General features: G+C 43.4%; 52 protein-coding genes and 1 pseudogene (2 of these 53 running past the window's edge). 38 read left to right on the top strand and 15 right to left on the bottom strand.

Annotated features, from left to right (window positions below; all coding sequences use genetic code 11):
- The 17 genes from AC58UW_RS14505 to AC58UW_RS14425 form a co-directional block, all read left to right on the top strand.
- Positions 1-831: the 3' portion of a helix-turn-helix transcriptional regulator gene (locus AC58UW_RS14505; protein WP_497421348.1), read on the top strand. 138 nt of this gene lie to the left of the window's left edge; 831 of the gene's 969 nt are visible here — the last part of the coding sequence; its start codon lies beyond the left edge, outside the window; the stop codon is at positions 829-831.
- A gap of 254 nt (positions 832-1,085) precedes the next feature.
- Positions 1,086-2,192, top strand: coding sequence for a GntR family transcriptional regulator (locus AC58UW_RS14500; protein WP_497421347.1), 1,107 nt, complete (start codon positions 1,086-1,088; stop codon positions 2,190-2,192).
- A gap of 232 nt (positions 2,193-2,424) precedes the next feature.
- A complete protein-coding gene (locus tag AC58UW_RS14495; RefSeq protein ID WP_497421346.1) occupies positions 2,425-3,867 on the top strand; it encodes an ABC transporter substrate-binding protein in 1,443 nt (480 codons plus the stop codon).
- 96 nt (positions 3,868-3,963) lie between these two features.
- A complete protein-coding gene (locus AC58UW_RS14490; protein WP_497421345.1) occupies positions 3,964-4,848 on the top strand; it encodes a carbohydrate ABC transporter permease in 885 nt (294 codons plus the stop codon).
- Between the two features lie 19 nt (positions 4,849-4,867).
- Positions 4,868-5,701: a carbohydrate ABC transporter permease gene (locus AC58UW_RS14485; protein ID WP_497421344.1), complete on the top strand. Its 834-nt coding sequence runs from the start codon at positions 4,868-4,870 to the stop codon at positions 5,699-5,701.
- A gap of 317 nt (positions 5,702-6,018) precedes the next feature.
- The gene (gene pbp4b / locus AC58UW_RS14480; protein ID WP_497421343.1) at positions 6,019-8,187 is read left to right on the top strand and encodes a penicillin binding protein PBP4B; all 2,169 of its coding nucleotides are present in this window, start codon (positions 6,019-6,021) and stop codon (positions 8,185-8,187) included.
- Positions 8,188-8,477: 290 nt separating this feature from the next.
- A complete protein-coding gene (locus AC58UW_RS14475) occupies positions 8,478-8,615 on the top strand; it encodes a hypothetical protein (protein WP_497421342.1) in 138 nt (45 codons plus the stop codon).
- Positions 8,616-8,726: 111 nt separating this feature from the next.
- Positions 8,727-11,699, top strand: a complete 2,973-nt coding sequence (locus tag AC58UW_RS14470) for a carbohydrate-binding protein (protein ID WP_497421341.1) — start codon at positions 8,727-8,729, stop codon at positions 11,697-11,699.
- 95 nt (positions 11,700-11,794) lie between these two features.
- Complete coding sequence (locus AC58UW_RS14465) at positions 11,795-12,373, top strand: DJ-1/PfpI family protein (protein WP_497421340.1); 579 nt, start codon at positions 11,795-11,797, stop codon at positions 12,371-12,373.
- A 410-nt stretch (positions 12,374-12,783) separates the two neighbouring features.
- Positions 12,784-13,935, top strand: coding sequence for an endonuclease/exonuclease/phosphatase family protein (locus AC58UW_RS14460; RefSeq protein ID WP_497421339.1), 1,152 nt, complete (start codon positions 12,784-12,786; stop codon positions 13,933-13,935).
- Between the two features lie 355 nt (positions 13,936-14,290).
- Entirely contained in the window at positions 14,291-15,205 is a 915-nt protein-coding gene (locus AC58UW_RS14455) for an NAD(P)-dependent alcohol dehydrogenase (RefSeq protein ID WP_497421338.1), read from the top strand.
- 526 nt (positions 15,206-15,731) lie between these two features.
- Positions 15,732-16,868, top strand: a complete 1,137-nt coding sequence (locus AC58UW_RS14450; protein WP_497421337.1) for a glycoside hydrolase family 88 protein — start codon at positions 15,732-15,734, stop codon at positions 16,866-16,868.
- Positions 16,869-17,127: 259 nt separating this feature from the next.
- Positions 17,128-18,033, top strand: coding sequence for a carbohydrate ABC transporter permease (locus AC58UW_RS14445; protein WP_497421336.1), 906 nt, complete (start codon positions 17,128-17,130; stop codon positions 18,031-18,033).
- Between the two features lie 35 nt (positions 18,034-18,068).
- Positions 18,069-18,881 carry a carbohydrate ABC transporter permease gene (locus tag AC58UW_RS14440; protein ID WP_497421335.1) on the top strand — a complete coding sequence of 271 codons (813 nt, stop codon included), beginning with the start codon at positions 18,069-18,071 and terminating at the stop codon, positions 18,879-18,881.
- 121 nt (positions 18,882-19,002) lie between these two features.
- Positions 19,003-20,349, top strand: coding sequence for an ABC transporter substrate-binding protein (locus tag AC58UW_RS14435; protein ID WP_497421334.1), 1,347 nt, complete (start codon positions 19,003-19,005; stop codon positions 20,347-20,349).
- Between the two features lie 78 nt (positions 20,350-20,427).
- Positions 20,428-22,227 (top strand): cache domain-containing sensor histidine kinase, encoded by a 1,800-nt coding sequence (locus tag AC58UW_RS14430; protein WP_497421333.1) that lies wholly within the window; start codon positions 20,428-20,430, stop codon positions 22,225-22,227.
- A complete protein-coding gene (locus tag AC58UW_RS14425) occupies positions 22,220-23,818 on the top strand; it encodes a response regulator transcription factor (protein WP_497421332.1) in 1,599 nt (532 codons plus the stop codon). Before AC58UW_RS14430 ends, AC58UW_RS14425 begins: the two co-directional genes overlap by 8 nt.
- A 115-nt stretch (positions 23,819-23,933) precedes the next feature.
- Here the strand turns inward: AC58UW_RS14425 and AC58UW_RS14420 are convergent, their stop codons facing one another.
- Both AC58UW_RS14420 and AC58UW_RS14415 read right to left on the bottom strand, forming a co-directional pair.
- Positions 23,934-24,611: an ABC transporter ATP-binding protein gene (locus AC58UW_RS14420; RefSeq protein ID WP_497421331.1), complete on the bottom strand. Its 678-nt coding sequence runs from the start codon at positions 24,609-24,611 to the stop codon at positions 23,934-23,936.
- Positions 24,608-25,732: an ABC transporter permease gene (locus AC58UW_RS14415; RefSeq protein WP_497421330.1), complete on the bottom strand. Its 1,125-nt coding sequence runs from the start codon at positions 25,730-25,732 to the stop codon at positions 24,608-24,610. The genes AC58UW_RS14420 and AC58UW_RS14415 overlap by 4 nt, the downstream gene beginning before the upstream one ends.
- A 384-nt stretch (positions 25,733-26,116) precedes the next feature.
- Between AC58UW_RS14415 and AC58UW_RS14410 the strand changes: the two genes are divergently transcribed.
- The gene (locus AC58UW_RS14410) at positions 26,117-26,923 is read left to right on the top strand and encodes a class I SAM-dependent methyltransferase (protein WP_497421524.1); all 807 of its coding nucleotides are present in this window, start codon (positions 26,117-26,119) and stop codon (positions 26,921-26,923) included.
- 135 nt (positions 26,924-27,058) lie between these two features.
- Here the strand turns inward: AC58UW_RS14410 and AC58UW_RS14405 are convergent, their stop codons facing one another.
- The 4 genes from AC58UW_RS14405 to AC58UW_RS14390 form a co-directional block, all read right to left on the bottom strand.
- Positions 27,059-27,322, bottom strand: coding sequence for a hypothetical protein (locus tag AC58UW_RS14405; RefSeq protein WP_497421329.1), 264 nt, complete (start codon positions 27,320-27,322; stop codon positions 27,059-27,061).
- An 849-nt stretch (positions 27,323-28,171) separates the two neighbouring features.
- A complete protein-coding gene (locus tag AC58UW_RS14400; protein ID WP_497421328.1) occupies positions 28,172-29,770 on the bottom strand; it encodes a hypothetical protein in 1,599 nt (532 codons plus the stop codon).
- A gap of 756 nt (positions 29,771-30,526) precedes the next feature.
- Positions 30,527-30,988 (bottom strand): hypothetical protein, encoded by a 462-nt coding sequence (locus tag AC58UW_RS14395; protein WP_497421523.1) that lies wholly within the window; start codon positions 30,986-30,988, stop codon positions 30,527-30,529.
- 2 nt (positions 30,989-30,990) lie between these two features.
- Positions 30,991-31,782, bottom strand: a complete 792-nt coding sequence (locus AC58UW_RS14390) for a hypothetical protein (protein WP_497421327.1) — start codon at positions 31,780-31,782, stop codon at positions 30,991-30,993.
- 363 nt (positions 31,783-32,145) lie between these two features.
- On the opposite strand from AC58UW_RS14390, the gene AC58UW_RS14385 reads away from it, so the two are divergent.
- On the top strand, positions 32,146-32,760 hold the full coding sequence (locus AC58UW_RS14385) for a Crp/Fnr family transcriptional regulator (RefSeq protein WP_497421326.1): 615 nt from the start codon (positions 32,146-32,148) through the stop codon (positions 32,758-32,760).
- A 21-nt stretch (positions 32,761-32,781) separates the two neighbouring features.
- On the opposite strand, the gene AC58UW_RS14380 is transcribed toward AC58UW_RS14385, so the two are convergent.
- Positions 32,782-33,507 (bottom strand): MFS transporter, encoded by a 726-nt coding sequence (locus tag AC58UW_RS14380; protein WP_497421522.1) that lies wholly within the window; start codon positions 33,505-33,507, stop codon positions 32,782-32,784.
- Positions 33,508-33,539: 32 nt separating this feature from the next.
- On the opposite strand from AC58UW_RS14380, the gene AC58UW_RS14375 reads away from it, so the two are divergent.
- Positions 33,540-34,220: a GerAB/ArcD/ProY family transporter gene (locus AC58UW_RS14375; protein ID WP_497421325.1), complete on the top strand. Its 681-nt coding sequence runs from the start codon at positions 33,540-33,542 to the stop codon at positions 34,218-34,220.
- Between the two features lie 367 nt (positions 34,221-34,587).
- Positions 34,588-35,052, top strand: coding sequence for a nuclear transport factor 2 family protein (locus AC58UW_RS14370; RefSeq protein ID WP_497421324.1), 465 nt, complete (start codon positions 34,588-34,590; stop codon positions 35,050-35,052).
- 65 nt (positions 35,053-35,117) lie between these two features.
- On the opposite strand, the gene AC58UW_RS14365 is transcribed toward AC58UW_RS14370, so the two are convergent.
- A complete protein-coding gene (locus tag AC58UW_RS14365) occupies positions 35,118-36,581 on the bottom strand; it encodes an aminotransferase-like domain-containing protein (RefSeq protein ID WP_497421323.1) in 1,464 nt (487 codons plus the stop codon).
- A gap of 105 nt (positions 36,582-36,686) precedes the next feature.
- Between AC58UW_RS14365 and AC58UW_RS14360 the strand changes: the two genes are divergently transcribed.
- From AC58UW_RS14360 to AC58UW_RS14310, 11 genes and pseudogenes are all read left to right on the top strand, one after another.
- Positions 36,687-37,610, top strand: a complete 924-nt coding sequence (locus tag AC58UW_RS14360) for a DMT family transporter (protein WP_497421322.1) — start codon at positions 36,687-36,689, stop codon at positions 37,608-37,610.
- A 340-nt stretch (positions 37,611-37,950) separates the two neighbouring features.
- Positions 37,951-38,154: a hypothetical protein gene (locus AC58UW_RS14355; RefSeq protein ID WP_497421321.1), complete on the top strand. Its 204-nt coding sequence runs from the start codon at positions 37,951-37,953 to the stop codon at positions 38,152-38,154.
- Positions 38,155-38,175: 21 nt separating this feature from the next.
- Entirely contained in the window at positions 38,176-38,523 is a 348-nt protein-coding gene (locus tag AC58UW_RS14350; RefSeq protein ID WP_497421320.1) for an ArsR/SmtB family transcription factor, read from the top strand.
- 50 nt (positions 38,524-38,573) lie between these two features.
- On the top strand, positions 38,574-39,212 hold the full coding sequence (locus tag AC58UW_RS14345; RefSeq protein WP_497421319.1) for an MIP/aquaporin family protein: 639 nt from the start codon (positions 38,574-38,576) through the stop codon (positions 39,210-39,212).
- Between the two features lie 15 nt (positions 39,213-39,227).
- A pseudogene (locus tag AC58UW_RS14340) lies at positions 39,228-39,302 on the top strand (arsenate reductase/protein-tyrosine-phosphatase family protein); the annotation flags it as partial.
- Between the two features lie 98 nt (positions 39,303-39,400).
- Positions 39,401-39,919, top strand: coding sequence for an ArsI/CadI family heavy metal resistance metalloenzyme (locus tag AC58UW_RS14335; protein ID WP_497421521.1), 519 nt, complete (start codon positions 39,401-39,403; stop codon positions 39,917-39,919).
- Between the two features lie 606 nt (positions 39,920-40,525).
- Positions 40,526-41,320 carry a sugar phosphate isomerase/epimerase family protein gene (locus tag AC58UW_RS14330; protein WP_497421318.1) on the top strand — a complete coding sequence of 265 codons (795 nt, stop codon included), beginning with the start codon at positions 40,526-40,528 and terminating at the stop codon, positions 41,318-41,320.
- Between the two features lie 39 nt (positions 41,321-41,359).
- The gene (locus AC58UW_RS14325) at positions 41,360-42,349 is read left to right on the top strand and encodes a Gfo/Idh/MocA family protein (RefSeq protein WP_497421317.1); all 990 of its coding nucleotides are present in this window, start codon (positions 41,360-41,362) and stop codon (positions 42,347-42,349) included.
- Positions 42,350-42,387: 38 nt separating this feature from the next.
- Entirely contained in the window at positions 42,388-43,569 is a 1,182-nt protein-coding gene (locus tag AC58UW_RS14320) for a glucose 1-dehydrogenase (protein WP_497421316.1), read from the top strand.
- Positions 43,570-43,571: 2 nt separating this feature from the next.
- Complete coding sequence (locus tag AC58UW_RS14315; protein ID WP_497421315.1) at positions 43,572-44,738, top strand: Gfo/Idh/MocA family protein; 1,167 nt, start codon at positions 43,572-43,574, stop codon at positions 44,736-44,738.
- Positions 44,739-44,899: 161 nt separating this feature from the next.
- Positions 44,900-45,157, top strand: a complete 258-nt coding sequence (locus AC58UW_RS14310; RefSeq protein WP_497421314.1) for a hypothetical protein — start codon at positions 44,900-44,902, stop codon at positions 45,155-45,157.
- A 159-nt stretch (positions 45,158-45,316) separates the two neighbouring features.
- Here AC58UW_RS14310 and AC58UW_RS14305 read toward each other — a convergent pair whose 3' ends face one another.
- Entirely contained in the window at positions 45,317-45,748 is a 432-nt protein-coding gene (locus tag AC58UW_RS14305; protein WP_497421313.1) for a hypothetical protein, read from the bottom strand.
- The gene (locus tag AC58UW_RS14300) at positions 45,745-45,951 is read right to left on the bottom strand and encodes a helix-turn-helix transcriptional regulator (protein WP_497421312.1); all 207 of its coding nucleotides are present in this window, start codon (positions 45,949-45,951) and stop codon (positions 45,745-45,747) included. The genes AC58UW_RS14305 and AC58UW_RS14300 overlap by 4 nt, the downstream gene beginning before the upstream one ends.
- Positions 45,952-46,623: 672 nt before the next feature.
- Between AC58UW_RS14300 and AC58UW_RS14295 the strand changes: the two genes are divergently transcribed.
- Positions 46,624-47,781, top strand: a complete 1,158-nt coding sequence (locus AC58UW_RS14295) for a glycosyltransferase (protein ID WP_497421311.1) — start codon at positions 46,624-46,626, stop codon at positions 47,779-47,781.
- A gap of 248 nt (positions 47,782-48,029) precedes the next feature.
- Positions 48,030-48,704 (top strand): hypothetical protein, encoded by a 675-nt coding sequence (locus AC58UW_RS14290; protein ID WP_497421310.1) that lies wholly within the window; start codon positions 48,030-48,032, stop codon positions 48,702-48,704.
- A gap of 56 nt (positions 48,705-48,760) precedes the next feature.
- On the opposite strand, the gene AC58UW_RS14285 is transcribed toward AC58UW_RS14290, so the two are convergent.
- A complete protein-coding gene (locus AC58UW_RS14285; protein WP_497421309.1) occupies positions 48,761-49,456 on the bottom strand; it encodes a glycosyltransferase family 2 protein in 696 nt (231 codons plus the stop codon).
- A 177-nt stretch (positions 49,457-49,633) separates the two neighbouring features.
- Here AC58UW_RS14285 and AC58UW_RS14280 point away from each other — a divergent pair, with 177 nt between their 5' ends.
- Together AC58UW_RS14280 and AC58UW_RS14275 are read left to right on the top strand one after the other, a co-directional pair.
- Positions 49,634-50,635 (top strand): CgeB family protein, encoded by a 1,002-nt coding sequence (locus AC58UW_RS14280; protein WP_497421308.1) that lies wholly within the window; start codon positions 49,634-49,636, stop codon positions 50,633-50,635.
- Between the two features lie 387 nt (positions 50,636-51,022).
- On the top strand, positions 51,023-52,342 hold the full coding sequence (locus AC58UW_RS14275) for a nucleotide sugar dehydrogenase (RefSeq protein ID WP_497421520.1): 1,320 nt from the start codon (positions 51,023-51,025) through the stop codon (positions 52,340-52,342).
- A gap of 39 nt (positions 52,343-52,381) precedes the next feature.
- Here the strand turns inward: AC58UW_RS14275 and AC58UW_RS14270 are convergent, their stop codons facing one another.
- Positions 52,382-53,068 carry a GT-D fold domain-containing glycosyltransferase gene (locus AC58UW_RS14270; RefSeq protein WP_497421307.1) on the bottom strand — a complete coding sequence of 229 codons (687 nt, stop codon included), beginning with the start codon at positions 53,066-53,068 and terminating at the stop codon, positions 52,382-52,384.
- A 154-nt stretch (positions 53,069-53,222) separates the two neighbouring features.
- Between AC58UW_RS14270 and AC58UW_RS14265 the strand changes: the two genes are divergently transcribed.
- Complete coding sequence (locus AC58UW_RS14265) at positions 53,223-53,963, top strand: glycosyltransferase family 2 protein (RefSeq protein ID WP_497421306.1); 741 nt, start codon at positions 53,223-53,225, stop codon at positions 53,961-53,963.
- A 98-nt stretch (positions 53,964-54,061) separates the two neighbouring features.
- Here AC58UW_RS14265 and AC58UW_RS14260 read toward each other — a convergent pair whose 3' ends face one another.
- The gene (locus tag AC58UW_RS14260) at positions 54,062-54,928 is read right to left on the bottom strand and encodes a helix-turn-helix domain-containing protein (protein ID WP_497421519.1); all 867 of its coding nucleotides are present in this window, start codon (positions 54,926-54,928) and stop codon (positions 54,062-54,064) included.
- Positions 54,929-55,165: 237 nt separating this feature from the next.
- On the opposite strand from AC58UW_RS14260, the gene AC58UW_RS14255 reads away from it, so the two are divergent.
- Positions 55,166-56,338, top strand: a complete 1,173-nt coding sequence (locus AC58UW_RS14255; RefSeq protein ID WP_497421305.1) for an MFS transporter — start codon at positions 55,166-55,168, stop codon at positions 56,336-56,338.
- A 548-nt stretch (positions 56,339-56,886) separates the two neighbouring features.
- Here AC58UW_RS14255 and AC58UW_RS14250 read toward each other — a convergent pair.
- Complete coding sequence (locus tag AC58UW_RS14250) at positions 56,887-57,369, bottom strand: DinB family protein (protein WP_497421304.1); 483 nt, start codon at positions 57,367-57,369, stop codon at positions 56,887-56,889.
- A protein-coding gene (locus tag AC58UW_RS14245) for an MFS transporter (RefSeq protein ID WP_497421303.1) crosses the window boundary here: on the bottom strand, positions 57,369-57,671 show its 3' end. Its footprint extends 1,104 nt past the window's final position; the window shows 303 of its 1,407 coding nt (coding positions 1,105-1,407); its start codon lies beyond the right edge, outside the window; its stop codon occupies positions 57,369-57,371. The genes AC58UW_RS14250 and AC58UW_RS14245 overlap by 1 nt, the downstream gene beginning before the upstream one ends.

Genomic DNA, 57,671 nt, shown 5'->3' with positions numbered 1-57,671 from the left:
GGTTTTCCACTGACGTCCGAGCTTGGGCGCGGTGGCGGATACTATGTCCTGCAAAATCAATATCTGCCCGCCGCCCGCTTTACGCCAGAAGAGCTGAAGGCGATTTTTATCAGCTTTATCGCCTCGAAAAATTCGCAGCTGCCTTATCTGCAAAATCGCCGCTCAATCACTGAAAAACTTATCGGCATCGCGTCGCAAACACAGCAAGATGAGCTGATCGAGCTGAATAATATCTTGCTTTTCGAAAATACAAATCCCGCCAATCCGAATCTTTTGGAGCTCGATGACGCGGCGCCTGCGGAGCTAAACCAGTTGATTTCGCTTGCTGTACGGGATAAACATTTACGCGTGACTTATGAGCTGAGTCTTGGCTGGCCGCAGTTGCTGGACGTTTTTTTGCTGCATATATTTAACTCGAACGCTCAGTGGCTGGTCGAGGTTTATGATTTTGATACGGATGAGTTTCGTTATTTGCCTGTTGAGATGCTGCGGGATTCGGCAATTTCTGAGCAGGAGATGAAGTGGTCTGAACAAGAGATTTTAAACAAGAAACTGCTTCGTGCACGTGAATCCAATCTTGTTGTGAAACTTGATTCGATTGGGATTCAGCGCTTTAAGCGTATGCACCCGCCTGGGATAATTTTGTCCTTAACTGGGATGTTTCAATCGAGCGGGATTTTTAATGTTCAGTTGGATGTGACCGATGTTGAGGCGCTGGCGTATTATGCGGATTGGCTTTTGTTTTTGGGAAAAGGGGTCGAGTTTGAGCGGATTCCTGATGAACTGCGTGTGATTTTTGAAAAGCGTTTAGCCACTTTAAGATTTAACTGAAATTTTTCTTTTGCGATAAACTAGTAGAGGATTGATTTAACGAATTACCGGCCTGCTGTCGGGTGACAAGAACATTATCTCATTAAGTGCCGCGAAGATCGCGGCTTTTTTGTTTTATCGGATAAAGTTCTTGTCATAAGGTTTGGTATAAATTAACCAACCAATTATCTATATAAGTACAATAGATTAGAATTGATATTCATCCATGAAATGATATATTAAGTATATCAACATAAAGCGCTAGGGAGAATAAGATGGAAACGCATTTATACAAACAGTTGTATATGCATATTGTTCATGAGATTCAACAGGGAAAATTAAAGACTGGAGATCGTGTATCATCTGAAAAAGAATTGGCCGAACAATTTGGCGTTAGCCGCATCACTTCCAAAAAGGCGCTCGAAAAGTTGGCAGAAGCGGGTGTTATCAAACGCATCCAGGGAAAAGGGTCGTTTGTGGCGAATGGACATACTTCGGGTTTGGAACAAATGCGTCAATCGGAGGAAAGAACGAGTGCGGTGATCCGTGCTCAAGAAAGACCGCTCATTGGATTAATTATTCCCAGTTTTTCGGATGAATATGGCTTGAAGCTCCTTCAAGCCATGGAGAAGCAGAGCGCACTGCATGAGTGTGATCTAATCATCAAGAGGACTGGCGGCAGCAAAGAAGAAGAAGAGCATGCGATCCAACTTTTTGTCAGCCTAGGTATCAAGGGATTAATCGTGACTCCTGTCCATGGCGCGCATTATAATGCAGAACTCATTCGTCTTGTCTTGGGTAAGTTTCCTGTCGTATTGGTCGACCGGTATTTGAAAGGTATTCCGGTATGTGCCGTTTACACGGATAACAGAAAAGCTGCGCAAGATCTTACGCTTCATCTGATCGGGAAAGGCCATCAAAACATCGCCTATTTGTCGCCGCCGGTCGAAAATACGTCAGCCCTGGAAGACAGGCTTCTGGGATATACTTTGGCATTTACCCGGGAAGGGTTGAAGTTAGATCAGGACTATTGTTTAACGAATATTACAGGCACCCGTTCAGGTTCATGGGCAGGGGATTTAGAGACGCTCAAAAGCTTTTTAGAACAAAATACCAATGTAAAAGCATTTGTTGTTTCGGAATATCAGGTCGCCACTATGTTGGCTCAAGTCATTGACACACAAGGAATGAAGTTGGAAACCTACGATATCGTCTGCTTCGACTCATTAAACGATTTTTTGGGAAAGCCGATTTTTACCCACATTCAACAAGATGAGAAACGGATGGGCGAGGAAGCGGTGGATTTGTTGATCTCTCAGTTATATGGAGAAGCTGTCTCCGAACAAAGAATTGTCGAACATAGAATGATTGTGAAAGAATAGCAAGTAAAGTTAATTAATAGAGAAAACCGTGGAATTCAAATTCCATGGTTTTTTGTTTTCTAATAGCCCTAATTGTTCTAAATAGGCAAATTTTGTACAATCATGTCGCGAAATCGTAGTGGACATGGTATATTTCCCCATATTATTATACTTAGTATACAAACGTATTTTACTGACTTGTTTGTATCAGCAATTGTCATACTATTCTTGCTTTTCTGAAGGAGGTAACAGTATGTATCGGAGCAGTAAAAAAATGTTATCCATCTCCACCTGTGTCTTGTGTGCATCCCTGTTATTCGGTTGTTCGAAGGGGACTGAAACGACAAACACCACAGCCAGTACGACGACCCCGGCAGCAACCAGTGCAGCTACAGCTGCGGCAAAGGAAACGAAAGCACCAGATGCAGCCAAAAAAACCATCACCATCACATATAGAGACGATGGTACTGGTGAGAACGGAACGCTTTTCAAATGGTTAAAAGATGTGGCTGCCAGCTATCCGAACAAAGATGTCGTCATCAAGCAGACGCCGATCCAGGCTTCGGAAGGCGACTACTTCGCGAAAATTGCGCTAGCTCTCAAATCCAAAGACACAGCACCGGATATCGTTACAGAAGACACCTTCATGTTAAACTCCGATGCCAGCGCCGGCCTTTTGTCTCCGTTGGATGACAAAGTAAAAAGCTGGACCGACTGGACAAATGGTTCCTTCATCGAAGCGATGAAAAAAGGGGTAACAGCCGCCGACGGTAAAATTTACGGCGTACCGTATAACACGGACTCCCGGGGCCTCTGGTACAACAAGCAAATTTTCAAACAATCCGGACTGCCTGAAGATTGGAAACCAAAAACTTGGGATGAAGTCTTGAGCGCAGCAAGAACAATCAAGGAAAAAGCAGCCAAGGATGTTGTACCTTTCTGGATGAACATGGGTAAAGCAACTGGCGAAGCGACTTCCATGCAAACTTACGAAATGCTGCTTTACGGAACAGGCGAAAGACTTTACGATGATTCGAGTTCGAAGTGGACCGTTAAAAGTCAAGGTATTTTGGATGCGCTTTCATTTGTTGATAGCATTAACAAAGAGAAACTTGGCCCTCCTCTTTCCAAAGTATTGAACGGCCAAGCAGGCAACTCCTCCTCTCGCGAATATTTGCCAAAGGGCAAACTCGGCATCTCCTTGGACGGTTCCTGGATTGCAGGCAACTATTTGCCGAATGGAGCAGCTCCATGGCCGGAGTATAAAGACGTTCTGGGCTTTGCTCCAATGCCGACAAGCAAAGGCCAAGCTCCAGGTTCCATTACTTTAGCTGGCGGATGGGCGCTGTCTGTTCCTGCTAACGCTCAGCATAAAGACGAAGCTTGGGACTTCATCAAATACGCGCTTAACAAAGAAAATACGCAAAAACTTGTAATTGCAAGCGGTAACATTACCGTTCGGGCGGACGTCGCAAAAGATCCGGGCTATACGCAAATGCCATTTAATGCAATAGCTACCGATTATTTGAAAAATGCGGAGTTCAGACCTGCTCGTGACAAATATCCAGAAGTATCCACACAAATTCAGGCTATGGTTGAGTCTGTGGCGACTGGCACCTCACCTGCCGATGCGATGAAGAAGTATCAGCAAGACGTAACCCGCATTGTTGGAGAGGATAAAGTCAGCGTGAAGTAATGGCAACACCTTGCCCTGGCGCCCTATTCAAGAATACGGGGGCCAGGGCAATCCCAGTTTGCCCTACCATCACCAAGGAGAAAGGAGAGAACCATGATGAGCAGTACGGCAATCCCAGTAACATCCAGAAAGACGTACACATGGTTGTATTTTTTATTCCCTTCGTTGGCCGTTATGCTAGTTTTCTTCATCTATCCGATCTTGCTAACGTTTTTCTACTCATTTACGAACTTAGCATTGACCGGAGAATCAGCAAAACAGCTAAAATTCGTTGGTTTTGACAACTATATCCGTATGTTTGCGGATCCAACCGTTAGAATCAGTATCTGGAATACTCTGGTTTTCTTGATCGGATCAGCTGTCATCGGCCAACAAGTGCTGGGATTTCTGATCGCAATCTTGATGAAACGTAAAAATAAAACGTTCCGCCGTGTGATTGGAACTGTCGTTCTCGCCGGTTGGGTAACACCTGAAATTGTATGCGCATTATGTCTCTACAGCTATTTCGGCGACGAGGGTACTTTAAATGCCATATTAAGTACACTAGGCATCCCAACGGTCACTTGGTTATACACCGTTCCTATGCTCACGGTTATTTTAGCGAACGTCTGGCATGGAACAGCCTTCTCTATGCTTGTGTTTCAAGCAGCACTTGACGATGTGCCGAAAGAAATCGAGGAAGCTGCGCTTGTCGACGGGGCATCACGTTTGAAAATTTTAATTTACATCATTATTCCTTATATTAAAGGAACGATTACTACCAATGCGATGCTGGTTACTCTACAGACCCTTGGCGTTTTCGGCCTTATCTATGCAATGACCGGCGGGGGTCCAGGCACAGCAACTACGACCTTACCAATCTTCATGTATAACCAGGCCTTCATTAACTACCAGCTCGGTTACGGTACGGCCATTTCTTTATTGCTGTTGCTTCTAGGTATTGTGTTGAGTTTGTTCTATATTCGCTCTTTAAAAGAGTAAAACCACAAGGAGAGTTCGTATGACTGAGATATACCGTAAAGTCGTTTATCGCACCTTGCCCTACGCAGCGCTCACCTTTATCGGCATTTGTTTCCTGCTCCCACTCTTATGGGTGCTAGTTGCCTCCGTGGATCCTAACGCCATGCAATCGCTCAAGGTCCCCAGCTCTTTGACAGCAGGCAACTATATCGACGTGATCACTAGTCGCGCGAACCAGCGCGCATTTCTAATAGGACTCATCATTTCGCTAGGGCAAGCTTTGATTGTCGTTCTAATAGGTCTGTTAGCGGCTTATCCACTGTCTAGATATCAATTGAAGTATAAAAAGCCGTTCATGCTAACCATCTTATTTATGACCTCACTGCCAATCACTGCAGTTATGGTCCCTGTGTATCAATTATTTTTGACATTAAAGCTTTATGACAATATCTTCGGCGTCATTCTTTTTAAAGTCGCCTCCGCCATGCCTTATGGCATCTGGATGCTCAAAAATTTCATGGATTCCGTACCGAACGAGTTAGAAGAAGCGGCATGGGTGGACGGTGCGTCCATTCTTGCAGGCATCCGCAGGATCGTTACTCCATTAATGATTCCGGGAATATGCACGGTTGCTATCTTTACCTTCTCCGGTAGCTGGGGCAACTTTTTCGTTCCCTACATTCTCTTGAGTACGCCTGAGAAGTTCCCGGCGGCGCTCAAGCTATATCAATTCTTCGGGCAGTACGGCATGGTGAGTTATGGTAAATTGGCAGCCTTTTCTACGCTCTATGCCATTCCTTCCGTTGTCATGTATATTCTCTCTCAGCAGTTTATGTCCAAAGGTTTCGGTCTCCAAGGCGGGACCAAAGGGTAGCGTGTATGCTTTTCATGTTTCCCTTAAGGTCGAACGTAACCCAGCACATTCCACCTAACATACTAGCGTTCATTAAGAGAGTAAAGCCTTATTTATAGGGCTTTTTTTCATGTTTTTCATGTTTTTACGCTTAGTTCTTATACAACACGAGGCTGCCGTTGGATGATCGGCAGCCTCGTTACGTTAACGTGCAGCATAACAGGTAATGCCGAATATGAAATAAAATTCCGAAATTTATTAATAAAATAAAATATATTTACAAAATTAAACATTATATATTATACTTGAAAATATAAAATAGTTATGGAGGGATTCACATGAACTTGAAAAGGCTTAGCTCCTTACTTATGATCATGACTTTGTTGATTACGTTCTTCCCTTTAGGCTCAACTCATGCTGCAACAAACACACAGCTCATTGTCCATTATCCTAAGACGGATAAGGATAAACACATTGAGAAAGAAATCGAAGCAACCGCTTTCAACAGTAAGGTCAAAGGTACCGTTACGGAAACAACGTACGACGAATATGGATTTAAAGTGACTTTTAATTTTGTGAATTTAGATGAAAATGCTTACATAGGTGTCGCCGTAAAGAAAGATAGTGTTTTCCCTCGCGATAAAAGATATGTCAGAGCCAAAAACGGTCTGGCAGAGATATGGCTTATCGACGGCGATGCGCGCGTGTACAGTGCGCCCTTGACCATAAATCCGGGATTAATCATTAAGAAGGATGATAAAGGCTACGTTGCCGTTGAAGATTTAAAAGATATATTAAACCTGACTTATAAGTACGGGAAAAATACGTATATATTCGACGGCGCAGCTAAAGGAACTGCCGACATCTTGACCATTTCCCTTGGTCGAGACTATTTTGAAATTAATATAAATACCAATAGAATAGGTTCCAATGTGACGAGCAATATGTTAAATGCTTATACCGATCTCGTTTTTCATGACGTAGACGGGTTTTATAACAACAACAAATACTACTTGTCGCTGGGATACATTGAGAGGCTGTTCCAAGTAGCCGCTCTAACGGTCGGAAGCAACGAATACTTGCTGAATAAACAGTTTGCAGCCTACGATCAAATTACCCGTGCGGATACTCCGGAAGAGGTTGGCTTTTCCTCTGAAAAACTAGACAAAATTGATGATTATATCAATCAACAAGTCCAAGCTGGTTTCCCGGGAGCAGCAATGATTGTTGTAAAAGATGGAAAAATTGTAAAGGAATCCTCATACGGTTATTTGAAAAAATATGATACCGCCTTTGTGGATGGGCAATACGAGCCGGCGAAGCTGTTGCCGGAATCCAAGTGGAAGAGGATTAAAGCAGATACACTATTTGATTTGGCTTCCAACACGAAAATGTACGCAACAAATTACGCCATCCAGAAATTGGTTTCTGAAGGCAAATTAAACCTGGATCAAACCCTCAGTTCTTTCCCCGGCTGGGAAAATTATAAAGATAGCTATACGGTATATACGGGTAAATGGACGCTCGGTGGTAGCGGTGGTCTTGCTTTAACTCCGCGTACCGGTAAGGAAACAGTTACGATACGCGATATACTGCATCACTATGGCGGTCTTATTCCAGACCCGGAATACCCTAACAAGACTTCGGCTGGCACTCTATGGTATCAAACGGATGATTACACCGATCGTGCTGGAATCATAGATATCATCAGCAAGACACCTTTAAGATACACACCTAGAACAACGTTTGCTTACAGCGACGTGGATTTTATGATCTTAGGCTTGCTGGTTGAACAGATTACAGGCATGTCTTTAGATCAGTATGTCGAAAAGAATATTTATAAGCCGCTTGGATTAAAGCATACCGTTTATAATCCTCTCACCAAAGGCTTCTCCAAATCAGAAATTGCGGCTACTGAATTAAATGGAAATACCCGTGATGGAAATGTCAATTTCGGAATCATGGACGATAATTCACCTGTTAATATTAGAAAATATACATTGCAAGGCGAAGTGCATGATGAGAAGGCTTGGTATTCTATGGGAGGCGTCGCCGGCCATGCCGGATTATTCTCTACCGTAGGCGATATGGGCGTCTTGACGCAGCTTATGCTCAATGGCGGTATTTATAACGGTAAACAGTTTTTCACCAAAGAAGTTGCTGATGAATTTACCGCACCTTATGATCCCGTTCCAAACCGAGTCGACTTGTCCACCATCGGATTGGGATGGCGGGTGCATTCCAAAAGTTCCTCCGCTTACTACTATTACAATTGGGGTCCCAGCAGAAGCACCTATGGTCACCAAGGGTGGACCGGTACGTTAACCATTATCGATCCGGTTTATAATATGTCGATTACGATACTTACGAATTTGAGGCATTCACCGGTAGTCACTCCTCCGAATGGATTTGAGGGATCGAATTTCCCTATCGGCGATTTGGTTCCAATTTCAGCACTAGTCTATGATTCTTTGATCTGGGATAAAACTCAACACAATTCCAAATAGTTAAAAAACAGCGGCAGTCAAGGACTTTTCCACGTCCCAGACTGCCGCTTCCTTTCTTTTCCTTAATCCGTCTCGTAGAACTATCTTCTTTCTTAATCACAATTCCTTCTAGTCCGATTACGACAGGGATGAATGGCCTTCCATATGAAAGTTGCCCCCATGAAAAAAGGAGACTTGTACGTAATAAGGAGTAAACGTACCTTACGGTAAAAGTGATTCTCCCTTAAAATCAACTTTGTAAGCGCTTTAAAAAGTGGGATTTATGCGGGTATTAAATAATCATTTCGACGATGACATATCCAAGCTCTTACGATTATGCGGTCGTTGAGTTGAAAAAAGTGATGCCGAACGTTGAAATTAATGAAATTACTTTGGTGCCTGGGCTGCAGGGTTCTCTGTTCGGATTGGGGGTGGTATGTGCGAATTAAGCGTCAATATGGCCATTTTTCTGTATTCTAAAATCGGTATATTCAAGGCATTGCAGATGGCGTGGTGAAAGGGTAGTTTCAATGCTTGTACAAGAATGAAGGAGGATATTTATGTCAAATAAATCAATCTATCAATTATTTCTACAGCTCTTGATCTTTACTTTCGTGATAGCATCATTGCTGCCAGTGGGGAATCGGGTTTATGCAGATTCAGTTGGTGTATACGAAGCGGAAGACGCTGCGAATACGCTTACGGGCAACGCATCCGTGAATGATTGCGGAACGTGCTCGGGGGGCAAGAAAGTAGGCGGACTCTTTAAAGTAGATGATAGCCACGCTTCATCCTTGCAATTTAACAATGTGAATATAAAAGAAGCCGGTACATACAAGGTTTCGGTGTATTACATATCCGGCGATCCTCGCTCGGTTAATATTAGCGTGTATGGCGAACCTAAGCAGCTCTACGATTTTCCTAAAACGGCGGATTGGAACACGGTCGGAAGCTATGATGTCGAGATGACGTTCAAATCCGGTAGCAACGTGATTTTATTCGACGATAACATGTGGTATGCGCCGGATATTGATAGAATCGTCGTTGGAGAGAAGCTAGGCGGTTCAATAGGCGGAACCATCTACGAAGCCGAAGCGGTCGACAATACGCTGACAGGCAATGCTGCCGTCAGCAATTGCGGTCCTTGTTCTGGCGGGAAGAAGGTAGGCAATCTGTTTAAAGTAGACGATAGCCACGCCTCCTCTTTGCAATTCAACAATGTTACAGTGGATGCTAATGGGGCATATATCTTAACGATATCCTACATATCCGGCGACCCGCGTTCTATAAACATCAGTGTAAACGGCAGCGCCAAAGAACTTTTTGATTTACCTAAGACAGCAGACTGGAACACGGTTGGAAACTATGATATTGAGCTGCAGCTTCATTCCGGAACGAATACCATTTTGTTCGATGATAATATGTGGTACGCGCCTGACATCGACCGTATTGTCGTGAAACCTGTGGTTTCCGACCCAGGAAACGGAGGCGATTCAGGCTCGCTTGGAACTGCCCTAGCTCCAGTGAAATACGGTAAAATAACCGTTACGCCGTACAAATCGGGCATGCAAGTGACTAACGGGCAGTATACAGCAAGCTTCTTTTCTCAGACCGGCTATGCCGATTTTGTTTGGAGCAATGGTCAGCAGCTAAAAGGCGCATACGGAAAAATCAAGTTGAATGGGGAAGAACTGGAGACGAAAGAGTATACGACGCACAAAATTGACAAAGCGCAAATTTCCGAAATTAATGATAACTTCGGCAAAGGGATCCAAGTGGACTTCATCCACATACAAAATGGCAAGCCGGTGCTTCATCAAGTATATTCGTTTTATGCGAAGGAATCGTATTTTTTGAGTCGTCTCGATGCAGTCGGCGATCAAATGATCAGCACCAACTATATGGCTCCGATCGTTATTCAGCGCACTGGCGGAGCGGCTACCGGCCAAACGGCTGAAAATCGCGTGCTTTCCGTACCGTTCGATAACGATAGTTGGATTCGATTCAAGGCTCAGCCGATGAACCGCACGGATACGAGCTATGAAGTCACGGCGATCTATGACAATATGTCCCGTCAAGGTCTGGTTGTCGGTTCCGTTACTCATGATAAGTGGAAAACGGGTATCGATTGGAAAGGATCAAACAATCAATTGCTTCAATTAACGGTTTATGGAGGCGCTTCCTCGTCCGTTACGCACGACTCGCTGCCGCACGGCAGCCTAAAAGGCACGATGGTTTCGTCCCCGACCCTGATGGTAGGCGGATACTTGGATTATCGCGATGGTCTCGAGGAATATGGCCGTGTGAATGCCATCGTCGCGCCTGCGTTGAAACAGAAACTCCCCGTGCCAAAAGGTGTACCGGTTGGATGGAATAGCTGGGGAGCATACTCGATGGATTTGACAGTGCAGGACGTCATCGACACTTCCAACTACTTCAAGGAAAACCTGAAAAAATTCAAAAACGACGGCACCGTCTATATCAATACCGACGCATCGAAAATACCGCAAGTGCAATTTAAGCCTGCAGTCGACATCATTCATGCCAACGGGCAAAAAGCAGGCGTGTATACAGCACCATTCACCTACTGGGACAACGATTTGAACGCACCGGTCCCAGGAACGAACAATATGTATACGTACAACGATATTTTGCTGAGAGACAGTAACGGTAATCCGCTGCCTAAGCTTGATGGCGCCTATGCCCTAGATCCTACACATCCGGGTACGAAAATGAATCTCAAATTCTACTTTGATAGTATTAAGGCATCCGGGTATGACTTTGTTAAAATGGATTTCTTGACGCATGGCTCGTTGGAAGGCGTCCATTACGATTCTAGCGTTACGACGGGGATTCAGGCTTATAACGAAGGCATGCGTTACATTAACGAATTGGTAGACGGCAAAATGTTTCTGAGCGAGTCCATCGCCCCGATGTTCCCGTCTCAGTATGCGCACAGCAGACGCATCGCAACCGACACGTTCGGCTCGATCCATGATACCGAGTACGAGCTTAATGCACTAACCTACGGCTGGTGGCAAAATGGTACGATCATTAATCACCTTGACCCCGACCATATGGCGCTTGGCCGCTCAAATTCTTTGAATGAAGCAAGAAGCCGTGTGAATTCGGCTGTAATTTCCGGGACGGTGCTTCTTGATTCGAGTAACGTTCACGATCCAATTGTTCAGAACTACATGACGCAGTTATACACGAATAACAAAATCTTAAAGCTCGCTTCCACCGGCAAGGCATTCCGTCCTGAGGAAGGCAACACAGGATCCGGAGCGGCTGATACATTCGTACTGAAGGACGGAGACAAATACTACCTCGCTGTCTTTAATTACAGCGCAAGCGCTTCAGCGGTAAAAACGGTTGATCTTACACGTGCCGGACTACCTGCAGGTGTGACCTTCAATCGCGAGGATTTGTGGACCGGGATTACTGACACGGTTAACGGATCGATTACTCTGAATCTGCAGGCGGCCGAATCCCATATATTCAAATTAACAGTTAGCTCTGGAAGAAAGTAAAGCATGAGAAATTGTGATTTGTTAACTCGTAAGGATGTTCTATACTAGGGACTGGGTATCATTTCCAAAATATAAGTGAGAGGAGCTGTTTACAGATGAAAATAGCTATCATTTGCTTTGATGATTTTACGGATCTTGATGTGTTCCTGCCCTGGGATTTGTTGAATAGAGTGCGATTGGTCGGTGGAATCGCCAATTGGGAAGTAAAGCTGCTTGGGACCGCATCATCGCATGTGTCTATGGCGGGATTAAGAATCCCCATGCATGGGTTGGTGGAGGAGGCGAATACACAGGATGCTGTCCTGTTCGCAAGCGGAAGAGGGGTGCAACCCCTGTTCAAGGACCTGGCTTATCTAAGCCGATTACAACTTTCTCCGGATCGGCAATTGATCGGATCCATGTGTTCGGGTGCTCTACTCCTGGGAGCTTTGGGTTATTTGACAGGGAAGCGGGCTACCACTTATCCGACTGCGGCCGGACAGTTAACCGCGTTTGGTGTAGAGGTCGTTAACGAGAGCTTTGTAAATAACGGTAACATCAGCACAGCTGCCGGGTGTTTGGCTGGACAAGATTTGTCAGCTTGGGTGATTGATTCTTTGATGGGGAGTGAAATGACCCAGCGTGTTCTGAAGACAGTTCAGCCTGTCGGTCAGGGGCTTGAGATTGATTTGTAATTATAAAAAGAATAACCGCCGATCGGCGGTTATTCTTTTTTCTATAAATGTTTATTATTGGAAAAGTATGTAACTTTAAATTTAATTGGTGGGTACTCCTACATCAGCTTTATGGGGGGGACTCGCCTTACTCCAATAAGCGCAATGGAAGCACAAATTTCTTTAGGTTCAAATATAACTGTAATTGATCAGGTAGACTTACCTTGGGGAAAGGTATATCTGGTAGACACCCCGAGAAGAGAGCGTACGGCTGTTGTTCGCAAAAAAAGGGGCATTTTGGCTTTGCAATTCAGTAACCACCTTCGATAACACAAATGGTTCTGATCCTTTAAGAACTATAGGTTGGCTAAACTATCAGTACTCAGGAATTACCCCTCCTGAATCTATAGCATTAATAGCGGTTAATTCAAATGATTCACAAGTTGCGTATGTTTGCTGGCTTTTGCAGTTCAAAACCATTTTGTCCCCCAACAGCAGCACGCGTGAGGACAGTTGGTTATTGGGGTAAGAGGGGCAGAGGATCTGCGCCTATGCTAGAGCAAGAATCTTATGATGACAACGACTTGAAAATTACAATTCCTTTACACATGGTCCTAGTAAAAGACAATATTTGCAAAGAACAATCTACATCTATCAGCCTATGGAAATGGAAGTCAGAATATGAAATTATAGTAGCATATTCACCTATCATTGAAAACTTCGAGAGGATGTTGTGCATGCTTAGAAAGTCAGTTATTGTCTCTTCTGTTTTATTGATGTCTATGATTCCTATGTTTTCGTTAAGTAGTGAATCTTATGCCTCAGACTTTAAAAAAGGAAAAGAGACTGCCATCAAAGTGATGGAGTATAATATTCACCATGCCGAAGGCATGGATGACATTCTGAATTTAAACAGAATTGGTGACGTTATTAAATCATCGGGTGCTGATATCATTGGTCTGCAAGAAGTCGATAATCATTTCTCCACGCGTAGTAATTTCGAGGATCAAGCGAAATGGCTAGCCAATTACTTAGGCATGCATTATCAATTTGCTGCGAATCTTGACAATGATCCCTTAAATGTGGGGGAACCTCGTCGTCAATACGGAACGGTTATATTAAGTAAATATCCTATTCTTTCTAGCGAAAATCATTTACTCGATAATACGCAATATCCTTCAGAGCAGCGCGGTCTTGCGAAAACAGTGATTAATGTGAAAGGCAATCATATTAATTTCTACAATACGCATCTTGACAATAAAAGACCTGAACAAAGAGATATACAAGTCAACGAGATCCTGGACATTGTAAATCAAAATAAAGGAACAAGTATCTTAGTGGGAGACTTCAATGCCACACCAGATAGTCCAGAAATTATAAAAATGTCTGCACAGTATCATGACACATTTGCGGAACTTGGTCTAAATGATGCCTATACGTCTTATTATTATTCAGACAAGCCTAATCGTCGCATCGACTATATCTATACGTCTGATGATGTAAAAATAAAAGCAGGAAAGGTTATAAACACAATCGCAGCGGATCACTTGCCCATTACGGCTGAGCTCGTTATTAATAAGTAAGACCATCCATCCCACGGTGATAACGGTCATAACCACCATAAGTAATAAAATTTGAAAAGCAACCCCTTCAGTGATGATACTGAAGGGGTTTTAAATCGTGCGTATTTGCATTATTTGTCACAGCGCAGTCTATGCAAAACAAAATTGTAAGAGGACAAGAACATATATCCTTTGCCACTGTGGGAGCTCTACGAATAGTTATTTACGTATTAGGAGTATAACGGAAGCTTTATTAATACAATTCAGTGAAGTCATGCAAGGAAAAAACAATGTTGAGCTAACGGGGAGGACTGTGAAACGTAATACAGTCGTCTTCGTACTAAGAAAAAGGATTGTAAATAATTGGAGGTGACTCATGAAGGCGATTATTTGCACAAAGTACGGATTGCCAGATGTACTTCAGTTGACAGAGGTAAACAAACCAACCCCCAAAAATAACGAGGTGCTGGTAAAAATTCATGCGACTACCGTATCAGCAGGCGACATTAGAGTTCGGAGCTTTAATAGTCCTCTCATATTATGGATACCCATGCGGATCGTACTAGGATTCAGAAAGCCAAGAAAACCTATTCTGGGAGTAGAGTTGTCTGGAGAAATCGAGGAAATAGGTAAGGACGTGAAACGATTCAAAAAAGGTGATCAAGTCTTTGCGTTAACTGGGATGAAATTTGGTGCTTATGCTGAGTACACCTGTCTCCCGGAGGATGGATTAATGGTCACGAAACCGGCAAATGTGAATTATGAGGATGCCGCTGCCGTTCCTTTAGGTGGGACTTCGGCATTGTATTTCCTTAGAAAAGGGAATATCCAAAGCGGACAAAAAGTTCTTATTTACGGCGCTTCAGGTGCGGTAGGCTCATCTGCGGTTCAACTTGCTAAGCATTTTGGTGCGGTGGTTACTGCGGTTAGCAGCACCGGAAATATGGAACTAGTGAAATCTCTTGGAGCCGACCAAGTCATCGATTATACGAAAGAGGACTTTGCGAATAAGGGAGAGCTGTATGATGTCATCTTCGATGCAGTTGGGAAAGCATCGAAAACGAACTGCATGAAAGCTTTAACTCCAAAAGGTAGATACGTAACGGTGGATGGGCAGGGGATTGCAAAGGTACGCATTGAAGATTTACTTCTCCTCAAAGAACTTGTCGAAACGGGAGAACTCAAATCGGTGATCGATAGACGCTATCCGCTGGAACAAGTTGCCGAGGCTCACAGGTATGTGGAGAAAGGACATAAGAAGGGAAATGTAGTGATAAACATTGGAACATAATAAGAAACTATTTCTGACAAATCATGAATTTGTGGTAGTACCTCCATATTCATCATGTGCATAGTTGACTGACTAAATTGAAAATTACACGATAGTATTGAAACAAGTCCGCGTAAAAATCGCGGGCTTCTTTTCTATTTCGGTAGACACCGCCTTTTCCAATATTTACTTGATGTAAAATAATTATCAGAAAAGACAAGATTATCACTTTCCGACTTTGTCCGAATATTTATACAATGAATGAAAATCGAAGGGAGATGTCATATAAACGTGGGTTGTGATTTCAGTGGTGCATTTCTAAAATCGTGAGGAGGATTACATGAAATGTCGAGAGTAATGAAAGCGCTATTATCAGTTCATGTGTTTGTCGGTGGTCTCACAGTTTTCCTACATATCGGAGGCTTAACTCTTAAGGGCAAATTCCCTAATCACTAAGCACAATCTACATAAACTGGCCATATGTTAATGGCCGCTTCGCTAATTACTAGTAAGGCAGAGATATTTACAGATAGGGAGAGACGAAATAATGACAGATAAGCAGACACAGATCAAATCGTGGGTTGATGAGGCATGGGACCGCACAGTTCATAAAATAAGTAAAACAAGCCGTAGGATAGGAGCTACCTTTCCGCATATTACCGTCAATGGGAAATATGATAGCACGAAGGCTGAGTGGTGGACCAGCGGATTTTGGCCAGGTTTACTCTGGCTGATGTACAGAGAAACAGGGGATGAGCAACTGCGGGCTTATGCCGCATCCTGTGAGGAGCAAATGGACAGCGTTCTGGAAGAATTTTACGAGTTGAGTCATGATATTGGGTTTATGTGGAGTTTATCAGCGGTTGCCCAATATAAGTTGACGGGAAATGAGCAATCGAAACGACGTGCTCTCATTGCCGCAAGTCATTTGGCTGGGCGATTCAATATGAAAGGGAACTTCATTCGTGCTTGGTCAGACACGGCGACCGACAATCGGGCGGGGTGGGCGATCATTGATTGTACGATGAATTTACCAATCCTCTACTGGGCGTCCGAGACACTCCATGATCCGAGATTTACCTTCATCGCAATGGCACATGCGGATACAGTCGTCCGTGAATTTGTACGTGAAGATGGCTCCGTAAGGCATATCGTTTGCTTTGACCCGATTACTGGTGAACGGTTGAGCGTTCGGGCGGGGCAGGGTTATTCCGAGGATTCTGCTTGGTCAAGAGGTAATGCTTGGGCACTTCATGGACTGGCGCTGTCCTATCGGTATACCAAAGAGCAACGCTATCTGGACGCGGTCAAACGTGTAGCGCATTATTTCATTTCTGCTTTGCCAGAGGACTATATCCCGTATTGGGATTTCCGCGCTCCGAAGGAAGAGCAGGACTGCGTAGATACATCAGCAGCTGCATGTGCAGCGAGTGGTCTGCTCGAAATTGCGAATTGGGTACCAGATCAGGAGGCATCCCTCTATAGAGAAGCGGGAAATCGTATTCTCAAATCGCTCTACGAAAATTACGGAGCTTGGGACAGCGAAGAAGAAGGGCTCATTACGAAAGGGACGATTTATTATAAATCGGAGCGATATCCGAATCATGTGCCTATCATTTATGGCGACTATTTCTTTGTAGAGGCTTTGACCAAGTTGAAAGGTCAGAAGGAAGTGCTCTGGTAAAGCAGGCGACGACTCCATCCAAGGACTTCTATCACGGGCAGAAGCGGCTGTATTCATGTATCGCCTTTATAACAAATATAATAAGTAATGTGTCGTTGAATGGGTCACAGAGGGGTAGGTGTTTTAACTACACCTCTGTGGCTTTTTTATTTTTTCTATCGAAGTCAAATGTCAAATTATTATCAAAAATGACATGATTGTAACTTACTGCCGCCCCCTAATCTTTATATAATAATAAAAAAAGAAAGGGATGGCGCAGATGAGTCAAGTCATAAAGCGAAAAAATAAGCTGCAACGGAGAGAAACCTATGCGGGGATCATGTTCATATCTCCCATGCTTATCGGTTTACTGATCTTAACGGTGATTCCCACGTTGGCTTCGCTTCTTATCAGTTTCACCGATTGGAATTTTGTTACGAAGCTAGATCATATGAAGTTTGCTGGCGTCAAGAATTATAGTCATTTGTTTGAAGACGACTACTTTATGAAGTCCGTGCGGAATAACTTGGTCTTAATTCTCGTCGTGCCTGTCGAGCTTATCGTATCGTTATTGCTCGCGGTCACGATTAATAAACATGTTTATTTCAAAAGCTTTTTCAAAGTCGTGTTCTTCATGCCCTATATTTCAAGTATTGTTGCGGTTGCCGTTGTCTTCCAGGTGCTGTTTCATCCTTCACTTGGCCCTGTGAACCAAACCTTAATCGCGCTTGGAATCACGAACCCACCCAAATGGCTAGCCGACTTAACCTTCGCACTTCCATCCGTGATGATGATCATGGTTTGGGTACATATTGGCTTTGCACTTATCGTGTATTTGGCAGCCCTACAAGCGATACCTAAGGATCTGTACGAAGCGGCTGAGATTGATGGAGCGGGGAACTTCGGCAAGTTTACCAATATCACGCTACCGATGGTATCCTCAACAACTTTTTTCCTGTTAATCACAGGGGTTATCGCAAGCTTTAAAGTATTCGACATCATCGCTGTTCTCACACAAGGCGGACCCTCCTTCTCGACTTCGGTCATTGTATATTATTTATATAAGACGGCTTTCGAGGATTTGAAAACAGGATATGCGTCTGCGATGGCATGGTTCTTATTCGCTTGTGTCATGGTCATTACAACAATTCAATGGTACGGACAGAAGAAATGGGTGAACTATTAAATCGTAGGAAAGGTGTAACCATGAAAATAAATCTTATGAAAATCTTGTTGACTGCTCTCATGTTTCTCATCGGTATCATCTTTTTGTTGCCTTTCATTTGGATGCTGTCCACATCGTTCAAACCGGAAATCGACGTATTTAATTTCCCCATTGAGTGGATCCCTCATAAATGGAGCATGATCGCCAATTACAAAGAAGTCTGGTTTGGGAAATATCCGTTTTCCTTGTATTATTGGAATACGATTAAAGTTAGCTTGCTAACAACGATTACCTCTGTTCTCGTTTCGAGCCTGGCAGCCTACGGGTTTTCCAAAATTCATTTCAAAGGCAGAGACTTCATCTTCCTGCTGGTTCTGATGTCGTACATGATTCCGCATTTCTCCATTATCGTTCCGCAGTTTATTGTGTTTAAATATTTAGGATTATTCAATACGCATATTGGGTTAATCTTACTCGGTTCCTTCAGTGCGTTTGGCACGTTCATGCTGCGTCAATTTTTCCTGAGTATCCATCATGAATTTATTGAATCAGCGAAAATAGATGGAGCCAATCATTTGAAAGTATTTACACATATTGCGATGCCGCTTGTGCGACCGTCGCTCGCGACTTATGCCATTTTAAGATTCATTTGGACATGGAATGATTATACGAACCCGCTCATTTTCTTGAAAACGGATAACATGGCAACTCTACAGTTAGCAATGAAGAAGTTTGCCAGCGTCAGCGGAGCCTATTATTCGTTGATGATGGCGGGGGCTGTGTCTGCGATTATTCCGTTGGTGATTATCTTTATTCTTGCTCAGAAGCAAGTGATTGAGGGTATATCAACAGGCGGAGTCAAAGGTTAGTAAGTACGATGGTAAAAAAAATATCATAAATGTATAAATAGTTCATTTTTTCTAATAATTCGCTGTGATAAATTAGGGTTGTGTAAGCGTGTGCAACATATCATGAGGGGGATAAAGGAATATGAAAACGAAAAAGGTCGCTGCAGGATTATCCATTTTGCTCGCAGCAGGCATGGCTGCTGGCTGTGGAAATGGAAATTCAGATACAAACCCAACACCAAAGGATGCATCATCCGCCGCACCAGCCAAGCAAGTTACGATTAAATATCATACTTGGACACCTGCCAAGGACTATGAAAATGTCGTGAAAACGTTCGAAGCCAAAAATCCCGGTATCAAAGTAGAAGTAAACACCGTTGTGGAGAATGATGCCACAGAGACGATGAAGAAGTTGGACATTCTTAGTGCTTCTGGCGAAGAAATGGACGTTATTGAATTGAATAGCATGGCTACTTATGCCAAGCGGGCTCAGACCAACTACGAACCATTGGATAGTTATTTAGCCAAAGAAGGTGTTAAATTCTCCGACGAATATAAGAGTGATATGTCATTAAATGGTAAGATTTATGCCCTGCCTGGCATTTTCCAACAGCAGTTAGTGATGCTGAACAAGGATTACTTGGATGAAGCTAAGCTGCCTGTGCCTAAGGATTGGACATGGGACGATTTCCAAGACTATGCAAAGAAGCTTACGAAGGGCGAAGGCGCGACGAAGCGGTATGGTACGCATTTCCATACATTCAAAGAGTTTTTCCGTTTGACCACGTTAAGCTTACCAGCGGATCAAGGACTTATGAAAGACGATGCTTCAGGACTGAATTTGGATAACCCTAACTTCAAGAAATCACTAGAGCTTATGAATCAATCGCAAAATGTGGATAAGACAGCAGCCTCCTATTCGGATGTCATCTCGCAGAAAATTCCGTATCGGAATCAGTATTTTGGTGGAAAAGCGGCAATGATCCCAATCGGTTCTTTCCTGGCTTCTGAGGCTGGTGGTACGGACAAGCTCCCAGTAACGTTCAAAACGGTGTTTGCACCCATCCCGAAAAATGCTAAAACCGATGATTTTTATTCCAATGGGGCTTCCAACCCACTCGTGATCTCCGCAACTTCCAAGCATAAGGAAGAAGCGTATAAGTTCTTGCGCTTCTTAACAACGGAAGGCATTCCGCTGAAAGCAAGCGGCGGCTTATCCTCTTGGAAGAAGAGTGATCTGAATAAAGAATTGGATGTTATTCTTAAACAATCCTTGAAACCAGAACTCATTGATAAAGAGTCACTTGTGTATACGCTGTCTGTTTCTAAATTTGGTAAAGCTCCTGTTGTACCTGATTATTTGGCTGAAGTGGAGAAGGCTTATGTCGCTGAAGCAGAGAAATATCTTCTTGGCAAGGCTGATATTAATTCGACCATGACTGCGCTTAAAACATCGCTACAGAAAATCGTAGATGCGAATAAGAAATAAACGGTTATGGAAAAAATTCAAGGGGAATGCCATTTGGCATTCTCCTTTTACCCTATATAATAAAGAAGGGAGGGTATGATGATTCGAACTTATAAACTTTCATGGAGAAAGAAGCTTATTCTCTCTTCTTTATTGTGTTTAATACTCCCAGCTTTCATCACATTGGGAGTTACCAACTACATCACGCAAGATATTATTAAGAATCAGGCTGAGGAAAAGGCGAATGAAAGTCTGAATGTGATTGATTTGTTCATTTCAAACATGAGCGGCAATATGATGTACTTTCTGAATTCGATCTTCTCGGATACCGAGATGGAAACACAATTCAAGGAAGTCTGGTATGGACTGAACGATACGGGTGCCATTGATGTGCTCAAGTATCGCCAGATTATTAATCGGCTGCAAAATATGTCGATTTCCGGTGAGGTTACGTATATTACGATCATCATGCCGGATGGATTTTCATTTACCAATTATCCGCCTAGTGACAACAACTCGACTTCTTTGTTTCAGTTAGATTGGCTAACGGAAATTAGGAATAAACCTGTGAATCAAACCTATTGGGCAGGCATTCAAGCCAATTATGTGAAACCGGATGCAGGTCTTACGCCGAGTTTACTTACCGTAGTTCGAAATTTCAAAGTCAGCAGTAAATTGCCACCTGGTCAAGTGCTCGTCAGCAGACCCATCAAACAGATCTCTCAAATATTTGAGAAATATGACCAAAGTCGCGATATCTTTTTGATGGATGCCAATGGTGTGCTATTATCACATCGAGATGAAAGTCTAATAGGAACCACGTTTCCTTATTTGCATCTTCTTTCAGATCGTAAAGAAGCCGATATCATAACGATCAACAATGTGAAATATCTAGCCAATAAGCATGATCTTAACTTCGCGGCATGGAAAATAGTTAGCTTAACACCTTTTAAGCAAGCCGCTGCCAAGTTCAGTTATTTATATCGGATTAACTTTATCGTTCAATGTACCTTTATGGTGATCTTCTCGGTGTTCTTATTTTTCCTAATCCGCCGATTTACGAAGCCGATTTTGAAATTAGATCGCGTTGCTGCTCATGTGGACTCTGGCAATTTGCTCGTGAGGTCGCGCATCCGCGGGGATGATGAAATCGGTCGATTAGGGCATTCTTTCGATAGTATGCTTGATAATATCCAGGAGATGATCAAACAGGTTACGTTGGAGCAACAACTCAAGCACAAAGCCGAAATCGATTTGCTGCAAGCGCAAATTAATCCTCACTTTTTGTTCAATATTCTCAATTCGATGCGAATTCGTATTGAAATGCGCGGTGATAAAGAAGGTGCTGAATTAATCAGTTCACTGTCCAATTTACTGCGAATGACGATTAATCGTAACAATGAATTTGTGTCGCTGAACGAAGAAGTACAGACGGTTCAGCACTATGTCAAATTAATGAATTTTAGGCATAAAGAGGGCATTGACCTCATTGTGAATTTAGAGACGGAGACACTACTAGAACAATTACCAAGGTTTACATTGCAGCCGATCATTGAAAATGCTTATATCCATGGTTTGAAACAAAAGCGCGGGCTTATCCTGATCGATTCCAAGCAATCCGAAGGGGGCTATGTCATTACCGTTGAAGATAATGGCATTGGGATGGCGGCCGAGCAATTGGCCGGCATTACGAACGTGCTATATGCCCGTTCCGAGCTAAAGCAAAGTGGTCTTCATCAATCCAAGGTATCCGGGATCGGTATGAAAAATGTGTATGATCGATTGAAGATCATGTGTGGATATTCCTTTGAGATGTCGATCCAATCCGAAGAAGGAAAGGGAACCATCATTACGTTATTTATTCCAAATGACTTGCAAGGGGCGAGGGCACATGTATAAGGTAATGCTGGTTGACGACGATTACTTAGTTCTATCCTATTTACAAGAAATTGTTCCGTGGGAACGGCTCGGTTTGCAATTGGTGGGAATGTATGAGGATGGCTTGGATGCTTACAAAGCCGCGAAAGAAAATCATCCAGATATTCTAATCACGGACATCGGTATGCCTGTCATGGATGGCTTAGAGTTAATTGGTCGCCTACAGGGAGAGCATAAGGAACTGCATGTAGTTATTCTTTCCTGCCACAATGATTTTCAGTATGCACAAAAGGCGGTTAAACTAAATGTACATGAATATGTACTGAAAGAGACCTTGAATGCAGAAACCATTGTGCCCCTCTTAACCAGGTTAATCGAATATGTGGACCAAGCTAGACATGATCGCGAACATTTGGAGCGGTTCAAACAAATAGCGGAGCAGCAGCATTTTATATACAAGGAAAAATTCATTCGTTCGGTACTGCACCAACACATCCTTAGCGATGAAGAGTGGCATAAGGCGGTACATGTTTGTGGGTTAAGTTCCTCGAATGTCGTACCCGTGACTTGCTTTGTGAATCAATTTCAGCAAACGTTAGCGCGGTTTCAATCGGACGATACGTTGAAATTTGCGATGGAAAATATTCTGAATGAAGTGGTTGAGGCTAGTGCTGCCATTGTGTTCCCCTATCAGGCGAATGAAACGATACTGTTATTTCCTTCGCATAATTCCTTGGTGATTAATGTGTTTCAGACCATTCGAGATACCCTGTCGTGTATCCAAAAAGCACTGATGAAATATCTGAAAGTGGATACATCGTTCATTATTGGAGACGTCATCTCTACGCCTGGCGAATTGAAGCGGCAACTAAAATTATTGACGCAAACAGCGGATCAACGTTTTTATTTGCGAAGCTTGGATGCTGTCAAACTAAAAGAGTTGTCGCCATCCTTCTCACAAGAGGATATATTCTCCCGCTATGCTGAAATCTCCGAAGCGTGCAAACGGCTTATTTTGGAGCAGGATGAGGATCATATTGGGCCGCAGTTGGACCAATGGTTCAAAATGATTTGCCAAGAACGCTATCAACCTGAAGATGTGAAAAGTTTTTTTCTGAAAATAATGATGGATTTACAGGTGAGATTGAGGTCTATTCAGCGCTTTCAATCCTTCTATGCGATGGAAATTTCTCATAAAAAAATGAATGTCACAGAAACGGTAGATGAGCTGAAACAGTGGATGTTTGAATATTTGCATGAGTGTGTGCATGTTATGAAACAAATGGCGAATCAATCACTTCGAGTCGAAATTGCGGAAGCACAGCGTTATGCGGAGATGAATTTGAATAAGAAAATAACGTTGGAAGAAATCGCAGATCGCTTGGAGCTCAATCCGAGTTATTTCAGTCGGCTTTTTAAGAAAGAGACAGGAGAAGGCTTTATTGAATTTGTAACTAGGCTGAAAATGAATAAGGCTAAAGAATGGCTGCTTGCATCGAATAAAACGATTGATGAACTATCGGAATTACTCGGTTATGAGAGCAAGAGCTACTTTGTTCGAACGTTTAAAAACCATGTAGGCGTTACGCCAGCTGAATATGTGAGAAATTAAAATTCCATTTCGCCAATGAACAGCTGTTTGGATTGAAAGTCTCTTTGTACGGAGAAAACAGCGACAGTCTATGGCTTTTTCTTTGCCCATAGCTGCCGCTGTTTGTTTAGGTGCCTTATTTTATGATAAGTTTCCCATTCTCCAGGAAAAGAACTCGATCACAAAGCGCCAGTACTCGGTCATCATGCGTTACCATAACCGCGCTCTTTCGTTGTTCCTTTACTTGCTTTGCGATCATACTTACTACATCGTGCCCTCGTGATGCATCTAAGCTTGCTGTTGGTTCATCTGCGAATAGGACAGCCGGGTCATTCATTAAGGCTCTTGCGATAGCGACCCGCTGACGTTCCCCCCCTGAAAGCTTCTCAGGATATGCCTTTCGACGATGAAGTAATCCCATCTTATCGAGTAACTCTTTTGCTCGTTTGGCTGCCTTCTCCCTGTCCATTCCGGCAAGCTGGGCTACTACCAGCAGCTGTTCTTCGACTTTCAGGTATGGAATTAAATGGGCGCTTTGAAAAATAAATCCGATTTGTCGAAGTCGCATTTCAGAAAGTTCTTGCTTGTTTTTACCGATGATCGATTCTCCATCGAGTAGAACATCCCCATTCGTTGGTTCAAGAAGTGCTCCTGCTATGGACAGAAATGTACTCTTTCCCGAGCCGGAAGGTCCCATTACCGCGACCAGTTCACCTTCGGCTACCTCAAGATTTAGCATATCCAAAATCGTTCTTTCGATACCGCCATCTTCAAAAGTCCGTATAATGTTCTGTAGTACAAGTCTGTTTCTCATGCTGCTGTCCTCCCAATCGCATCCAAAGCGTCAATTTTGGCGACCTTCCACACCGAAAATAGCGAACCGGCCAGAGACATTGCTACAAAGGATAAGCAAGTAAGTGCCAAGGTGGAGAAACCTAATTGAAATGGCATCGAACTTGGCAATACGGCCTCAAACAATTGTACCAGCAGAATGCTTATGACCAAACTACCGACCGATAAGACCAAAACCTGCATCGTTACACTCCTAGCTAAATAGGCAGTACGTGTACCGATGGCTTTCAAAATACCAAATTGACTGGTTTTCTGGATCGTGATGACATAAAAGAATACCGCCAGTACAAAGGCAGAAATAACAAACAAAAATACAATCATCATCATAAGAGAGCCTTGCTCTTCTTTGTAACCAGGAATCGCAGACACTGCCTCAGACTTCGTTATAACCTCTGTATTGGGCAGCATGGCCTGAAGATCCTTAACTTTTTCGTTCGAGTCTTTAATGGCAATCGCATTGTAAACTTGACTATCTGCTGAATTAGTTCCTTGACGAGAAAGTGTCTGCGCCTGGAGATTAAGCCAGTCCTGTTTATTAAGAAAAACAGCCGGTGTATGACTGAATGACTCATTTTTCACAAATCCATCTACAGTCCACTTTGTTCCCGAAGCTTGATCTTCAAGGATTGTGCCTATGTTGACTCCAGAAGCAGACAGCTTTTGATCAACGAGAACATGTCCTTTTCTCTGATCCGAGAGGGATGAACCTTCTGTTACTGTTGGAACTAGCCAGCCATCGAGATTGACCGCGAGAAGTGTAACGTCAATCTTCTCCGTACCATCAGATGGAATAACCGTTGTCATTTTCACACCAAGCGGCTCTGCATTCTCTATTCCTACGATTAAGCCAGCCTTTTCAAGCTGATTCTGATCGATCTGAGACCTAGTGAATCGGTGACTAGAATCCTGTTCCAAGACGAAATGAGTTGCAGCCATATTCTTAATGGAAGCCGCGTTATCATATGCAAGCCCCTGTGCAAGACCAGTGACAAACAGCACAAGAAATGAAACAAGCACCATAATTGTAGCGATTAACGTATACCGAGCCTTAGCAAACCTCATTTCTCGAATAGCTAAATACATTTTGCTTCCCTCCTTCATAATATCTAAAGTATAGGAAGTGAAAATGAACGGCGGATGAACAGCATGTTACAGCTGAGATTTCCATGAATTTCTTTTCCGAACGTAGGGCACTATTAACCTATCAATTTGTTTTTCCAAGAGAGACTATATTTCAGACCAGCCATATATGAATTGGGTTCGAATAGCTTGTTTGGCTAACAAGGAACGAGAGTTCACTAACAACAAGAGAAGGCAGCCGTACCCCGCTGGATCGGTTGTCTTCTCTTTTCTATTCCGGGCAGGATAACTTGGAAGAAAATAGAATATTTATTTGTAAGTTGGCCCTTGGAAACGATGGTTAAATCTGGTGGGTTAGAAAATTTGAATATTGAGGAGGGCATCGGCATGGACAAGAATTCTGTTTATAGAACAAACATTGTAGGCGGTAGTGAGGTTGTTGCCATCTCCGTTGACATGGATAAAGGTGCTATTCATGAAACAAACAGCCTATTTTGGAATACAAAAGGAAATGATGTTCTAGGAGCAACCGCACTTCCTTTTTATGGGGCGTTTGTCTCAGAAGAAAAATGCCAGTTTTTTAGCGAGGTTTCAGGAAAAAAGGTACTGGAGATAGGCTGTGGAAGCGGTGAATCTTTAAAGTATCTGGGAGAACGCAAAGCATCTGAACTTTGGGGTATGGATATATCAGAAAATCAAATCGAAAAGACAAGGCACCATTTGACGGCGTGCGGTCTTTCAGCCAAATTAATCTGTTCTCCCATGGAAGAAAAGTGTGGCATACCCGAGGACTATTTTGACTTTGTTTATTCGGTTTATGCCATAGGCTGGACCACCGACCTTGAGGGTACATTTTGCAGGATTGCTTCTTACCTAAAAAAAGACGGTGCATTTATTTTCAGCTGGTCCCACCCGATACACAAATGTGTTGTTGATGAAAATAATACGCTTGTTTTTAAAAAATGTTATTTCGATGAATCTTGGTATTCGTCATCTCTTGACGAAAGTACGTTAACATTATCGGACCGTACACTATCAACCTATGTGAATGCGTTGGCTAAAGCGGGCTTTTTCATTGAGCAAATGATTGAGCAGTCTGATGATGAAATTATTCAATCGCAGGGTAACAGCAAATTTGCAAAAAAAGCAAAGATGCTTCCTGTAACTTTTGTAATCAAAGCAAGAAAACGATAAAAGAAGAGTATAAGCATTCGATATCCAAACGATTACATTCATGCATAAATGAGGGACGATTGTTACTTTATTTTAGAAGTGAAAAAAAAGAAAGCTGCATAAACAGCTCTCGTTAAAGTATATTCCTTTTAAGTATTAAAGTCTCTTGGTTGAATGTGGTGGTAAATGTACTGCTGTATCAATTACTACAACAACACTTCCTTTTTTGTATCTTTGAATAACTACAGGAAATACCTTGCCACTTGGAGTAGTGTTTGTCAGCTTAATAGTTGAATTATTAGAAAGAGCGATATATGTTGCTCTTCCGTTAGCGAACGATCGTTTCCAAAGGCTGTTAAAATAGAGTATTTCATCTCTCATATCATGGACAGTATAATTTCTTGTTACTCTAGCTGCCATTGCGAGTCACATCCTTATAATGAAAGTTTTACTTTAACTTATATATGCAGGATATAAGATCATGGCTTGTCTATCTGTCCTAGTGAAACTAAAAATATATTGATATCGGAAATTTACCGTGTAATTACTCAGCCTCCGATTTCTTCCGCTGAAACCGTTTTAAGAACAACAAATTTCCCGCGATAACGATTCAAAATTTTAACAAGCATGGAGATTCCCCCTACAATGGGGATTGAACTAAACGGGCAGGTACGTTCGATCCCCGGCTACTGCAATCTTACGACCAAATAACAAAGAGGTCGACCAGAATGGAAAAAGCTTTTTCGATCGCCATTTTTATCAAAGGTATAATGGGTATAGACAACCATACTATCAAGATCAATAATTTGGCTAACTGTGTAAGCTTCTTCCAACCAATACATAAAGTAAATACAAGGGGCTATCTCAACGTAATTAAATTGATAGTAAAATTTGTATTCTGTAGCTAAATTCATTAACTAATCGAATTTTAGCTTTCCCTCTGGCGTAACGACGCGGCGGCAAGGCTGGCTCTTTCCCGGTCCATCGTTGGGCTAACGAAGCAACAGAGTGGAGGAGCAGGGAAGATAAGCGGTTTTTTTGAGGGGTTTTAAAATAGATTATGTAAAACTCTTCGCAAGCCCCCAACTTTTTATTGAGGGACGGCGAACGCGAACGTTAGCTCAATAGACAGAATTACGAAAGAAAGATTGTTACGATGAAAAATGATGATAATATTATTAGGCAAATAAATGAATTTTTGCCACATGGAGTAGCACTGGTTAGGGAAGTGCCAGTGTTACTCCACTGGTTAATTACAATATAGAGACATTAAGAAGGAGTGTAAGATAGACTGGCGCTAAATGATAGCTGGGTGATATCAGCTGCTGAGGGATCAGTCGACGCAAGCGTCCTTACACGAATACCAATACGATCACCTGCAGTAACTGTTAATATATCCGTGTTATTTAAATTCGTTGCGGTACGGAAAGTACCAGCTGTAATTTCATTATTTGGAAATCCAAATCTAACCGAACTAGTTAACGCAGTTGTCACGTAAGGTAAAGAAATATGATCAATCCCACTATTAGGAGCTGACGGTGCGCGGAATACTGTAAAATCATATTGAAGACCTAGTGTATTAATAGAAACCACAGATGTAACCAATAAATCTGCACTTATTTGTAAATTTTGAACGGTACCATTAAAGGGGATTGGGAAGGCAAAACCACCTGCATTTGGCGGCATAGTTGATTCTCCAGAACCATCGATAATTTCAGTAGCACTGCTACCAAAACCCATTAAAATCGGAGCAGCTGATACCACTGCAGTCCCATCAAGGATGATCCCCGTTGAAAATGGAATTAATCCCCCACCTCCTGGTCCCGTAGCTCCTGTTGCACCCGTAGCACCTGTAGCACCTGTTGCACCTGTTGCACCTGTTGCACCTGTTGCACCTGTTGGTCCTGTTGGTCCTGTTGGTCCTGTTGGTCCACCTGAAGGACCTGTAGGACCTGTAGCACCAGTATCACCTGTTGCTCCTGTTGCACCCGTTGCACCCGTTGCACCCGTTGCACCAGTATCACCAGTTGGTCCTGTTGCACCTGTTGCTCCTGTCGGACCACCTGAAGGACCTGTAGGACCTGTAGCACCAGTATCACCTGTTGCACCTGTTGCACCTGTTGCTCCTGCTGTTCCTGGAGCACCTGTTGCACCTGTTGCACCTGTTGCACCTGTTGCACCTGTTGCACCTGTTGCTCCTGCTGTTCCTGGAGCACCTGTTGCACCTGTTGCACCTGTTGCTCCTGCTGTTCCTGGAGCACCTGTCGCTCCTGTTGCACCTGTTGCTCCTGCTGCACCTGCTGTTCCTGGAGCACCTGTTGGACCTGTTGCACCTGTTGCTCCTGCTGTTCCTGGAGCTCCAGTTGCTCCTGCAGGTCCTTGAGGTCCTTCGGGTCCTTGAGGTCCTTCCTCTCCTTCGTCTCCAGCTTCTCCTTGTGGTCCTTGCGCCCCTGCAGGTCCTCTTGGTCCCGCCGGACCTTCAAATCCTCTTGGACCCGCTGGACCCGCAGGTCCTCTTGGTCCAGTTTCTCCTCCAGCCGGTCCTCTTGGTCCCGCAGGTCCTTCTGAGCCAGCTGGACCTTGTGGTCCCATTGGGCCAACCAGACCAGGAACCCCTTGTGCCCCCATTGCTCCAGCCGGTCCGGGAATTCCTTGCGGCCCTTGTGGTCCTATTGGTCCCTGAGGGCCGCCAGCTGGACCGGCAGGTCCTCTTGGTCCTTGAGGTCCCGGAGGGCCACCTGGTGTACCGGCAGGTCCTTGAGGTCCCGGAGGACCCATCTGTCCTTGAGGTCCCGGAGGGCCGCCGGCAGGACCAACAGGACCTTGAGGTCCCTGAGGGCCAACAACCGTCGGAGTTGTCACATTCACTTTAGGTGGGGGACATGATACCTGTACAATTTTTTTAATTACCCGAAGCCGACGCTTCTTTTTTTTTCCTTTCGGAGGGCAAACAATTACTGTTTTCTTTTTACACCGTTTCTTATTATCAAAGCAACTCAATAATGACACCTCCCTATAGAGATGGTTTATTGTACGTGAATACTTTTATTTCGGGATGGACTACTAGCCTTATTTAGCTAGACTAAGGACCATTTATGGAAAAAATAGGCATTCAAAAAGTGGGGGCTACCACAAGAAGTGGTGCTGAATATGTCTAGGATTCTTTGAGAAATTTCTATTGAGGTCTTAAAAGATAACTAAAAAAAAGAAGGACGCACTAACGTCCTCCTTAAGCACCGGAACACTCCCGGTGAGATCATGATTGCCGGAGTGAAACTCATTACTAAATACATGAGAAATATTTTCAATAGCTAAACACTTTACCTGCAAAGTAGTTTATACTTAGACAAGGAGGAGGTCGAAGACAATAAATGAATAGTTATTATTGTGCTCATTGCAATTTGTTGCATGCTAGATCTCTTTATCCAAATGCAATTATTTTCACATCTGGTTTTCATTGGAAGGAAGCAATTATTTATCAAGTCGGTGTATGCAAAAAGCAATTCATTGTACCGTTAGTTAATACTGCGATAAGCAACTCATTCCTGGTAAATCCGGAGTGAGTTTTTTATTTTATCGGATCTCCGTTGGTTTTTTAACGGTAAGTATTGCTTAATAAGGTTATTAACATTGTACTCTTGCAATTCCTAATGCCAAATGATGCCAGAGTATACTTTCAATACGATCAGCTTGGTTATCTTCACATTCCACGATTAAAATAACCTCCCCGAATTTCCCTCGTAGAAGTCGCTTGTGCTTTTTTAGTACTTTAAATATAAAAAAATCTATAAGAAATCCCAATAAAAATCCTCCTATTGCTCCAATAAGTCCCCAGTAAATCGGCCCCCATTGTAATTTAAAGCCAACACTTGCTCCAACGACAGAAAATGCCGTGCCCAATGCTGCTCCCGTGCTTATCAGGGAGACCCCATCCGAGTTATGAATGGAGTCAAAAATTCTTCGTTCTACTTTTCGATTGGTTAAAGGGACAGCAAAAATGTTTTCTTTGGCCACACTGTTTTTTTCCAACTCATTGATGGCTAACTCTAAATAAGTTGAATGCTCAAAGGTGGAATAAATTTGCAGCATTAGCTCACCACCCTCCCCTTTTTAACCCTGAATCTCACATTCTGATAATTTTTAACAAGAAAATCTTGTTGTTCTTTCTCGAATAATTTGTTATTTTCTACGGTGTTGATATAGGAGTCGAAAATAGAAAACCCCCACATGGAAGGCATAAATAACAGCCATTGTTTGTCCAATATTTCTGATGCATTTTGAATTTTGCCATAGAAAAGAAGCTGGACGGCTTCGAGCAAATGTGAAAAATACAAGAAGACAATTGTCCAAGTAAGAGAGAAAAATGCTACTATAATACGGTGAATATGCAATTGCCCAAGTCCTGGCATAAATATCGACCAAAAAACAGACATGAGTGGACTACGTTTGTCCAAATAATTGATTTCGAGTGATCCTAGACTGAAAGAATTAAAAGGAGCGTTTTCTCGTTCAGCGAGCAAATACACCTTGTTCATGTCTACCGCTGTCCGATAACTGTCCCAAATGGCAAATATATAAACGGGAATATACATTAACAACCATCTGGAATCCAAAGTTTGTTTAGCTAGCTCAATTTGTCCACAAAATGAATGAATCATGGCTACATTGATTTTAGCATTATAATTAACAACCACTTCCCAAATGAAAAGGACAAATCCGCGTAAGTATTTACTTAACAGAAGGTGTCCAAAGCCAGGAAAAGCTGCCGACCACCAAGCAATAATGTACGGATTTCGCAAATGAAATTGGGTTGTCCCAAAGATACTTACATGTGCTTTGAAACGCCGATACTTGTTATCTAAGTTTTTAAAGTTATCCATGAAAGTGCCCTCATTGTAGTGTTTTAAGATGATGCAAAAGTAGTGTTTCCAATTCGTGTAAATTTTAACGAATAATTGTATTATGTTTTTTTAGCCTTATTTCTTATCATGCTTGTTAAAATCATAGATAAAAGATTATCTAAACCAATATTAGCCTTAAAAATCCATCCTAAAGAAAACAGGTGCTATCCTTATAGAGGAAAGCACCTGCTCCTTTAATTCTCATTTTTTGTATGTTAAGGTTTCGCAACCTCTAAATAAAGTGTAACAGGTGCTAAATGCTGGACACTAAAAAACCATGGAGTTTGTCGGATCAAATTAATTGAATCTCTCCCAAAGGAAGATTTAGAGCAAGTTGATCAAATGGCACCCAGTACAAATATTATTTCTATACCTAAGGGTACTTTAGTACAAACACCAGAAGTTAATAGTAATGGTTTGTCTATTGTTATTGAAGGAAGACTTCGATTGTTTAAAACAAATGCTGATGGAAAGCAATATACCGTAGGTATACTAGGGACAGGAAGTATGTATGGAGAAAGTAATTCATACTCATTTGGAACCAATGGGAATTATATGGAAACCATGGAGGATACCATTATTTGCTCCGTTATTCAAGAGAAATTCGACCAATTTTTGAGCATGCGTCCTGAACTCACTTTAAAACTCTTAGAGGAGTTGAGCAATCGATTACGTGACAGGGATGAAGTATTGGAACGACTGGCGTTAAGTGATCTTCGTGGTAAAGTTCTTTTTTTTCTCACTAAACTATCTAAAAAATTCGGTGTAGAAGAAAATGGGTATCAACGAATAGAAATGCCCCTGACCCATCAGGAATTGGCAAATATGATTGGTGCTACTAGAGAATCAGTGTCGCTTGTTTTACAAGAGTTTTCCAATGAAGGTGTTATTATTACTGGTAGAAAATCGATCATGGTTCAGCTAGAGATGGCGAAAGAACGATTGGAAATTGCATAGGTTTTGTCAAACTGCAGCTTTCTAGGCTTTGATTGGCTCCGGTTTCTTCACCTTCCCGATGAACAATGCTAAAGGTAAGGCTAGAATACTTATAATTGCAGTGATTAAAAATACATCATTAATACTCATCGTGAAAGTCATTTGACCGAGATGAATCTTATTGGTATCTCCGACACTCATCAGTTCTATTCCGTGGCTTAATGACCGTGTAGCAAGTAAAGACGTAAAGATGGCAATTGCAAAGGAGCCCATAACGTTACGCGTCCAATTCATAATGGAGGCAGCATGTCCAGAAAGCTCTCTTGGAATAAGCTCCATAGCTGAATTACTTGCTGGAATCATGATAAGAGCAACACCTATATTGCGAAGTGTCATCATTAAGACAATGTACGTATGTGATACATTGATACTAAACCAGCTAAGCGTTAAAGTACCTAAAGCTAAGAAAATAACTCCTACAGACATGAGCCAGCGCGGGCCTACTCTTCCATATAATTTACCGGCAAGAGGCATAACTAAAGCCATGACAAACGACGATGGAAGAAGAAGCAAGCCTATATCCATGGCAGTGACTCCTTGCACTTTTTGCAGAAATACTGGCGCCAGAAGCGTTCCAGCATAAAGACTGATTGTTAGTATGTTCGTAATAATTAAGCTAAGAGTGTAACGTCCATTGCGGAATACTCGAATATTAAGCAGCGGAGTTTTCGTGGAAAGCTCACGGACGATGAACAAAATTAAGGAAATACCCCCAATGATGAAAAGACCTACGACTTTGCTTGATCCCCATCCCCAACTATGACCTTGACCAAATGCCAGCCGGATTTCTTACCACTTGTCTTTTTATTATTCCTGAAATTCAAACCAACCCCTTCCTTCCACCATTTCAAAGTAAATTTCCCGAAATCATTGCACAAGGGATGCACTTATTTGCCTTTACCTTTTCTGAAATAATTACATTTGGTTTTTTAATGTCAAGAGTAAAAGAACCAAAAAAAATTTTTCCAAGCTCTGTGATTGCCATCATTATGTCAGGGCTTTATATGATTACAATTACTTATATGACTCTTGGTTCCTTAGGGTTCAATTATATAAAGATTTCAACATTTCCATTTTTCACAACCATTCAGTTGGTGAAATTCGGAGAATATTTGGAGAGAATTGAAGTCATACTTATCGGAATATGGACGTTTCTTACCTTAATCTACATCGTTGTTATGCAATATGTGTTCACGCTTGTACTAGGAAACATTTTTAATATAAAGAAAAAAACCCCCTTTGTCTTTGTTGTCGGTTTGCTATTTTTTGCGCATGCCAGTAGAAGCTTTATTCGAACGGCGGATCACTTCACATATGGAAGTAACATTTTCCCTATTTCATCACTGCTCCCATGTATCATCTTTCCGATCCTATTAGCGATATTTACAAAGATCAAAAGGATCAGTAAAAAACCAATATGAAGTACATAACAATACAACTACATATGAGATTTTCTGCTCAATAGAAAGGAGGGTGTCTCAAAAGCCATGAAGTTGGCGGAGGACACCCTTCAAGTTTTGACTGTAAGTTGTAACTCATGTGTAACTTAGATTACGGAAAGAGGATTTTGCATGTGATAAGATGATCGTATAAATGAGAGGGAGGTAAAATACAACTAAAAGAGCCACTTACATTAAACCAACCAATGTAACTGGTGTAAGATTACCGTTAGGGCAAATACAGCAAATTTCCTTTATTGGAATTGTCTTAGAGAATATATAGCTAAGTTTGATAAAATAGCATGTTATGTTATTTAAATTATTCTTATTTCGAAAGTGAGGATTCAATATGAACAAGAGCGAACTACAACAACGCCGCATTGAATCGGCAATTAACTATTTCCGTTACGTCGACAACGGAGACCCAAGCTTAGTATCTCTTTTCAAAGAGGAGGCCGTGCTTTATTTTCCGAAATTAGGGATGGCGCAGGGCAAGGATGAAATTGGATTGCTTGCCCAAGGTTTCGCTTCCGAGATCCTTGAGATTGAACACGACATTGAAAACTTTAATATCATGCCAAGCGGCGATTTCGTGGTCATTGAGGGCCAGGTAAAAGGTGTAACACATTCAGGAGGTGCCTTCCCCGATAACGTGTATTCCCATGGTCGCTTTTGTAACGTCTTCGAGTTTGATGGCTATCTCATTAATCGTTTGAACATCTACGAAGATCCCGATTTCAACAGTGCGGATGCTTCACGCGTAGAGTGGGCTAAAAAGGTGCACGACTCCATTTCGCAACACAAAGCTGTATAGAAAAGGGATATCCAACAAATATATGAAGCCTCTCAGACTCTATGAATTGAGTGAGAGGCTTCTTTTCAATCCGGATCGACATTATGCAAAATCTGGCAAAGCGTCAGAATTGCCTCATGAATTTGCGCTTCTGGCAGGGTTGCAAAGCCGATTCGCAGACGGTTTCTCTCGGGATTTCCTGAATAGAAGAAAGAGCCTGGTAAGTATAAAACGCCTTGGCGTTCGGCCTCGACAAACAACGCGTCCGTGTTAACGCCAACTGTCGATGACAGCCAAAAAAAGGGACCGGCAGCCGGGGGCATCCAGGTCCAACCGGAGGGGGCGTAACGCTTCAAAAGTTGATGAATCTCGTCACGTCTCTTTTTTAATTGGCCACGGACCTTGTAGAAATGTTCATTCATGTTCTGTTCCAACAGGTGTAGCAAAATGCGCTGGTTATATAAAGGGGTAGATAAATCGGTCACTGCTTTTGCATGGAGTAAGCGTTGGTACACAGAACCTCTTGCCGCGATTACGGATAAACGGAGTCCCGGTGCGATTGATTTGCTAAATCCCTTCATATAGATCACATGTCCGGTTCGATCCAAGCTAAAAAGGGAGCGCGGTGGCAGATCCTCGAAGTAAAGTTCCTCCCAAGGATCATCTTCCACAATCAGGGTGTTATAGCTCTGGGCGATTTCCAGCAAAGTCATACGTTTTTGAATCGACATGACGCTACCTGTCGGGTTTTGGCCTGTGGGCAGTGTGTAAATCATTTTCGGAGGATGAATGTCGCACAACTGCTGAAGAATATCGAGTCTCATGCCTGTATGGTCTGTAGGAATGGGAATCAGGGTGGCACCACGCGATCGAAAAGCATCCAAAGCACCTGGATATGTAGGAGATTCAACTGCGACAAGATCCCCAGGTCCAAGAAACGTTCGTGCGACGAGATCAATGGCTTGTTGGGTTCCCGTTGTAATCAACAGCTCCGATGCTGTGAGCGCAGAACTCTTGTGCTGGAAAACAGAAGCAAGCTTGGCACGCAACGCTTCGTCTCCTGCGGCAGGTGCATAATCACCAATCGACGATCGATCGGATGAAGCATGTTGAAGTGCCCGTTGAAAGTGTTGAATGGGTAAGAGTTCCTCCGTATTTAGTTTGATCCTGTGTAAGGGGTATTTCGCATCTTTGCGATTAACAGCCCCTACATGCCGGAACATCGACCTTCCTAAATAGTCGGGAATCGCCAGCTGCCAATCATACGAAGGCTTTGGGCTGATTTCCTCTAAAATCTCGTTTTTTTCCGAACTGGGAATTCGGACGAACGTGCCTTTGCCGTGATGTCGCTGTGCATATCCAGTTGCTTCTAACTTCCCGTAAGCAAGGACCGCAGTCATCAAACTAACCCCAATGTCGCGGCTTAATTCTCGCACGGATGGAAGAGGATCGCCTTCTTGATACAAGCCTGAACGGATGCGCTCTGCCAAGGCCAATTGAATTTGTTCGGCCAGTGGAACACGTGATTTACGATCTAACGAAATATTCATCTCCATCCTCACTCCTTCATGCCAACTGTTATAACATGTCGTTTACTGTTCTAGCAAGTCTGTGTTTTGATAGTGGTGAATCTAAGACCTACAGGATGGGAGCAAATGAAGATGATGATCGCGTACTTGGCTATGTGTTTGATTTTCGGGACGACTTTTCTGTCGATCAAGATTGGAATAGAAGGAGGAATGCCTCCTTTTTTCTTTGCGGGCGCTCGTTTTCTCCTCGCAGGGGTCATTATTTTGTTCTTGCTTGGGGGAGCTAAATCACTCAAGCAACTGACCAGGCAACAAGTGAAAGAGATCGCCCTCGGAGGGTTGGGATTGACAGGGATTCAGTTTGGGGCTGTGTATTGGGCAGAACAGTATTTGACCTCTGGAACAGTAGCGATACTGGCAGGTACAAGCCCGATTTTTACAACGTTGCTGGCAATGTGGACAGGTCAAAAAAAAAGAAGCATACATCTTATAATCGGAATTGCACTTGGCTTTTTAGGCGCGTACTTAGTCGCAACAGGTACTAGCCATGAGACGTCAAATGGAGAACAGAAACTAGCTTATGTGGGGATCGCATTGGTTTTGTGCGTGAAGTTTATATATGCGCTTGCACTGACTCGGTTTCAAAAGCATACACACTCTGTACCTTCCATGACCAGTAATGGTTTGCAGATGGTAATAGGTGGTTTGTTTTTACTGTTGCTCTCTCTCTGTTTTGAGCATGTGGCGCCAAGTGAGTATTCCCCAGCAGCTTACGGGGCTCTAGCGTACTTGATCGTTTTTGGTTCCGTAGTAGGCTACTCCATTTTTTATTGGTTACTTCGTGTCACGAACACCGTCTTTCCTACCACATTTACGTTTGTTTCACCGGTGATCGCGATGTATGTAGGAGTGCTGTTCATGAACGAAGAACTCACCTTTGCGATGGAAATAGGGGCGGGTAGTGTCATTTCCAGCGTGGTGTTTTTGAATTGGGGGTTACGGAGGAACTCCAAACGCTTGCAGATTGATATGATCAAGAGTGATAGATAAGCAGTTCATCAGCTTTTCTTCCAATGGGAGACTTTCAATTTTTGTTTACGCCGGATCAAGCACCTGCTATTAAAGAGAAAGCCATTCAGCAAGCTCGTGAATTAGCTCGAAAGTTTTAATAACAAGGATTTCATAACTAATAAGGCAACCAGTATTTCAATGGTTGCTTTTTTCGTTGCGCCTGCCATTGCCCGTTGCTGGACGTTTGGAAAACACGCAGATCATTTTAAATTAATCAATTTTTTTTGATTAAGTGATTGACTTCGAGTTTTATTGGTGGTAAATTTAGGGGAGTTCATTAAATCAAAAAAAATTGATTTATAATCAAGGAGGGATTACTATGAATATAGACTTATACTCGATGGAATGCCAGATGTTTCAACGCAAAGCAGAAATCGAAAAGGCTGCCGGCATTGCATGGCAAGAGGGTAGCATGGAAAGGAATCAGCTTCAAATATTCAAAGCGATGATTTCTTTGCTGAAAACTGTAGCTAATACTCAAGCACATGTTCAAACTCAAGCAGCTTGCTGCAATTGCTGCTAACATCCTAAGAAGGTGAAAACAATGTTTAAAGAAATACCAATCACACCAGCCAATGAACCAAAAGTATCCTTAAAAGAATACGAATCCAAATTTAAAGCACTTGCTGACGAAAAGCGACTACAAATCATGTATGAACTCACTCAGCGTGGGAACACCTGTGTATGCGATCTTACAGAGATCGTCGATATGCCTCAGTCCAAGCTTTCGTATCATTTGAAGATTCTATTGGATGCGGGCATGATTATGAAGGAAACGCGCGGCACCTGGAGTTACTACGAGATTAATCAAACAGAAGTTAGTCGGATCCTCTCCGAGCAGTTATGCTGCATTTTTAAGCCTGCCCGGAATGATGGCAAAAATTGTTGCTAAATTTTTTTAATCATTAAATCAAAATTATTTGATTTAATGGAGGGGTACTCATGAAAAAGAAGTTGCTTGCAGAATTTACTGGCACCTATTTTTTGGTCTTTGCTGGCCCAGGCTCAATGGTTATTGACGACATCACCAAAAGCATTACGCACGTCGGGGGTGCCTTGACTTTTGGGCTTGTCGTCATGGCTCTCATCTATACGTTTGGGCATATATCCGGTGCTCATTTTAATCCCGCGGTTACAATCGGTTTTATGGTGCGAGGCGATATGACGGCAAGAAATAGCCTTTATTATATCGTCATACAGTTTGCCGCAGCTACTGCCGCGAGTTACACGCTTTATTTGTTATTTGGAAATATCGCGAATCTAGGTGCCACACTCCCGAATTCAACAGAGGGGCAATCATTTGTTTTTGAATTCATTTTAACGTTTGTCCTTATGATGGTGATTTTAGGATCGGCCGTACACGTTAAAGCAATCAAAAGCTTCGGTGGTATGGCAATCGGAGGCACAGTTGGACTCATGGCGATGTTTGCAGGTCCGATAAGCGGAGCCTCCATGAACCCGGCACGGTCGTTGGGAGCGGCTATCATTTCCGGCGTAACGCAACATTTATGGTTGTATTTAGTGGCAACCGTCCTTGGAGCTATAACTGCTTCACTGACATATAAACTATTACATGAATAAGGAGAGTAGATAAAAATGGAAAAGAAACTGGTGTATTTTCTTTGTACAGGAAACTCCTGCAGAAGCCAAATGGCAGACGGGTTTCTAAAAGGAGGGACTGAATTAGAAATCATGGCCAAATTCCGAGAAGTTCGAGATTCGATTTTTAACCGCATAGAGCGATTTGTGAAAGAGGGGGAATAAAAATGATTAAAAGAATGCATGTGGCATTAAACTGTAGCAATCTCCAGAAATCCATTGATTTTTACCAAGCTTTTTTTGGCACTGCACCGGCCAAAGTCAAAGACAATTATGCCAAGTTCGAGCTTGAAGATCCAGCATTACACTTTTCATTAAACGTACGCCCATTTGAGAAAAAGGGGGTTCTCAACCATCTGGGATTTCAGGTAAATGACACCAAAGAAGTGTTGGCGATAGGAGAGAGGCTCCGCCAGTCGGGACTCCTGTTGATTGACGAAATGAATACAACTTGCTGCTATGCAGTTCAAGATAAAGTCTGGGTTTATGATCCTGACGGAAATGCATGGGAAATTTTTCATACGAAAGAGGACTCGGAATTTGAAAGCGCAGGAGAATCAAGCGATATATCACTTTGCTGTGCTCCAGTTAAAACAACCTCAGCAGAGGCGTGCTGTACGCCCGGACCGACTACAATTGAATTAGGTTCATTAAAGAAAAACAGTAGTGATACACGAACTTGTTGCTAAACTTTACTTTGCACGCTAATACAGCGGCTGCCTGGGCAAACTAGGCAGCCGTATTTTGATAAAATAAACGCATCTTATAAAGAACTTGGATTATCTTATTTTGAAAATTTGGTGGTACCGTCAGGTAAAACAGCATCCTTATCAACAGTTAAATAACGGGCAAGAAGCAAAATCAATTTTGCTTTGAGGGAACTCATATTGTACCACTCTCCCAATGATAAGATTTATTGTAACTCCCACAGTGACATAGGAATCTAAACATACAAAAATAACACACTAAAAACAAAAATCACCTTCTTTCGAGAATGAAATGAAAACGGATACAATGGGGGTATGGTTAAAATATGAGGATGGGGGGAGGGTGGATGGCTTGCTCTCCTTCTTTTTAGTACATCCATTAATAATTCAATAACTGCCCAATTATTTTTCAAAATAAGGGGTCTTCTGGAACAGTATTTATAATACCTTGTACTATACACCGAAAATTGTCTCGTTGAGTATAGTAATGGTGTTGGACAAGCTTTAATAAATTACAAACAGCTTTTTCATAACAGGAGGGGAAAAGTTACGATATTTCCATTTAAAACGGCGCTTAATGCGTCAACCTTGTTTCCTTTCAATTTAGAGGTCAAAGATCAGGTTCAAATTGCTGCCGAATCCGGCTATGAAGGTGTGGAACTGTGGGTGAGAGATCTGAATGCTTATTTAGCAAACGGAGGCTCGATCAAACAATTGAAGAGGTACATCTCGGACACAGGTATAACGCTTGTTAATGCGATCTCTTTTTTTGCATGGTCGGATGAAAATGAAGAGGTAAGAAAATTGGCGTTCGTGCAAGCGGAGAAGGAAATGGCGATGTTAGCGGAACTAGGATGCGTTGCAATAGCCGCTCCCCCCTTCGGAAACGTGCAACGTGTTTCCCTTGAAAGCATGGCGGAAAGTTTTTCCAAGCTTGCGGAATTAGCCCGACGCAATGGGATCAAGTCGTATTTAGAATTTTGGGGCAGGTCTCCGAAATTATCCCGTTTAAGCGAAGCCTTGTATGTGGCGATGGAAAGTGGCGTGCCTGATGCCCAAATTTTGCTGGATCCGTTTCATATGTATACGGGCGGAAGCCGTATAGAAAGCCTTACCTACGTGAACGGGGAGCGGATTGGCATTGTGCATGTGAACGATTATCCCGAAATGCCGGCAAGAGATGTGATATCAGACCGGGATAGAGTGCTTCCTGCCGCAGGCTGTGCGCCTTCGCAACAACTTGCACACACGCTATACGATATCGGATATAGAGGCTATTTGTCGTTGGAATTGTTCGTTGAAGATTGGGGTACGAAGAGCCCATTGGGTGTTGCTAAGCTCGGATTGGAATCGATAACCAATACTTATCAAATTAAAGGTTGATTGTAGACCTTTTACTAAACTTTAGCGGAGGGATGTTACATGGAAAAAGTTCGTTTCTTAATGATTGGCGTAGGTGGTATGGGAAGAGAGCACATTCGAAGATTGCTTCAATTACCGGAATCAGAAATTGTAGCGTTGGCAGATCCTTCCGTTGCAGCAGTTGAACAAGTGAAGGAAAGATTTCCCGAGTTGAGGAGTGTAGCGGTGTATTCGGACTACCGGGAGGCTATCTCACAGGCAAATGCCGATGCTGCCATTATTGTTTCGCCTCATAGCATGCACTATGAACAAGGGATAGCATGCTTGGACGGCGGATTGCATGTACTGATGGAAAAGCCCTTTGTCGATGGCTCCGAAAACGCGGAATCTATTATTGCCCATGCAGCAATTGTCAACAAGCATCTAGCCGTTGCTTACCAGCGTCACCTGATGGGTCCGTATATCTATATGCACGACTTGATACAAAGCGGGGAGCTTGGAAAGATCAATTACATTTGTGCTTATCAGGCACAAAGTTGGTTAAAAGGTACAACAGGTACGTGGAGGCAAAACCCTGCATTATCCTGCGGCGGGCAGTTGAATGATTCCGGAAGCCATCTCCTTGACGTTGTGCTTTGGGTTACCGCTCTTGAACCGGAAAGTGTGACTGCTTTCATTGACAACCGTGGAACACAAGTTGATATTGACTCAGCCGTCACCGTTCGATTCAGAGAAGGTGCACTTGCGACTTTCAATGTTGTGGGAAGCGCCAGTATAGGTTGGCATGAGGACGTGTCTATTCACTGCGAGAAGGGAACTGTATTGTTCCGCAATAATAACATATTCGTTGCTAAGGAAGGTCAAAGAGAAGTTGTTGAAGTATTGGAAGATCTCCCGGAGTCCAGTGATCCCAACCGTGATTTTATTGATCTCATTCTTGGAAGAGTGAATGAAGCTGCTGCGCCGTCTAGCTGCGGATTAAAAATTGCGCGTTTAACGGAAGCAGCCTGGAAGAGCGCGGCTAATGGTGGTCAAGTTATCCATCTATAATCAAAACTTCCGAGCGTTTTAGTTAAGGAGTGATGGTTTTGAAAACGATTACAATTAGAAATGAAGGGTCCCGTGTGAGTGTAGCAATGGAGGATGTCCTCATGCCTGTTGTGACTGGCCCGGAGGACGTAGTCATACGTGTGCTCTGCGTTGGAATCGATGGAACTGACCGGGAAATCATCATTGACAATTTTGCCAGATACCCAAACGGTAAGTCGGAAATGGTTATTGGGCACGAACTGCTAGGTATTGTCGCGGAATCAGGCGTGGAATCTGGATTTTCCCCGGGAGATCTTGTAACGGCATTGGTAAGAAGACCATGCGGCGAAGAAGAATGCGCTAATTGCCGTAACGAACGGCAAGACTTTTGTCAAACCGGCAATTATACAGAGCGTGGAATTGCTAGGGCTGATGGCTTTCTATGTGAGTATGTTGTAGAAAATGCTAAATACGTCGTTAGAGTTCCCAAGGATTGCATATCTTATGGAGTTTTGGTAGAACCGCAAAGCATTGTAGAGAAGGTATGGAATCAGACGATGATGATTCAAAAGCGCATGATTTGGGAACCTCGAACGGTCTTAATTACAGGCTCTGGTCCGTTGGGCATTTTGGCGGCTTTGACATGCAGAACTCTTGGACTTGATACGTATGTATGGTCCAAATCGGACTCCGAGAGTATGAATGCGGGTATCATCCGCAGCATCGGAGGGCATTACCAGCAAGCTGAATCCTCCACCGAGGGAACATTTATTTCAGGATTGACGGAATACTTGAAGCTATTGGGCAAAAGTTTCGATATGATTTGGGAATGTAGTGGGCATGCCCCTCTTGGGTATGAAGCAATTCCCTTGCTCAACAATAACGGGATCCTAGCGCTTCTTGGAGTTACCACGGGCAACGGCCGCTTAGACCTGCCTAGTGATCATACGTATCGGGAAATGGTTATTAAAAATAAATGTGTCATCGGATCCGTTAACGCGTCGCATCATGATTTTGAAAGTGCCATCCATCGCCTTCGTAACATTGATAAACAATATCAAGGCATGCTCGGGATGCTCCAAACAAACCGGATGTCCATTGAAGACGTGCCGAATATCGATTTTGCCAATATTAAAATTAAAGCAGTTGTTGATCTGATTCCCCCTATTCAATGGACTTCATTACTGAATGAGCTTACTATGAATCATCTTCATAACAGACTATCCGAGGAGGATGTATGACGATGGAAAAAAAGCAAATCCGTATTGGTATGATCGGCTATAAATTCATGGGCAAGGCCCATTCTCACGCCTACAGGGATGTCCCATTTTACTTTGATACTGACGGAGTTCCGGTGATGCAGGCGATTTGCGGGCGCGACGAGGCAGGCGTGAAGTCAGCAGCGCAGAAGCTAGGCTGGGCATCGTACGAAACCGATTGGCGCAAACTGATCGAGCGAGACGATATTGATTTAATCGATATCGGCGCCCCGAATAATGCGCATGCTGAAATTGCGATTGCTGCTGCACAAGCCGGTAAGCATATTCTGTGCGAGAAACCGCTCGCCATGAGTGTGGAGGAAGCGAAAAGAATGCTGGAGGCAGTGAATAAAGCGGGCGTCATTCATATGATCTGCCATAATTACCGTTTTGTTCCGGCCGTTCAGTTCGCGAAGAAGTTGATCGATGAAGGAAGACTAGGAAAAATACATCACATTAGAGCGAATTACCTGCAGGACTGGATTATGGACCCCAAGTTCCCTTTGGTTTGGCGGTTAAAAAAAGAGGTTTGCGGTTCTGGTTCGCATGGAGATCTCGCCGCCCATTCACTTGACCTTGCCCGCTTTTTGGTAGGGGAGTTCAAGGAAGTGAATGGCATGATGGAAACCTTCATTAAGGAGCGGCCGATCGGAGAAATGAGTGGCGGCTTAAGTGCTAACGTCAAGGGAGGAGAGCTTGGAGAGGTTGATGTGGACGATGCATCCATCTTCATGGCTCGCTTTGAGAATGGCGCTGTAGGCGTATTTGAAGCAACGCGGTTTGCTGGCGGGAACCGCAACGGGAACCGCTTTGAGATCAATGGCGAGAAGGGTTCGATCCGTTGGGATATGGAGCAGATGAATACGCTGCAATATTATTCTGCCGAAGACGAGTCTGGCATGCAGGGCTTTCGCTACATTAACTGCCAGGAAGAGATTCATCCGTATGCGGGAGCTTACTGGCCGCCTGCCCATATTATCGGCTATGAGCATACGTTTATAAATCTGTTCACGGAGCTAATGAATGGCATCGCGAACAATAGAAATCCTACTCCCAATTTTGAAGACGGTCTAAAAAATCAAATTGTGCTCGAAGCTGTACAGAAATCCGCTCAGACAAGGCGTTGGGTATCTATTGCAGAAGTGAATTAATCTGCTATAAAGCAGAATTGAATGTCCGTATGGCATCATGTAATGAAGATACACTCATATTCGCTATTTCGGCAAGCTCTTCGATGTAGAACTTCTTAACAAAGGATCGCCCAATCATAGCCAATAGCCCCTTCATAAAGTAGAATAAGGAGGTGGCAAATTTGACTCTCGATCGAAACTATACTTTATCCGATTTAAAAGATGAAGTTTATTATTTTGATAAACACTGGAAGAGAATTTTCAAGGCAAATCGCGCCATTTATGTGGCTACGAAAAACAACGCATCACTTACGATAAGTATTATCAACTCAAAAGGAAACAAGGTTCCAAAAGTGATTCAAAAGTATAAAAAGGGAAGCAGAATTGTCGTGATCGGTATTGCCGTACACGCACCAGCCCATACCACCATAAATCTGTGATGATCCACCTTAGCAAGACAGGAAGAGCATGCCTGACGGCAGCTCTTTTTTTGTTTTATTGAAATGCAGACACCGGAGAACCTGAGTTTTTACGAAAGATCCTCGCCTGACATTCCAATGTACAGATCTAAATTCTGAGGGGGTTTTCCCGGTAGTTTATCACATCTCTTTATAGTACTTGAAGCGGTAATAAGTGCAATATCCAACGATAAACAGATAGGTAAAAACCAATAGCAATAACACTAATAAATCTATAGCCATCAAGGCAATTGCTATAAATAAGGCTCCAAACACAAAAATCATCATGTCATATGCTTTCGCTTTTGCTAGATTAGCGATTGCCAAATTACGCTCATCTTTCGTTTCAATCTCTAGCTGCTTTGCGGCGACAGGATTATTCTTCATAGCGTGTCGGACAATTACTTCTCCCATACCGTGACCGAAAATACTACAGCCAAGCCCAACACAGATATATGGCAACGCTCGAAGTATACCTTGTGGATCTTCAATTGTTTTGATGAAGTACAGACCACCTGCTAGTAGTGCTACGCCTATAAGGGTAAGAAAATAAGACGAAATAGTTTTATTCATACATGTTCATCCTCCTCATAAATAAAGATTTCTTCGATACTCATACCGAAAAAACGTGCAATCTTGAATGCAAGAAGGATTGATGGATTATAACGTCCATTTTCCAACGAACCGATAGTTTGCCTTGATACTTCAAGAGCCGTTGCTAATTCTTCTTGCTTAACACCGTGTTGCTTGCGGATTTCTTCTAAACGGTTGTTCAATGCGTTCACTCTCCTTATGGAAAGCTAGCTTTCCATAAGGAGAGCATATCGTGTACCGCTATCAATGTCAAGCCTACTTTCCATTAGTTTCGCTAACATTGAGGACTGTAACTCCTTACAGGATTGGAATAAAGAAGCATTTGCGGAAGTGCTAAATGCGGGCATTGTTGAATTTGTTAAGCATGAGGCGACGGGGATCGCGGGATTCGAAGAAGAGTGTGGAGATTTTGGATATTTTCAAAGGATTGAATGTACAAGGTAGGACGAATGTAATAATTACGCATGATCTGGCGATTGACATATTTCATTTGATGCTTGCTTTAGAGCTTCTTCACAAACCTTTATGAGATATAAACGAATATACCTTACCTAAACGCTCCCTCAAACATAGCATTATGTATAGGGTAACACGAAGCGGTGCGTTACGCTCAATTATTAGCGATGGAGTCAACCAACGCACATCTTACGTGAAATCTGGATGAGGAGATGGTCGAAGTGGCTTTGAAAAGGTTGGCGAAATCGAAACAGGATAAAAAGAAATCAATCAGGCGAAAGCGGGTTAATGTTATTATTAAGGGACCTTTGGTCCCGAGGGACAATAAAAAACAAGAATTCCATTTTAACTATCCCTCACACCCAGTATATGATAAGGGTTTTCAGGAGTTTCGGGATATGCAAAATGAAACGGACGGAGTCCGGATACTCATGGTTCTGGATCAATTTAATATCGGAGGGACGGAAACCCATTGTTTATCTCTTGTCCGGGAACTGGTGAAAAAAGGAATCCATGCCGTAGTAGCCGGCAAGAAAGGCCGCATGTTGGAGACGTTTTTGGCATTAGGCTGTCCGGTTTATGAGGTTGATTTCGTCACCGATTCCTATGAACCGAACGATAGGCAGAGGAATGAAATTGTCGAGCAGGTAAAAAGAATTATATTAAATGAGAATATAACGGTTGTCCACGGTCATCAGGTTCCTTCCGGAATCATTGCAGGTGAAGCGGCAGCGCAAGTGAAAGTGCCTCTTATCTATACGGTTCACGGCCACTACTACGGCAACTCTTTATTACCAGTCTTTAAGCTGGCTTCAGCTGTCATTACGGTAACTCCCTCCGTTCAACAATTCGTTAAAAATCATTACACCGCACCCATTTTAATTCCGAATGGCATCGATACTATGGAGTACGCAAACCGTCCATCGCTCAAAGCTGATTTCAGAGCCAGATACGGCATACCGCAAGATGCGCCGCTCGTGCTTTATGTAGGGCGTCTTGCATGGGAAAAGGCTGATATTTGCTTGAATATTATGGAAGCATGCCAACAATTGAGGGAAAGTAAGTTTCCTGATCTTCATCTCATGATTGTGGGGACAGGGAGCGAAACAGGCAAAATCGAAGCTTTGGTCGAACAGAACAACGATGCTGCCAATAAAGATTTCATTCATTTGTTGGGGGATTCCTTGAACATGTGCGCGTTTTATTCCAGCAGCGATTGCGTGGTCGGTACAGGCCGGGTGGCAGTTGAGGCGATGGCTTGTAAAACGCCAGTCATTGCGGTCGGCACGCAAGGTTATTTTGGCATCGTACGACCGGAAAATTATAAGTCCGCTTGGAATCTCTGGTTTGGAGATCACGGGTCCAGGAGCTCGTTAACGCCGGAGATGCTGCATGAGCATTTGAACGAGGTACTGAATCTATCTCCTCAAACCCGGGAAGAGTGGGGATGGGTAGGCCGCAAATATATAGAAAGCCATTATCCTATTGCGGCTACCGCCTCAACCACGTTGAATGTCTATGGGGAATTGCTTGAGAAGATGTCTGTATTCAAATAGGACACTTTTAGGACACTTTTAGGACACTTTGAAAAATTGATGTAGAATGCATTGCAAGATGGTTCCTATTTTGGACAATAGGAGCCATCTTTTCTATTTTCCGTTGCAAATTTCTAGTAATAATTTTAAGAATAATATACGAGTGTCTGGTAGCATTCATCCAATCATCTACTATTATGGTGAATAATATATAACTATAATCACAGATAAAATGTGATTTAAATAAAAATAAGGAGTTGGTAATTGATATGCCGATTACGAAAATAGCAACACTCGAAAGTAGTACTACGGCTTCGGGTCCGGTCAGTGCGACCTGGTACTCGACTACTGGCAGGTCAGATGCGATTAATGGAGCCATCTTAGGAACTTCTTCACCAACCAGAAATGTGGTTACAAATATTGGACAGCTAGGAAGCTTTTGGCCAAACCTGCAGTATTATGGCGTAGAACCAGAACCCGATCCCAGCTATGTATGGAATGATGCGTCTCCCGGACCAACAACGGAAACCTTCTATTTTGCCCAAGTCTTTCAGTACACGGGGCTGGTTCTTCCTGTAGGTCTTACGCGTTTGGCTATAGCAGATACGTTCAGCGATAATGCCCATACTTTATTTCTTGAAGAATATCTGAACATTCCGCTCGTTGGACTCACGCTTCAGACTTCAATTACACCTCCCATTAGTGGTGCACCGGACGGCAGTTTAAGCGATGCTGGACAGGCAGCGACTCCGCCATTTGGTTGGCAAAATATCTCTAAATTTTCCCAACCTTATGTGCCTACGCTTCCCGTCAGTATTCCTCTGCTTACAACTTACTATTTCGTCGTTTCCTACGCAGTGACAAATTATGCAGCAAACGGCCCGGATAATCCTGCAGGTCTTCAATACATCGTCGAGCTATATAACGATCTGCTTGGAGGCTAACGTTCGTTCAATCCGAAATGCTAAAAAGCCAGGAGCTAGCTCCTGGCTTTTTGTGCCTAAGAATAAAAGTTTCTCGAATGCTGTTTGGGATGCAAACGATAGAAATACAACGGTTCCCGTAAATTATCCATTTTTATGCCGGCACTCGCACATTTTGCGAAAAATTCGTAATCTTCCGCTGCCGGTATATAACGGGTATGTCCTCCAATCCGGTCAAACGTATTTCCCCGAAGCATGACTGTAGGATTTGCAATACAATGTAGGCCCTTCTTATACATTTGAGAGATTTCATCCCCGTAGCTAAGCCATTCGGGCACTACCGTTTTTTGGCGATTCCCGTCCTCGAAGGCGATATAATTAGTGCCGATCAATCCGACATCCGGATGCTCGCGCAGAAATTTCACCTGTTTCTGCAGCCGGTGCGGATGCGAAATATCGTCGCAGTCGTGAATCGCGATAAATTCCCCCCTAGCCAGATACATTCCGAAAGTATAACTGCCGGCCGTACCTACATTACGGGGGAGGGGGAGGAACACGACTCCCTTCAATCGCTTTACCTCGGCTTTGTAATCATGAAGCCAGGCACGGATACAGTCAACCGTTGAGTCGGTAGAAGCGTCATCGACCAAAATCAACTCTATTTGTGTATATGTCTGCTTCAGCAATCCGTCCAGGCAATCCTTAATGAAAGCAGAGGTGTTATAGCACGGAATCACCACGCTGACCAGGTTGTTGACTCTGTTTATTGCCATTGTCTATCCCCCAATCAAAATAAAATTAGAGCTAGCTCGTATAGTACTATATGAAGCTCGACAGGAATCAGCTAGGGATAAATGCTGATGGTTTTGTGAAGATGGGGAATAGCACCGTATCAATCGTTTAGGATTTCTTGATAATCAAACATATGATGAATTAACAAAAGGAAATGTGTGGGGAAGGATGATGCTCAGATGTTGGCACCGCTGCATATTCACTTCATAACCTCCGGCGTGGGCTCGCCTTATCCGTCTTTGGAGTCGGCGATCATTCATGCGCTGCGTGAGCAAGTACAGAAGGTAACGGTTGCGCATCCTAACGACGAATTGCCAACGAAGGAAGCTAAGCCCGATGTTCTTCTTGTTTTTCACGCATTGTTTTTACCTAAGCATCAGCTTTCCCAATTGAAGCGCGCAGCTTCCAGAACAGCAGTCTGGTTTACGGATGACCCGTACTATTCTGATTGGACCAAAGAGATCGCGGTTCATTTCGATATCGTCTTTACACAGGATCGCGACTCGGTCCAGTGGTATGAGAAGCTCGGTTGTAAGCAAGTGTATCATCTTCCACTTGCTGTGGATCCGGGGGTTTTTCAACCTGCGCGTGTTCCTGATAAGTACGCTTCTGATATTTGCTTTATCGGGAGCGCCTTTTGGAACCGGGTACGTTTCTTTGAGCAATTGGTCGACAGGCTGACGGATCAAAAGGTAACGATTCTGGGACTGTGGTGGGATCGACTGAAAATGCCTGTCAGATCGCATGTGAAGCTTCGTCGGTCTAATGGAGATATGTGGATATCGCCTGAGGAAGCGGCCCGGTATTACAATGGTGCGAAAATCGTGTTAAATATTCACCGGGCAATCGACGACCCAGCTAATCAGAACAGTTCCGCCCTGCAAGCGTCCTCCATCAATAATAGGACATTTGAGATCGCTGCTTGCGGAGCGTTCCAATTAATCGATAACCGCATGGATCTTGGGAAGCATTATATTCAAGGGAAGGAAATCATTTCTTTTTCCTCTGTGGATGAGTGTATCGATTTGATCGGTCTGTACCTGAACAAAGAACGGGAACGTCGGCGTATCGCTGAGCGGACACGCAATCGTACATTGAAAGAGCATACGTATCGGCATCGGGTGGAGACCATACTAAGGATAATCGATTCATGTATTTGATGTATGTAATATGTGCCAATAATCGATGAGGAATTGATCTGGCGATTGCGCAGCAGGTGAAGAGGGTTGTGCATTTTCGGGATGGGAAGTTGAGTGAGGTTGGATAGGAATTAGGACCGGACTCTGATGGAGTGCCGGTTTTTTGTTGATATAATTACGTACGATTTACTGTTTTCGAGCGTATTTTTAGAATCTAAAATAAACATGAACTATATTGTAAGACAACAGGCTGAGTGAATTATTAATAATAACTTTCTAATGGTTCTTCATGTTACTAGCATTCGTACAATTTACAAATGTCGGAAAAGGCGTCCAATCCAATCGAGATACCGTTCATATACTAGCATAGAATTTGAGAGATTAATATGAAAGGGTGGATCTACTGTGATGTGTAGGCTGGATGTGGAAGGAGCGAGTCCTAAGAAGCAAACTGTAGCTATAATCGGGCTTGGGTACGTAGGCCTTCCTTTAGCTCTGCTTCTAGTGGAGAAGGGCTTCCGGGTATTTGGTTACGATCTTAACCCGCATAAGATTGCTACTCTTCTAGCAGGGCAAAGTTATATTTCGGAGATTGAGGATTCGGAGATACAAAAGGCTCGTGCAACGCAGCGGTTTTGTCCGACAGATCGATATGAAGAGATCGAGGAGTCAGAAGTCTTCATCATATGTGTACCGACCCCTCTTAGTGATGAAGGGACACCGGAACTAAGCTACCTGACTCAGGCAGCTACCGAGATAAGCCAACTGATCCCGAAGGGGAAACTGATCGTTTTGGAAAGCTCAACCTTTCCTGGCACGACAAGAGAGGTCGTTGCTCCGATCCTTGAGCAAACCGGCCTTACGATCGGACAGGACGTTTTTTTGGCCTACTCACCTGAAAGGATTGATCCAGGAAATAAGAGTTTTCCTTTTCATATGATTCCTAAGGTTGTCAGCGGCATGACGCCAGATTGCTTATCGATGGTCGAAGAGCTTTACCGTGGTGTTTTCCCTCAGATTCATTCGGTATCCTCTGTGGAGTCGGCTGAGATGGCGAAGATTATAGAGAATGCTTATCGTCTCATCAACATTTCCTTCGTGAACGAGCTGGCTATGATTTGCGATGAGCTGCATCTAGATATTTGGGAGGTCATCGAAGCGGCCAAAACCAAACCCTTCGGCTTCGCCGGATTTTACCCCGGACCGGGGATCGGGGGACACTGCATTCCAGTTGATCCCATCTATTTGGAGTGGAAGCTGCAGCAGTATGGTATTGGCTCTGGGTTCATTCAGCTCGCGCAGCAGGTCAATCACAGGATACCTCCATACATTGCTAAACAGGTTCAACAGCTTCTAGGTACGAAGTCGCTGCTGCATGCCAAGATCCTTGTTTATGGGGTTGCTTACAAGAAGGACATTGCAGACCCACGGGAGTCTTCGTCCCTAGAACTTCTGCAGATTCTTCACAGTATGGGGGCAGAAGCTGTATATCATGATCCGTATATCCCTCATGTATCGGTAGGCGGCGAGATATGGAATAGTGTGGAACTAACACCTCAACTATTGGCAGAAATGGATGCCGTAATTGTGTCAACGGACCATACCTGTATTCCCATGCCACTTCTACTTGAGCATGCAAATCTGGTCTACGACACGCGGAATGCTACAAGAGGCTATTCAGGAAACGGAAAGGCAAGGGTTGTCCGTTTAGGAGGCGGGGGGTCGTAGGGAAATAACGAGAGAACGGATCGACCTACAGGCCGACCCTTATATATTTCTATGCCATTTGCCAAAATCGAGAGCAACCTTCCCGGTCATTCGCGCGATTCTGGGGGCGAGAATGACGGCGTTCACGCCTGTGGAAAGGAAGACTAAGTCGAAGGAGTTCTTCATGGCCCTTATAAGTGTAAGGGTTCGGTCGATCTGGTTGTAGTGGGAGAAGGCAATTGTCCCCACAACCTTTAATCCGTGTTTTCGTTCTAGCGTTTCCTTCATGTCCTTTGCGTGCTTGCTGATAATCAGGATCCTTCTTCCCTTCAGTAGCTTCCAGAAGCTCTTGTCCTGCGGGGCGTATCGATTTATACAGGCACTGCACTTGAAGGAGGGTGACAACCGAAAGTGGGCGAATATCGCATTTGTCAGAGGACGTTTAAGGTAGCGCGGTGCCCGAATCAGACTGTCGTCGGGTGTTAAGACGCCTACAACGTTAGCACTCCGAATCCCGGCCACCATCTGATTGCGCAGGCGAAGGTTCGGCAGGGTTACCCCCTTCTTCCCACGGTTAGCTTTCACTGCCCAAGGTTCCATCAATACTCGTTTGATGGACCAAACAGAGCTTTGAGCTAGACAGATATTCTCTCCATCTCCGATGCGAACCAAGGAGAAGGGTTGTTTATGAGTTAAGGCGTGCTGGATTTTTGCGTAGGTCTGTTCTCGGGTTAAGTTAATCGGCACCCATCATCGCTCCTCATTCATAGGATTTCCCTTTATCATATGACAGTACCTCCTAGTCGTTCGCGTTCGAACCTTGTTCACGCTGGAAATATGCATTTATCCGTATTCCTGAACCTTCCGTCGACAAGAGGAATAAAGTAATTCAAGAAACATATTGAGAGAGCGGAGTTGGAAAGTGAAGGTGATGAAGCAGGTGCATCCGAAAGCGGGTGTTTCGGTAATCACGGTGACGAATAAGCCGGAGTTTATAAAGAATATCTTTCGTAATTACCGTCATCAGTCATGGGATCAAAGAGAGCTGATAATCGTGTTAAATCATCAAAACATGAAACCCTCCACTTACCGAGCCTATGCTCGCCGATTGGGAATACAAGCTGCTATTTATCAGCTTCCTGATAGATTGCCATTGGGAGTGTGTCTGAATTACGGGGTAAAGAGAGCTCGTTATCCGTATATTGCCAAATTCGATGACGATGACTATTATGCTCCTGCGTATGTCGCGGAAGCCGTTAGAAAGGCGGAAAGGACGGGGGCGGATGTAGTCGGAAAAAACCGATTTTATATGTACATGATCGGGTCGAAAGAGCTGCTCCTATTGACGAAGAGTCGGAAGGATTCTGTCGCTGGGGCGACTTTGGTATTCCGAAAGAAGCTATTTCCTGCTGTTAAGTTCACTCGGAGGCGTGTAGGCTCAGACATGAAATTCCTCGCGGATATTTGGAAGCGTGGCGGGGTGGTACGAACCACGAGCCATCGTCACTTCGTAGCCATTAGAAGAGTTGATCAATCCAAGCTTACGTGGAAATTTAATCGAAATGCAGTGCGGAATATGCATGCTGTAGTCGTTGGGCGAATCGTAAATTATGAGCGGATCGTAAGAAGTGGGAGGATTTGAAGGGTCTCCCAGGTAAGGAAGCCGAACACATGATACTTGACCTCAGCGCCATGAGCTTAATTAAAGCTCTGGCGTTTTTTAGTTTTATGGCATTGGAATTAATTGAACTGGCTTTTACGATACTGTATGGGAGTAAAGCCCGTTATCTTTTTAAAAATTCGGCAAAAGTAAGGAAAATTAGGTATTCCAACCAATGAACCGATCTGTTCAATAGATTTTGACTCTGTTTTTAACAGCCAGCAAGCTTGTCTTATTCTTCGCGCAATCACGTATTCGGTAATGTTTCCCCCTGTTTCGGATCGAAATAACCGGGATACATGATTCTTGGAAAGATGGAGTTCCTTTGCTAATTCAATCAAGTCAAAAGGTTCCGTAAAATGCTCCTCGACCCAATTCATTATTTTTTCAGCATGGCTATCCGGACGTGAGACACCTCCAAATTCTCCAACATGCAGCGAGATTAGATAGTCTAGAATGTTGAGGATCAACATGGACGCAGTCTCATGGTCTTCATCCCTTTCGTTCCAACCCGTAACTAAGTCATTGAATCGTTCAAGAACGCCCATGATATATGTCGAGTTGTGCTCCTCACGGAACACCTGATTGGACATTTGTTCCTTCCATACCTGATCCAAAAAACGAGACAGAACCGCAAAGTTTTTCAGATGAGGTGCAACGATGGAGGGCTCAAAGGTTAATACCGTTCGTACATATGGATTCTGAGAATTGACATCAAATTGAATACGGTGCAGCTGAAAGGGTTGTAAAATCACTACGCATCCAGCCTCTAATTTATAAATCTTGCGGTTAAGGGTGAGGGTTCCTCTTCCTTGATGGACAAATAAGACCTCGATCCCCTTATGATAATGGTAAGTAACAGGGGGACACTCGGAGGACACGGCCCTATATTTAAGTTGTATTCCCCTGTTGTTTAGAACATGAAATACTTGTGCACGTTCATCCATTAATTTAGTGTGTTTCAACGATGATCACCATCCAACCAGCTTTTCAAAAATATCAATTGAGTGACATTTTGTGACGGGGTAATATAACTTTTTGGGTCAAATAGTAAGCTATAATAATAGTGTCGATATCACCTAATTATACGTTGTAGTAATTATTGGTGGCAATGCTGCTTGCAGAAAGAACGGCAAATTTCGTGTAACGGCATTCCCGACTATAAGAGGTAGGGGAACAATCCGATGGCAGAGAGATCAACATACGTGTACCTATCCTTGTATTACTCCTTGGTATTTATGGCGTTAGGCGCCTTTAGCAACTATATTCCAATCTATTACAACGACATGCAGTTTGATCATTTTCAGATTGGTCTGCTCTCGACATCGGGAGCGATTACCGCAATGATTGCTCAGCCACGCTGGGGACTGGCCGCCGATAGAGCGGCATCGAAAAACCACCTGCTCCTTATAGCCCTGCTGTTGACCGCTATCCTTGTCTGGACACTCCCGGCGGCAGGCAATCGATTCTGGCTGCTATTTGTGTGCACCATTGTGTTCGGGGCTGTCCAGTGTGTGATCAACCCGCTCGGCGACACGATCACGTTAGAAATTTCCCGCAAGTCGGGAATTAACTTCTCACGGATCCGCACGGCAGGATCTGTCGGTTATGCCTTGATGGCGGTTATTGCCGGCTGGCTGCTGGACCGTAACCTGCATTATATGTTCCCGTTGTTCTCTGGGCTTGTGTTTGTCGCCTTCCTGCTGGCTTGGGGTATCCCTAAGGTGGAAGGCCATCAGCATAAGGCGAAGGTGGAACTGAAACAGCTGTTCACCAGCAGAAAGCTTATTGTGATTTACTTGTACACGCTGGTTGTAAACTGTACGCTGGGCTTTTTTACTACATTTCAAGCTGTCTACAGTAAGGAGGAGGGACTGAGCACGGCGCTGATCGGCATTGGGGTCAGCTTAGGCTCGGTCAGCCAGTTTCCGTTTATGCTGTTTTTTCAACCCCTTTACCGGAGGTTCGGGATCTTTAAGATTTTGCTCTGCTCCGGGATTATCCTTGCCGTTCGGTGGTTACTGTTCAGCGGCTCGCTAAGCCCAGCCGTTTATTTGACTTCGTGGGTACTGCATGGCGGGACGTTCATGCTGTTTTACTTATGTCTCGCCGAATACGTGAACACACATGTGCCCAAAGAGTTGAAGGCAAGCGGCCAAATGATGAATTCGTTGACGATGAACGCCGTCAGTCGGACAGTGGGTTCGCTGTTAGGCGGACTGTACGCCGGCTGGTTCGGCATCCGCTCAGGATTTGTGGTCAGTTCCTTCATCTGCCTTGTTGCAGTGGCGTTGTTTTGGAATTACTATAGGTCAAACGATGAGGATCCAATGGAAATTGAAGGTTCAGCTGGATAGGTTAATACCCGTTCTTGCAAAGAAATAACTTATTGCGATATTAAGCGCAGAGTCTATCGTATTCTTTAAAATGGCTTAACAACCATAAGCACCAATATGGCAATCATCAACAGCTGTGCTGCTGTCTCGATGGGTACGATCTTTTTATCAGCTGTCCGAGCTCGGCGGGTAGTTCATTACCCTGGTCTTGACAATCGGATATGATTTTTACGATCTTTTTCATACGCGGCTCGATCAATCCGTCGAATAAGCAGGACTCCGCCAATTTTAGGTATGATGGCAAGCTTGGTTATAGGCTAGACCGACCCTTTTTCTTTTAAACGCTCCACCGGTCATTTCATGCCCCATTTTTATCCCATGTACCAGCACTCTTCTTCTTGTATTGCCCGTAGGGGACTTACTTTTAAGTAAGTATGACAGGCAGGAGTGGGACTGTGTAGGTAAACAAAAGCTGCCCGGGATCCCGTGGCAGCTTTTGTTTTGAGTATATTGAATTCGTACATAGCTATAAATTCTTCATTTTACAATGGTGAATCGTCGAGTTATATTTATGCGCGTTTTAATGGACTTGAATGAATACGACACTTTAAATGCCCTTGATGGAGCGCTTCATGATAAAGGCAAAAATTTAAAATCTCCCCGATAGTATCCATTTCATTGCCGTACAGGTTCAAAGACTTGTTTGCTTTTTCTTCAAAATTCCGGGTTCCGAGTTGCGCTTTGATATGCTCCATTTGCCCTTTTAGCAAGGATGTCAACTCCTCCAAACTTGGAGGCTGCACTTGCCAATCAGAAGGTTTTGACCCGGATTTGAACATGGCTACATGCTCTTCGGACATATAAAAGGACAAACCCACAAAATTATTCAGAAAAAGATCGGTAAAAGCAGCGATATGTCCTAGATGCCAACGAATGGTGTTTTTATACCCAGTCGGCATTTCATCCGCAATCTCATCGGTAATGGATTCAATGGTTTTAATCGTTATCGTTCTAATCACTTCTAGTTGATTTAATAATTTTTCGCTATTCATTATAAGTCTCCTTTGTTTACTGTTTTTATAGGTTTTCTGCCTAAACTGTTGAGATATAACAGAGCGCTGGCCGCAACGATGAAACTGAAGATGAGAATCAAATTTCCGTACAAGTAAGTACTTGAATCCGTGAGGACCGGATGCAGCGGAAAGGCAAGCAGCTTATCCTCCAGGGTTTTGGCAACAAGAGCTGTGATGACAGCCCCCGAAATGGTGGATATCATATTAAAAAAGCCCATCCCGATGCCGATTTGTTGAACGGGCAAAATTTTCGTAACGCTCTCCGCCAACGCCGTCTGTAC

This window comes from Paenibacillus sp. J22R160, from assembly GCF_059692135.1.
The sequence above is the reverse complement of the archived record's forward strand: the minus strand, read 5'-3'. Positions and strand labels throughout refer to the sequence as shown.

What these genes read in the sequence shown, in the direction of transcription:
- AC58UW_RS14500 (WP_497421347.1), top strand. Translation starts at nt 1,086, where the DNA reads ATGGAAACGCATTTATACAAACAGTTGTATATGCATATTGTTCATGAG.
- AC58UW_RS14495 (WP_497421346.1), top strand. Translation starts at nt 2,425, where the DNA reads ATGTATCGGAGCAGTAAAAAAATGTTATCCATCTCCACCTGTGTCTTG.
- AC58UW_RS14490 (WP_497421345.1), top strand. Translation starts at nt 3,964, where the DNA reads ATGAGCAGTACGGCAATCCCAGTAACATCCAGAAAGACGTACACATGG.
- AC58UW_RS14485 (WP_497421344.1), top strand. Translation starts at nt 4,868, where the DNA reads ATGACTGAGATATACCGTAAAGTCGTTTATCGCACCTTGCCCTACGCA.
- pbp4b (WP_497421343.1), top strand. Translation starts at nt 6,019, where the DNA reads ATGAACTTGAAAAGGCTTAGCTCCTTACTTATGATCATGACTTTGTTG.
- AC58UW_RS14475 (WP_497421342.1), top strand. Translation starts at nt 8,478, where the DNA reads ATGACATATCCAAGCTCTTACGATTATGCGGTCGTTGAGTTGAAAAAA.
- AC58UW_RS14470 (WP_497421341.1), top strand. Translation starts at nt 8,727, where the DNA reads ATGTCAAATAAATCAATCTATCAATTATTTCTACAGCTCTTGATCTTT.
- AC58UW_RS14465 (WP_497421340.1), top strand. Translation starts at nt 11,795, where the DNA reads ATGAAAATAGCTATCATTTGCTTTGATGATTTTACGGATCTTGATGTG.
- AC58UW_RS14460 (WP_497421339.1), top strand. Translation starts at nt 12,784, where the DNA reads ATGATTCACAAGTTGCGTATGTTTGCTGGCTTTTGCAGTTCAAAACCA.
- AC58UW_RS14455 (WP_497421338.1), top strand. Translation starts at nt 14,291, where the DNA reads ATGAAGGCGATTATTTGCACAAAGTACGGATTGCCAGATGTACTTCAG.
- AC58UW_RS14450 (WP_497421337.1), top strand. Translation starts at nt 15,732, where the DNA reads ATGACAGATAAGCAGACACAGATCAAATCGTGGGTTGATGAGGCATGG.
- AC58UW_RS14445 (WP_497421336.1), top strand. Translation starts at nt 17,128, where the DNA reads ATGAGTCAAGTCATAAAGCGAAAAAATAAGCTGCAACGGAGAGAAACC.
- AC58UW_RS14440 (WP_497421335.1), top strand. Translation starts at nt 18,069, where the DNA reads ATGAAAATCTTGTTGACTGCTCTCATGTTTCTCATCGGTATCATCTTT.
- AC58UW_RS14435 (WP_497421334.1), top strand. Translation starts at nt 19,003, where the DNA reads ATGAAAACGAAAAAGGTCGCTGCAGGATTATCCATTTTGCTCGCAGCA.
- AC58UW_RS14430 (WP_497421333.1), top strand. Translation starts at nt 20,428, where the DNA reads ATGATTCGAACTTATAAACTTTCATGGAGAAAGAAGCTTATTCTCTCT.
- AC58UW_RS14425 (WP_497421332.1), top strand. Translation starts at nt 22,220, where the DNA reads ATGTATAAGGTAATGCTGGTTGACGACGATTACTTAGTTCTATCCTAT.
- AC58UW_RS14420 (WP_497421331.1), bottom strand. Translation starts at nt 24,611, where the DNA reads ATGAGAAACAGACTTGTACTACAGAACATTATACGGACTTTTGAAGAT.
- AC58UW_RS14415 (WP_497421330.1), bottom strand. Translation starts at nt 25,732, where the DNA reads ATGTATTTAGCTATTCGAGAAATGAGGTTTGCTAAGGCTCGGTATACG.
- AC58UW_RS14410 (WP_497421524.1), top strand. Translation starts at nt 26,117, where the DNA reads ATGGACAAGAATTCTGTTTATAGAACAAACATTGTAGGCGGTAGTGAG.
- AC58UW_RS14405 (WP_497421329.1), bottom strand. Translation starts at nt 27,322, where the DNA reads ATGGCAGCTAGAGTAACAAGAAATTATACTGTCCATGATATGAGAGAT.
- AC58UW_RS14390 (WP_497421327.1), bottom strand. Translation starts at nt 31,782, where the DNA reads ATGGATAACTTTAAAAACTTAGATAACAAGTATCGGCGTTTCAAAGCA.
- AC58UW_RS14385 (WP_497421326.1), top strand. Translation starts at nt 32,146, where the DNA reads ATGGCACCCAGTACAAATATTATTTCTATACCTAAGGGTACTTTAGTA.
- AC58UW_RS14370 (WP_497421324.1), top strand. Translation starts at nt 34,588, where the DNA reads ATGAACAAGAGCGAACTACAACAACGCCGCATTGAATCGGCAATTAAC.
- AC58UW_RS14365 (WP_497421323.1), bottom strand. Translation starts at nt 36,581, where the DNA reads ATGAATATTTCGTTAGATCGTAAATCACGTGTTCCACTGGCCGAACAA.
- AC58UW_RS14360 (WP_497421322.1), top strand. Translation starts at nt 36,687, where the DNA reads ATGAAGATGATGATCGCGTACTTGGCTATGTGTTTGATTTTCGGGACG.
- AC58UW_RS14355 (WP_497421321.1), top strand. Translation starts at nt 37,951, where the DNA reads ATGAATATAGACTTATACTCGATGGAATGCCAGATGTTTCAACGCAAA.
- AC58UW_RS14350 (WP_497421320.1), top strand. Translation starts at nt 38,176, where the DNA reads ATGTTTAAAGAAATACCAATCACACCAGCCAATGAACCAAAAGTATCC.
- AC58UW_RS14345 (WP_497421319.1), top strand. Translation starts at nt 38,574, where the DNA reads ATGAAAAAGAAGTTGCTTGCAGAATTTACTGGCACCTATTTTTTGGTC.
- AC58UW_RS14325 (WP_497421317.1), top strand. Translation starts at nt 41,360, where the DNA reads ATGGAAAAAGTTCGTTTCTTAATGATTGGCGTAGGTGGTATGGGAAGA.
- AC58UW_RS14315 (WP_497421315.1), top strand. Translation starts at nt 43,572, where the DNA reads ATGGAAAAAAAGCAAATCCGTATTGGTATGATCGGCTATAAATTCATG.
- AC58UW_RS14305 (WP_497421313.1), bottom strand. Translation starts at nt 45,748, where the DNA reads ATGAATAAAACTATTTCGTCTTATTTTCTTACCCTTATAGGCGTAGCA.
- AC58UW_RS14295 (WP_497421311.1), top strand. Translation starts at nt 46,624, where the DNA reads ATGCAAAATGAAACGGACGGAGTCCGGATACTCATGGTTCTGGATCAA.
- AC58UW_RS14290 (WP_497421310.1), top strand. Translation starts at nt 48,030, where the DNA reads ATGCCGATTACGAAAATAGCAACACTCGAAAGTAGTACTACGGCTTCG.
- AC58UW_RS14285 (WP_497421309.1), bottom strand. Translation starts at nt 49,456, where the DNA reads ATGGCAATAAACAGAGTCAACAACCTGGTCAGCGTGGTGATTCCGTGC.
- AC58UW_RS14275 (WP_497421520.1), top strand. Translation starts at nt 51,023, where the DNA reads ATGTGTAGGCTGGATGTGGAAGGAGCGAGTCCTAAGAAGCAAACTGTA.
- AC58UW_RS14260 (WP_497421519.1), bottom strand. Translation starts at nt 54,928, where the DNA reads ATGGATGAACGTGCACAAGTATTTCATGTTCTAAACAACAGGGGAATA.
- AC58UW_RS14255 (WP_497421305.1), top strand. Translation starts at nt 55,166, where the DNA reads ATGGCAGAGAGATCAACATACGTGTACCTATCCTTGTATTACTCCTTG.
- AC58UW_RS14250 (WP_497421304.1), bottom strand. Translation starts at nt 57,369, where the DNA reads ATGAATAGCGAAAAATTATTAAATCAACTAGAAGTGATTAGAACGATA.